The organism is Marinobacter sp. JSM 1782161, from assembly GCF_011421605.1.
Taxonomy (GTDB): Bacteria; Pseudomonadota; Gammaproteobacteria; order Pseudomonadales; family Oleiphilaceae; genus Marinobacter_A; species Marinobacter_A bohaiensis.
Window position 1 is genome coordinate 1721017 of sequence record NZ_WSSA01000002.1, and the last position, 57384, is coordinate 1778400.

Annotated in this window: 50 protein-coding genes (2 of these 50 cut by a window edge); 25 read left to right on the plus strand and 25 right to left on the minus strand. The window is 63.2% G+C overall.

Features of this window, described 5'->3' with window-relative positions:
• The 4 genes from GQB00_RS07675 to GQB00_RS07690 form a co-directional block, all read left to right on the plus strand.
• Positions 1–601: the 3' portion of an SDR family NAD(P)-dependent oxidoreductase gene (locus GQB00_RS07675; RefSeq protein WP_165855793.1), read on the plus strand. It extends 236 nt beyond the left edge of the window; only the last 601 of its 837 coding nucleotides appear in the window; the start codon falls outside the window, past its left edge; its stop codon occupies positions 599–601.
• Positions 602–637: 36 nt separating this feature from the next.
• A complete protein-coding gene (locus GQB00_RS07680) occupies positions 638–2185 on the plus strand; it encodes a flavin-containing monooxygenase (RefSeq protein ID WP_165855794.1) in 1548 nt (515 codons plus the stop codon).
• 208 nt (positions 2186–2393) lie between these two features.
• A complete protein-coding gene (locus tag GQB00_RS07685) occupies positions 2394–2954 on the plus strand; it encodes a sigma-70 family RNA polymerase sigma factor (protein WP_111494959.1) in 561 nt (186 codons plus the stop codon).
• Positions 2951–3670 carry an anti-sigma factor domain-containing protein gene (locus GQB00_RS07690; protein ID WP_165855795.1) on the plus strand — a complete coding sequence of 240 codons (720 nt, stop codon included), beginning with the start codon at positions 2951–2953 and terminating at the stop codon, positions 3668–3670. Before GQB00_RS07685 ends, GQB00_RS07690 begins: the two co-directional genes overlap by 4 nt.
• Positions 3671–3738: 68 nt before the next feature.
• On the opposite strand, the gene GQB00_RS07695 is transcribed toward GQB00_RS07690, so the two are convergent.
• Positions 3739–5757: a hypothetical protein gene (locus GQB00_RS07695; protein WP_165855796.1), complete on the minus strand. Its 2019-nt coding sequence runs from the start codon at positions 5755–5757 to the stop codon at positions 3739–3741.
• 331 nt (positions 5758–6088) lie between these two features.
• Between GQB00_RS07695 and GQB00_RS07700 the strand changes: the two genes are divergently transcribed.
• The 3 genes from GQB00_RS07700 (at position 6089) to GQB00_RS07710 (ending at position 8916) form a co-directional block, all read left to right on the plus strand.
• Positions 6089–6967 carry an alpha/beta hydrolase family protein gene (locus tag GQB00_RS07700; RefSeq protein ID WP_111494953.1) on the plus strand — a complete coding sequence of 293 codons (879 nt, stop codon included), beginning with the start codon at positions 6089–6091 and terminating at the stop codon, positions 6965–6967.
• A 156-nt stretch (positions 6968–7123) separates the two neighbouring features.
• Positions 7124–7996: a helix-turn-helix domain-containing protein gene (locus tag GQB00_RS07705; RefSeq protein WP_111494951.1), complete on the plus strand. Its 873-nt coding sequence runs from the start codon at positions 7124–7126 to the stop codon at positions 7994–7996.
• Positions 7993–8916, plus strand: a complete 924-nt coding sequence (locus GQB00_RS07710) for a lipase chaperone (protein WP_165855797.1) — start codon at positions 7993–7995, stop codon at positions 8914–8916. The genes GQB00_RS07705 and GQB00_RS07710 overlap by 4 nt, the downstream gene beginning before the upstream one ends.
• Positions 8917–9042: 126 nt before the next feature.
• Here GQB00_RS07710 and GQB00_RS07715 read toward each other — a convergent pair whose 3' ends face one another.
• Positions 9043–9939 carry a DMT family transporter gene (locus tag GQB00_RS07715; RefSeq protein WP_207950635.1) on the minus strand — a complete coding sequence of 299 codons (897 nt, stop codon included), beginning with the start codon at positions 9937–9939 and terminating at the stop codon, positions 9043–9045.
• A 31-nt stretch (positions 9940–9970) separates the two neighbouring features.
• Here GQB00_RS07715 and GQB00_RS07720 point away from each other — a divergent pair, with 31 nt between their 5' ends.
• Positions 9971–10966 (plus strand): LysR family transcriptional regulator, encoded by a 996-nt coding sequence (locus tag GQB00_RS07720; protein ID WP_207950636.1) that lies wholly within the window; start codon positions 9971–9973, stop codon positions 10964–10966.
• Here the strand turns inward: GQB00_RS07720 and GQB00_RS07725 are convergent.
• On the minus strand, positions 10932–11858 hold the full coding sequence (locus tag GQB00_RS07725) for an AEC family transporter (RefSeq protein WP_111494945.1): 927 nt from the start codon (positions 11856–11858) through the stop codon (positions 10932–10934). The two genes, GQB00_RS07720 and GQB00_RS07725, sit on opposite strands and share 35 nt — an antisense overlap.
• 110 nt (positions 11859–11968) lie before the next feature.
• On the opposite strand from GQB00_RS07725, the gene GQB00_RS07730 reads away from it, so the two are divergent.
• Genes GQB00_RS07730 through GQB00_RS07740 form a run of 3 tightly spaced genes read left to right on the plus strand, consistent with a single transcriptional unit; the run spans position 11969 to position 14256 of the window.
• The gene (locus GQB00_RS07730; protein WP_165855798.1) at positions 11969–12850 is read left to right on the plus strand and encodes a LysR family transcriptional regulator; all 882 of its coding nucleotides are present in this window, start codon (positions 11969–11971) and stop codon (positions 12848–12850) included.
• Between the two features lie 2 nt (positions 12851–12852).
• Entirely contained in the window at positions 12853–13359 is a 507-nt protein-coding gene (locus GQB00_RS07735) for a DUF6942 family protein (RefSeq protein ID WP_165855799.1), read from the plus strand.
• Between the two features lie 51 nt (positions 13360–13410).
• Positions 13411–14256 (plus strand): DUF72 domain-containing protein, encoded by an 846-nt coding sequence (locus GQB00_RS07740; protein WP_165855800.1) that lies wholly within the window; start codon positions 13411–13413, stop codon positions 14254–14256.
• Between the two features lie 24 nt (positions 14257–14280).
• Here the strand turns inward: GQB00_RS07740 and zigA are convergent, their stop codons facing one another.
• Positions 14281–15483 carry a zinc metallochaperone GTPase ZigA gene (zigA, locus tag GQB00_RS07745; RefSeq protein WP_165855801.1) on the minus strand — a complete coding sequence of 401 codons (1203 nt, stop codon included), beginning with the start codon at positions 15481–15483 and terminating at the stop codon, positions 14281–14283.
• A gap of 173 nt (positions 15484–15656) precedes the next feature.
• On the opposite strand from zigA, the gene GQB00_RS07750 reads away from it, so the two are divergent.
• Positions 15657–16295 (plus strand): DUF1826 domain-containing protein, encoded by a 639-nt coding sequence (locus GQB00_RS07750; RefSeq protein WP_323127254.1) that lies wholly within the window; start codon positions 15657–15659, stop codon positions 16293–16295.
• Positions 16296–16319: 24 nt separating this feature from the next.
• Here the strand turns inward: GQB00_RS07750 and GQB00_RS07755 are convergent, their stop codons facing one another.
• The gene (locus tag GQB00_RS07755) at positions 16320–16526 is read right to left on the minus strand and encodes a YjfB family protein (protein ID WP_162628748.1); all 207 of its coding nucleotides are present in this window, start codon (positions 16524–16526) and stop codon (positions 16320–16322) included.
• Between the two features lie 239 nt (positions 16527–16765).
• On the opposite strand from GQB00_RS07755, the gene GQB00_RS07760 reads away from it, so the two are divergent.
• From GQB00_RS07760 to GQB00_RS07780, 5 genes are all read left to right on the plus strand, one after another.
• Positions 16766–17128, plus strand: a complete 363-nt coding sequence (locus GQB00_RS07760; protein WP_162628747.1) for a hypothetical protein — start codon at positions 16766–16768, stop codon at positions 17126–17128.
• 39 nt (positions 17129–17167) lie between these two features.
• Entirely contained in the window at positions 17168–18544 is a 1377-nt protein-coding gene (locus tag GQB00_RS07765) for a class II fumarate hydratase (RefSeq protein WP_165855803.1), read from the plus strand.
• A gap of 269 nt (positions 18545–18813) precedes the next feature.
• Complete coding sequence (locus GQB00_RS07770; RefSeq protein WP_165855804.1) at positions 18814–20346, plus strand: BCCT family transporter; 1533 nt, start codon at positions 18814–18816, stop codon at positions 20344–20346.
• A 37-nt stretch (positions 20347–20383) separates the two neighbouring features.
• Positions 20384–22399: a CocE/NonD family hydrolase gene (locus GQB00_RS07775; RefSeq protein ID WP_165855805.1), complete on the plus strand. Its 2016-nt coding sequence runs from the start codon at positions 20384–20386 to the stop codon at positions 22397–22399.
• A 59-nt stretch (positions 22400–22458) separates the two neighbouring features.
• Positions 22459–23382 carry a LysR substrate-binding domain-containing protein gene (locus tag GQB00_RS07780; RefSeq protein ID WP_165855806.1) on the plus strand — a complete coding sequence of 308 codons (924 nt, stop codon included), beginning with the start codon at positions 22459–22461 and terminating at the stop codon, positions 23380–23382.
• Here GQB00_RS07780 and GQB00_RS07785 read toward each other — a convergent pair.
• The 3 genes from GQB00_RS07785 to GQB00_RS07795 all read right to left on the minus strand — a co-directional run bounded on the left by GQB00_RS07785 (position 23379) and on the right by GQB00_RS07795 (position 26208).
• The gene (locus tag GQB00_RS07785; RefSeq protein WP_165855807.1) at positions 23379–23891 is read right to left on the minus strand and encodes a cyclic nucleotide-binding domain-containing protein; all 513 of its coding nucleotides are present in this window, start codon (positions 23889–23891) and stop codon (positions 23379–23381) included. The two genes, GQB00_RS07780 and GQB00_RS07785, sit on opposite strands and share 4 nt — an antisense overlap.
• A 144-nt stretch (positions 23892–24035) precedes the next feature.
• The gene (locus GQB00_RS07790; protein WP_165855808.1) at positions 24036–24914 is read right to left on the minus strand and encodes a hypothetical protein; all 879 of its coding nucleotides are present in this window, start codon (positions 24912–24914) and stop codon (positions 24036–24038) included.
• 166 nt (positions 24915–25080) lie between these two features.
• The gene (locus tag GQB00_RS07795; RefSeq protein ID WP_165855809.1) at positions 25081–26208 is read right to left on the minus strand and encodes a sterol desaturase family protein; all 1128 of its coding nucleotides are present in this window, start codon (positions 26206–26208) and stop codon (positions 25081–25083) included.
• A 300-nt stretch (positions 26209–26508) separates the two neighbouring features.
• Between GQB00_RS07795 and GQB00_RS07800 the strand changes: the two genes are divergently transcribed.
• Positions 26509–27984, plus strand: a complete 1476-nt coding sequence (locus tag GQB00_RS07800; protein WP_207950637.1) for an NCS1 family nucleobase:cation symporter-1 — start codon at positions 26509–26511, stop codon at positions 27982–27984.
• Between the two features lie 9 nt (positions 27985–27993).
• Here GQB00_RS07800 and trpA read toward each other — a convergent pair whose 3' ends face one another.
• Both trpA and trpB read right to left on the minus strand, forming a co-directional pair.
• Complete coding sequence (gene trpA, locus GQB00_RS07805) at positions 27994–28809, minus strand: tryptophan synthase subunit alpha (protein WP_165855810.1); 816 nt, start codon at positions 28807–28809, stop codon at positions 27994–27996.
• Positions 28809–30053: a tryptophan synthase subunit beta gene (gene trpB, locus GQB00_RS07810; protein ID WP_165855811.1), complete on the minus strand. Its 1245-nt coding sequence runs from the start codon at positions 30051–30053 to the stop codon at positions 28809–28811. Before trpB ends, trpA begins: the two co-directional genes overlap by 1 nt.
• A gap of 110 nt (positions 30054–30163) precedes the next feature.
• On the opposite strand from trpB, the gene GQB00_RS07815 reads away from it, so the two are divergent.
• From GQB00_RS07815 to GQB00_RS07825, 3 genes are all read left to right on the plus strand, one after another.
• Positions 30164–31057 (plus strand): LysR family transcriptional regulator, encoded by an 894-nt coding sequence (locus tag GQB00_RS07815; protein ID WP_165855812.1) that lies wholly within the window; start codon positions 30164–30166, stop codon positions 31055–31057.
• A 192-nt stretch (positions 31058–31249) separates the two neighbouring features.
• Positions 31250–32569, plus strand: coding sequence for a PilZ domain-containing protein (locus tag GQB00_RS07820; protein WP_228276768.1), 1320 nt, complete (start codon positions 31250–31252; stop codon positions 32567–32569).
• Between the two features lie 21 nt (positions 32570–32590).
• Positions 32591–35191, plus strand: coding sequence for an EAL domain-containing protein (locus tag GQB00_RS07825; protein ID WP_165855814.1), 2601 nt, complete (start codon positions 32591–32593; stop codon positions 35189–35191).
• 110 nt (positions 35192–35301) lie between these two features.
• On the opposite strand, the gene GQB00_RS07830 is transcribed toward GQB00_RS07825, so the two are convergent.
• The 6 genes from GQB00_RS07830 to GQB00_RS07855 form a co-directional block, all read right to left on the minus strand.
• Positions 35302–35799 carry a hypothetical protein gene (locus GQB00_RS07830; protein WP_165855815.1) on the minus strand — a complete coding sequence of 166 codons (498 nt, stop codon included), beginning with the start codon at positions 35797–35799 and terminating at the stop codon, positions 35302–35304.
• 85 nt (positions 35800–35884) lie between these two features.
• Positions 35885–37009 (minus strand): sulfate/molybdate ABC transporter ATP-binding protein, encoded by a 1125-nt coding sequence (locus GQB00_RS07835; protein ID WP_165855816.1) that lies wholly within the window; start codon positions 37007–37009, stop codon positions 35885–35887.
• A gap of 9 nt (positions 37010–37018) precedes the next feature.
• Positions 37019–37849 carry a sulfate ABC transporter permease subunit CysW gene (gene cysW, locus GQB00_RS07840; RefSeq protein ID WP_111494901.1) on the minus strand — a complete coding sequence of 277 codons (831 nt, stop codon included), beginning with the start codon at positions 37847–37849 and terminating at the stop codon, positions 37019–37021.
• A 3-nt stretch (positions 37850–37852) separates the two neighbouring features.
• Positions 37853–38725: a sulfate/thiosulfate ABC transporter permease CysT gene (gene cysT / locus GQB00_RS07845; RefSeq protein ID WP_165855817.1), complete on the minus strand. Its 873-nt coding sequence runs from the start codon at positions 38723–38725 to the stop codon at positions 37853–37855.
• Between the two features lie 16 nt (positions 38726–38741).
• Positions 38742–39776, minus strand: coding sequence for a thiosulfate ABC transporter substrate-binding protein CysP (gene cysP, locus GQB00_RS07850; RefSeq protein WP_165855818.1), 1035 nt, complete (start codon positions 39774–39776; stop codon positions 38742–38744).
• 207 nt (positions 39777–39983) lie between these two features.
• The gene (locus GQB00_RS07855) at positions 39984–41948 is read right to left on the minus strand and encodes a methyl-accepting chemotaxis protein (RefSeq protein ID WP_165855819.1); all 1965 of its coding nucleotides are present in this window, start codon (positions 41946–41948) and stop codon (positions 39984–39986) included.
• A 332-nt stretch (positions 41949–42280) separates the two neighbouring features.
• On the opposite strand from GQB00_RS07855, the gene GQB00_RS07860 reads away from it, so the two are divergent.
• The gene (locus tag GQB00_RS07860; protein WP_165855820.1) at positions 42281–43453 is read left to right on the plus strand and encodes an arylamine N-acetyltransferase family protein; all 1173 of its coding nucleotides are present in this window, start codon (positions 42281–42283) and stop codon (positions 43451–43453) included.
• 248 nt (positions 43454–43701) lie between these two features.
• Complete coding sequence (locus GQB00_RS07865) at positions 43702–44445, plus strand: substrate-binding periplasmic protein (protein WP_111494891.1); 744 nt, start codon at positions 43702–43704, stop codon at positions 44443–44445.
• A 103-nt stretch (positions 44446–44548) separates the two neighbouring features.
• Here GQB00_RS07865 and GQB00_RS07870 read toward each other — a convergent pair whose 3' ends face one another.
• From GQB00_RS07870 to GQB00_RS07890, 5 genes are all read right to left on the minus strand, one after another.
• On the minus strand, positions 44549–45688 hold the full coding sequence (locus GQB00_RS07870; protein ID WP_165855821.1) for a glycerate kinase: 1140 nt from the start codon (positions 45686–45688) through the stop codon (positions 44549–44551).
• A 1-nt stretch (position 45689) separates the two neighbouring features.
• Entirely contained in the window at positions 45690–47033 is a 1344-nt protein-coding gene (locus GQB00_RS07875) for a GntP family permease (RefSeq protein ID WP_165855822.1), read from the minus strand.
• A 159-nt stretch (positions 47034–47192) separates the two neighbouring features.
• Positions 47193–48281, minus strand: a complete 1089-nt coding sequence (locus GQB00_RS22015; RefSeq protein WP_165855823.1) for a CdaR family transcriptional regulator — start codon at positions 48279–48281, stop codon at positions 47193–47195.
• Between the two features lie 103 nt (positions 48282–48384).
• Positions 48385–49251, minus strand: a complete 867-nt coding sequence (gene nei / locus GQB00_RS07885) for an endonuclease VIII (protein ID WP_165855824.1) — start codon at positions 49249–49251, stop codon at positions 48385–48387.
• Between the two features lie 80 nt (positions 49252–49331).
• A complete protein-coding gene (locus GQB00_RS07890; protein ID WP_165855825.1) occupies positions 49332–50648 on the minus strand; it encodes a PAS domain-containing methyl-accepting chemotaxis protein in 1317 nt (438 codons plus the stop codon).
• Positions 50649–51064: 416 nt separating this feature from the next.
• Here GQB00_RS07890 and GQB00_RS07895 point away from each other — a divergent pair, with 416 nt between their 5' ends.
• Positions 51065–52363, plus strand: a complete 1299-nt coding sequence (locus GQB00_RS07895) for a cation:proton antiporter (RefSeq protein WP_165855826.1) — start codon at positions 51065–51067, stop codon at positions 52361–52363.
• Between the two features lie 46 nt (positions 52364–52409).
• Here the strand turns inward: GQB00_RS07895 and GQB00_RS07900 are convergent, their stop codons facing one another.
• The 3 genes from GQB00_RS07900 to GQB00_RS07910 form a co-directional block, all read right to left on the minus strand.
• Entirely contained in the window at positions 52410–52862 is a 453-nt protein-coding gene (locus tag GQB00_RS07900) for an SRPBCC family protein (protein WP_165855827.1), read from the minus strand.
• A gap of 106 nt (positions 52863–52968) precedes the next feature.
• Positions 52969–54702 carry an isocitrate/isopropylmalate family dehydrogenase gene (locus tag GQB00_RS07905; RefSeq protein WP_165855828.1) on the minus strand — a complete coding sequence of 578 codons (1734 nt, stop codon included), beginning with the start codon at positions 54700–54702 and terminating at the stop codon, positions 52969–52971.
• A gap of 160 nt (positions 54703–54862) precedes the next feature.
• Complete coding sequence (locus GQB00_RS07910) at positions 54863–55456, minus strand: TetR/AcrR family transcriptional regulator (protein ID WP_165855829.1); 594 nt, start codon at positions 55454–55456, stop codon at positions 54863–54865.
• 265 nt (positions 55457–55721) lie between these two features.
• Between GQB00_RS07910 and GQB00_RS07915 the strand changes: the two genes are divergently transcribed.
• Positions 55722–56378 (plus strand): NAD(P)H-binding protein, encoded by a 657-nt coding sequence (locus GQB00_RS07915; protein WP_165855830.1) that lies wholly within the window; start codon positions 55722–55724, stop codon positions 56376–56378.
• A gap of 25 nt (positions 56379–56403) precedes the next feature.
• On the opposite strand, the gene GQB00_RS07920 is transcribed toward GQB00_RS07915, so the two are convergent.
• On the minus strand, positions 56404–57384 hold the 3' portion of the coding sequence (locus tag GQB00_RS07920) for an MFS transporter (protein WP_165855831.1). 324 nt of this gene lie beyond the right edge of the window; 981 of the gene's 1305 nt are visible here — the last part of the coding sequence; its start codon lies off the right edge, out of view; the stop codon is at positions 56404–56406.

The following is a 57384-nucleotide window of genomic DNA, read 5'->3' on the forward strand; positions in this document are numbered from 1 at the left end:
CCGGCAACTGGCCGAGCAGGCAGACGCGTACTTTGGCGAGTCCCCGACCCTGGTCATCAACAACGCCGGCGTAGGCCTGGGCGGCAAGTTCGACGAGCTGACCCTGGACGACTGGCAGTGGTGCGTGAACATCAACCTGTGGGGCGTCATCCACGGCTGCCACGAATTCGTGCCGCGCTTCAAGCAGCAGGGACGCGGCGCCATCATCAATGTGGCGTCGGCCGCCTCCTACACCGCCGCCCCGGAAATGAGCGCCTACAACGTCACCAAGGCGGGCGTGCTGGCGCTGTCGGAAACCCTGTCGGCGGAGCTCAGGAAGCACGGTATCCGGGTTAACGTACTGTGCCCGACACTGGTGCCCACGGACATCATCAAGAACGGGCGCCTCCCCGGTCGTTACGCCAAACTCGCCGACCATGCCCTGATGAACTACGCCCTGACCACCAGCGACGACGTGGCGACGCTGACCCTCAATCGCCTCGACAGCGGCCACCTCTACACCACACCCCAGATGGACGCCAAGCTGTTCTGGCTGATGAAGCGGGCCTCGCCCAATCTCTACGCCAAGGCCCTGGGCCTCTCCTACCGGCTGTTCAAGTAAACGGCTTTTCAGACCATCGACCCCGCAGGCAACACCATGGCAGCTTCCACCAAGAACAACACCGCCCCCATTTACGACACCCTGATCGTGGGCGCCGGCATCTCCGGCCTGGCGACGGCCATCAAGCTGACACAGAACGGCTACGACCATTTCACCCTCATCGAGAAAGCCGATCGAGTCGGCGGCACCTGGCGCGAGAACACCTACCCCGGCTGCGGCTGCGACGTGCCCTCGGCGCTGTATTCCTACTCGTTCGCGCCGAGCAGCCGCTGGAGCCACCTGTTCGCCAAGCAGCCGGAGATCCTGGATTACCTGGAAACCGTCAGCGACGATTTCGGCATCACCCCGCTGATCGAGTTCAACAACGCGCTGGAAAGCGCCCGCTGGGACGACACCGATCAGCTGTGGCGGCTGGAGACCGAGCGAGGCCTGTACCGGGCGCGCACGGTGGTCTTCGCCACCGGCCCCATCACCGAGCCGCAGACGCCGGCCATTCCCGGCCTCGACACCTTCACCGGCGAGATGTTCCACTCCGCCCGCTGGCATCACGATGTCGACCTGAGCGGCAAGCGTGTGGCGGTGATCGGCACCGGCGCTTCGGCCATCCAATTCGTGCCGCGCATCCAGCCCAAAGTCGGCGAGCTGCATGTGTTCCAGCGCACCGCCCCCTGGGTGCTGCCCAAACCGGACCTGCCGCTCAACGACACAGCCAAAAAAGTGATCGACCGCTTCCCCGCCATCCAGCAGGGCTGGCGCGCGGCGGTGGCCGGTTCGTTGAACGCGATCAACTTCGGACTGCGTAACCCGGTGGCCCTGAAACCGGTCAGCGCCGCTGCCAGGCAGCTGCTGCGGCTGCAGGTCCGCAATCCGCAGTTGCGCAAGGCGGTGACCCCCAACTTCCTGCTGGGCTGCAAGCGCATCCTGTTCGCCAACGATTATTACCCGGCGCTGCAGGCGGACAACACCACGCTGATCCCCAGTGGCCTGGTGGCAGTGGACGGCAACACAGTGATCGCCGCCAACGGCGAACGCCGCGAGGTGGACGTGATCATCTGGGGCACCGGATTCGACGTGTCGCATCCGCCGATCGGCAATCGGGTCTTCAACGAACGCGGCGAGCGCCTCGCGGACCTGTGGCGGGACAGCTCACCCGAGGCCTACCTGGGCACAGCGATCGAGAAAGTACCCAACGCCTTCCTGATCCTCGGCCCCAACGTGCTGGTCTACGATTCCTTCATTCGCCTGGCCGAAGCCCAGCTCGACTACATCATCGACGGCCTGAAGAAGATCCGCGACCGGCGCATCGGCAAACTTACGGTGAAGCCTTCCGTGGTCCGCCGTCACAACCGCACGGTGCAGAAACACCTGCAATCCACCGTGTTCAACGCCGGCGGCTGCAGCAGCTACTACCTGGACCAGAACGGCCGCAACTTCGCCGCCTGGCCCTGGTCGCTGGGCAGGCTGAAACAGCGGCTCAGCACGTTCCGGCTGGAGGACTACCACGTCGTCTCCCGACGCCAAAAAGCGGCGGCACCGGCGAAGGCTCGGCGGCGCCGACAAGCACGGACCACGGAAGCCGTTTGAGGCCTCTGGAAGCCGCTTCCGGAGGCCCGCCGGCGCGCCCGTCAGAGCGCGCCGGCCATCCCTTTTCCTGAGGATTTCCAAACATTTCCCGCCGCACCTGCATCCAAATCGCAAACCGGGCGTAACCTATCTACACTGTTTCAAAACCGAACGGTTTCCAAACCGACGATGATGCCGGGCAGGTCCCGGCTGTGCTGATGGGGAACGCGTGCCAGAAGATAACCATGCATTCGACTACGAGACCTGTTTGCGCGATTGCGCCGCCCGCAACCAGACGGCCCTGCGATCGCTTTACCGGGAAGAAGCCAGCCGCCTGATGGGGGTGATCTACAACATCGTCCGGGATCGAGCCGCCGCCGAAGATCTGATCCACGACCTGTTCCTGCGCATCTGGCAGAAAGCCCACACCTTTGATCCGTCCCGCGGTACCGGTCGCGGCTGGATCTATTCCATCGCCCGCCATTTAGCGCTCGACGCCATCCGGTTTTCACGCCGCCGCGAACCCCGGGACCAATCCCCCGACGAGCTGCCGGACGTCAGCGACAGCCAGTGGTGCGAGCGCGTCAACACCAGCCACTGGGGCATGCAGAACGATCGGGTGCATGACTGCATCATGGCGCTGGAGCCGGAGCGTCGCACCTGCCTCTACCACGCCTACGTCAACGGCTACAGCCAGAGTGAGATCAGCGACCTGCTGGGCGCCCCACTGGGCAGCGTGAAGTCCTGGATCAAGCGCAGTCTTGTGGCGCTGAAGGAGTGCCTCGCATGACCGATCACAGCGATCAGGAGCCGCTGTTCGAGCTGGCCGGCGAGTACGTCCTGGGCACCCTGCCCGAAGCGGAGCGCCGAGAGGTCATCGAACGCCTGAAGACCGATGAGGAGCTGGCCGGCTGGGTGGCGTACTGGGAAAACCGACTGGTGCCGCTGTGCGACACCGTGGACCCGATGCCGGTCCCCGACAGCGTCTGGCAACGCATCAGCGACAGCATTGCCACCGATCCGGCACCGTCACCACAGGCTCCACTGCACACACCACGGCGGAAGCGGGATGGCTGGTGGCACAGCCTGGCCCTGTGGCGCGGCCTCACGGCAGCCGGCTTCGCGCTGGCGCTGCTGATGGGCATCGGGCTGATTTTCCAGCAACCGCAGCCCAACTACATGGTGGTGCTCGCCACACCGGATGGTCACGCGCCAGGCTGGGTGGTGGAAGCCAGCAATCGCCAGACACTGACCCTGACCGCACTGGGCAATTTCGACGTGCCGCAAGGCAAGGCCCTGGAGTTCTGGACCAAGGCCGACGACTGGAGCGGCCCGGTATCGCTGGGCCTGGTGCAACCCGGCCAGCCGCTGCGCATCAACCTGAACGACCTGCCGCCGTTGCAGCCCAACCAGCTGTTCGAGATCACCCTGGAAGACGCCAGCGGTTCGCCGATTGGTCGTCCCACCGGGCCGATCGAGTACATCGGACGGGCCGTGGCGCTGTAGTGTTCCGCTAACGTCCGTCAGAAAAAAAGACCCGGGCCTGGCCCGGGTCTTTTTCATTTCGCGGTCGTCTACTCCGGCTTCAGTACGATCGACTCCGGTGCCGTGGCCGCCACGCTGTCGCTCGGCGCCACATTGCCGGTCAGCGCGGCGTCGGTGAGGAAATCACGCCAGACCTGGATCTGGCCGTTGATCTTCTCCGCCACGTACAGGTCCGCGCCGTCGAACGCGATGTCCACCGGATTGCCCAGCCCCGTCAGGTCGGAGCCATCGCCCGGGTTGGCGATGCGCTTGCCCACGTTGGTGGTGCCGTCGGAAGACGATGCGTCGGGAATCGTCATCAACGCGCCATCGTCAGCCGCCGCACCGGACCCCACATCGCTGATGATCAGCACGTCGTCCGACGCCACGTAGCGAATGCCGTGGATGTTGGTCGGCGCAGCGAACGGAGTACCACCCATGGCCGGGGTGATGAGCCGGTCCGGGCCGCCGTCGCCAAGGTCGGCGGAGAAGTCGTCGTAGGCCGCTACCGTGCCATCGGTCAGGGCCACGTAAAGCGCATCGCCCTCGGCGTCGTAGTCGCTGTCCCAGGGCGCGACGCCACCGGTGCTGACCACCGTCGGCGTGGCGTTTCCGCTGGCGCAGGCGCTGAAGACCAGCACTTCCGCACCGGCCTGCTCCGCGACGATCATCAGGCCCAGGTCGTCCGCCAGCTCGATGCCCTTGGGCGACATCAGCCGCGTGTTGGAGCCGGTGATCAGCCGGTCCCGGCTGCCGTCGAAATTATCCCGGGCATCGATCGCGCCGATCACCGCAATACCGCTGTTGGCAGTGGTGCCGTCGTCGTAAGTGATGTAGGCGTTGCCGTCGCGATCCAGAGTCACGTTCTCCACGCTGTCGAGTCCGGCGTCGAACGCCAGCGCCGGCGCCGCGGCGAGCGTCGATTCATTGCTGAACAGCTGACCGGAGGTGGCCGAACCGGTCGCCGGGTTGCTGGTGGTCAGCAACTGGTAGGCGGTGTCCGGGTCGAGGATATCGGTCACGCCGGGCGCCGGGTCCATCTCCAGCACCACTTCAATCGACTCGGGGGCCGGCGTATCCAGCACCCGATCAGCGGCCACATTGCCGCCCGGACGACTGAAGATGTTCTGGTAGACCAGCACCGCACCGCCACCGTTAGCCTTCTCGGCAATGCGCACGTCGGTGCCGGTCAGTTGCAGGTCCACAGGATTGCCCAGGCGCGTCTGGTCACCCTTGATCGTGGTGGTGGCAATGACCTGGCCGTCGGCGGTGCTGGCGTTGTCGACCACGTACAGCTTACCGTCGTCATCCGAGCCGGCCTCGCCGACGTCGCCGATCACCAGGCGGTCACCGTCGGCATCGTAGTCAATGCCGTGCAGGTTGACCGAGGGTTCCCCGTCGCCGTCGACGATGGAGAAGGTGCGGTTGGCGCCGCCCACGCCCTGATCCTGGGCAAAGCTGTCGAACACCGCGACGGTGCCGTCCACCTGGGCTACGAACAGGCGGTCGGAGGCGTCGTCATAGACCAGGTCCCAGGCGTTGGCGGCGAGAGCGACGGTGGCCACGGGGGCCACATCGCCCGAAGCCGACGCTCCCATCAGCAGCACCGTGCTGGCGCCGTTGTTCGCGACCGCGATCAGGCCTTCACTGGCAATTCGGGCAATGCCCTTGGGGCTGGAAAAGGTGGTGGTGGCGCCGGTGATTTCGTAGCTGGCGTCACCCGTCATGCGAGTCTCGGCGTTGCAGGCGGTCACCAGCCGGCCGGTGCTCATCAGGTCGCCGGCCTGCACCAGGTGGCCGGCCTCATTGACCAGGACGCCCTCGTTGGCACCGGTGGTGTAGGTGTTCATCAGTTCCAGGTCTTCGTCGCGAACGCGGACATTGGTGTCTCCGCCGCCACTGTTGCTGGCAACGTAGACGGTTGCCGCGGCGAATTCCGGCGCGCCGCCGCCCACCCTATCATCGTCGTCGTCATCATCGTCCAGCCAGCAGCCGGAGAGTCCCAGGGCCAGACTCGAAACGGCGAGGGCGAGAAGCGTCCGTTTCGGCCATTCTGCGTTTCCAGACACGTGCGTGCGTTCCATATCGTCACCTTGTTCATTGGGATGTGGGCATATTTGTTGGAATGCCGGCGCGCTTCACGGCGTCCTTCGAAGCGGCCTCAAGGTGACTACTGCCGAACCGTGTTTTTGGAGGCAGCCGATCCGGACACGGCCCGACAAAACGAACAAAGACCCTCGCCGGCCCCGGGAAGTACCAGCAGAACGCCGGAAGTGCCAGATCGTGAAAGCCGTCGGCGGGATCATCCAGTAGCGTCGGCCTGGATGGCGGTCGTCCGGAAGACGGCGGCCAACGCGGTAACAACATCACAACAAGCGTCAATCAGTCAGGGGTAATGCCATGAACACATTGAAAAAGCTGAGCTACGCGCTGGTCTGTGCGCTGCCGTTCGCGGCGTCGCTGCACGTCAGCACCGCATCCGCCGACTTCACCCGAGGGCCGGATCCCACGGAAGCCTACCTGGAGGCCAGCAGCGGACCCTATAACGTCGACACGGTCAACGTTTCATCGCTGGTCAGCGGCTTCGGCGGCGGCACCATTCACTACCCGACCGACACCACCGGCCAGATGGGCGCCATCGTCGTGATTCCGGGCTACGTGTCCTACGAATCGTCCATCGAATGGTGGGGCGAGCAACTGGCGTCGCACGGTTTTGTGGTCATGACCATCGACACCATCACCATCTACGATCAGCCGGGATCTCGCCGTGACCAGATCGACGCCGCGCTGGATTACCTGATCGACCGCAGCGATTCCTCCTTCAGCGCCATCAGCGGCATGGTGGATCCGAATCGCCTGGGTGCCGTGGGCTGGTCCATGGGCGGTGGCGGCACGCTGCAGCTGGCCGCCGACGACCGACTCAGCGCAGCCATCCCACTGGCTCCCTGGAACTCCAGCTTCAACGATTTCGATGAGATCGAGACACCCACGCTGATCTTCGCCTGCGAGAACGACGTGGTCGCGCCGGTGTCTTCCCACGCCTCGCCTTTCTACAACGACATTCCCGGCTCCACCGCCAAGGCCTTCTTCGAGATCAACAACGGCGATCACTTCTGCGCCAACGGCGGCAACCTCAACAACGCGGTGCTCAGCAAGTACGGCGTCTCCTGGATGAAACTGCACATCGACCAGGACACCCGCTACGCGCCGTTCCTGTGCGGCCCGGACCATGAAGACCAGTATCGGATCTCCGAATATCGCGGCACTTGCCCGTACTAGCCGGCAAAAACGGTCGATGCCGCGAACCGCGGTTGAAAACCCGTCTATGCTGCGAAGAGACGTAGGACGTTTCCACGGCCGGGCCCGGGTGGCCCGGTCTACCTGTTCACTGGACACGGACGGTCCGACAACGGACTCCGCCAACCGGAGCACGCGATGGACAACAAAAACAACCTTGCCCCCGTTAGCCTGCGATCCCCGAAACTGTGCCTGTGGAACCGGGAGGGTGTGTTTCTCGGCACGCATTACGCCCGCCAGGAACCGCACCGAACCACCCAGGAACGACTGACCCTGTGCCTGAACGGCACCTTCACCTTACGCGGCGCCGACGGCGCCCCCATCACCACGCGCAGCTGTCTCACCCCGGCCGGTCTCTGGCTCGACCATTCGGTCCTCGACACCCGCAAGGCGGTGGTGGCGATTTTCTTCCTGCCACCCTTCTCACGGGACTACGCCTCCCTGGGCCGGCTGATGCGGGAAGCCTCCCCCGGCATCTATTACCAGCATCCGGACGAGGAGGCGCTGATCCGCGAGCTGATCGCCATCCGTAACGCCCCGGACATCAGCCCCAATGCCGCACGCCAGCGCCTGCGTCGGCGTCTTCTGCCCAACACCCCGCGCCAGGCCGATTTGCCCGGCTTCGACGCCCGCATCGTGCGCGTGGCTCATCGCATCCGGGAATCCCTGGGCGCGCCGTGCCCGCTGGCAGAAATGGCCGCCTCGGTACATCTGTCCGGCTCGCGGCTGGAGAAGCTGTTCAAGAAACAGGTGGGCCTGACCATCACCCAGTACCGCATCCGCTACCGGGTCTCGATCAGCACCATCCTCATGGCTCTCGGCCACTCGATGACCGACGCCGCCATGTACGCCGGTTTTTCCAGCTCGGCACACCTGTCGCGCTGCTACCGGACCGTGAACGGCATGAGCCCGTCCGCCATGTTCCTGCAGCCACCGTACCTGCATCCGCTGGTGGACGAGTCCGCCCTGGAACTGGTGGCGCCGCTGCTGGGAAGCCGGGTGGCGGTATGAGTCACAGCGATGGGCGGCCAAACCCGCGGCGGGCGGCTCTGCTGGGGACCACGCTGCTACTGCTCGTCGCTGGCAGCGTCTGGTTCTGGCCAGAGCCGTCGCCCAAACCATCTGCCCACGCAAGCGGAAGCGAGCTTCCGGCCGAGCAGCATGAGGCCTCCCCCATACCACAACCGAAACCCGGGAAACCGCTGCCCGTCGCAAAAGGACGTCGGGACGACGGAATGTCTGGTGAACCGGTTGCGGACATCCCGTTTACTGTGGACGGTGTTTTCCAGCTTGTTCAGGCCATGCGGCTGGACGATACCGGTAATCTGGTACCCGATAACAATGCCCGTCAGGCTCTCGAACGGATTTTCCATAACGGAGCACTGATGCTGTCCGAGCAACAGCTTGGCCACCTGGCAGAGCTGATCCGGGCGGGTCTGCCGGGCCCGGCCGGCGAACAGACCGCAACGCTGGCCAGCGACTACTACCGTTTCCTCGAAGCGCGCCGAACGCTGGCCGCCCCGAACGGGGCGGATGGCCGCTCTCCGACGTCCCCCGAACAGAGGTACCGAGGCTTGCAGCAATTACGCGTAAGCCAGCTCGGCGAAGAGCTCGCCAATCAGCTATTCCGCGCATCCGACGCCCACTTTGAATACATGCTGGCCGCACGCCGACTGCAGGCGAATCCGGATCTGAACCTCGAGGAAAAACTCAAACGCAGCAAGGCCCTCAACAATACCCTGCAAACGGACCTGATCGAGGTAGACAACTGGCCTCAACGGCGAACCCGCTACCTCGAACAGAAGCGCCTCATTCTGGACGCCGCCCTGCCTGATGAGGACAAGCAGCGCCAGATCGACGACCTGTTCACCGACACCTTCGGAGCCGACGAGCGGCAGGTGCTGGCACCACTCAATCTGAACCATCTTTGATCTCTCTCCCCATACCCGCACCCTGACGATCATCCTCCTGAAGGAGCGCAAACCCGCGCGGGCTCATGTCTATGCTCTCCGCGGCGAAAAATGACTCCGGCCCGGCTGACGCACTTGCGGTGGCTGTCACGACCGCCGGACCTGATAGATGCCGGCCAGCACCAGGGCCGTTCCACACAGCTGCGCCCAGGTCATCGGCTCAGCCAGTATCAGCCAGCTGAAAAAGATCGTCATGACCGGACCGAGCATGCCCACAAGCACGGTCCGCCCCGCGCCAATGCGCTGGATCGCTCCTGACTGAAAGAATATCGGCATCACCGTCGAGAACAGAGCCATTGCGGCGCAATACCCATAGACCGGCAGCGGCTGAACGAGGTCGCTGACCGGATTTACCGCCAGGAAATGAAGTTGCGCAGCAGCAATCGAAATCACCAGGGCCAGAACCGAGAAGCGGGCGGCTCCGAGTTTGCTGATCGAAACTTCCGAGAAAGCATTGTAGGCCGCGTACGACACCGCCGAGGCAAACACCAAACCCGCGCCAATCCAGGGGGCGACACTGTCTTCTGACACCTGGCTGTCGCTTATAAAAACCAGGCTGACGCCGGCATAACACAGCGCCAGTGCAATGCCCAGTCTGACGCTGAGCGGTTTGTTGAGGAACAGCAGACCAATCAGAATCGTGATGGTCGGGTAGGTAAACAGGATGACCCGCTCCAGCCCCGCCGAGATGTACTGCAACCCCATGAAATCCAGTATCGAGGCACCGTAATAGCCGGTTAGCCCGAGAAATACCAGCAACAGCCAATCCTTCCAGCCCAGAGCGGGCCCGCTGCGCAGGTAGGCATAGCCCGTGATAACGAACAACGGCAAAGAGAACATCATCCGCAGGGACAACAAGGTTACGGCATCGACCGGTGCCACCTGGTAGGCGAGCTTGACGAAGATCGCCTTGAAAGAGAAACCGAAGGCAGCCAGTACCGCGAGTACCATGCCGGACTGCCGGGAAGACATCTGGGTGAGCATCGAGAGGACTCATCATAAAGGATTCGATAATATGAATCCTATAAACCACAGACTCCTGCTAGAATTGCTATTTCACCAAACCACTGTTCGTTATTTACGAATTCTCTCGATGAAATACAATCTGACCGACTTACGTCTGTTCATTGCCATCGCTGAATGCCAGAGCCTGACGCACGGTGCCGAAAGGGCATTTCTGGCTCCGTCGTCGGCAAGTCACCGAATCAAGATCCTGGAATCGTCCCTGGGCACTGCGCTGCTGCGACGGCGTGCCCGCGGCGTTCAGCTCACCCGTGCCGGGGAGGTTTTCCTGCGCCATGCCCGGCAGGTTTTCGCCAAGCTGGAACAGATGCACTCCGATCTGGCCCCCTATGCCGATGGCGTGCAGGGCCATGTGCTGCTTTGGGCCAACACCCATGCCATTCACAGCTACTTACCCAACGATCTTGCAGCGTTCCTCAGTCACAACCCGCGGATCAGCGTGAACCTGGAGGAACAGACCAGCTCCGACATTCTCGCCGGCGTGGCCCGCGGAGAAGCAGAGATCGGGATCGTAGCCGGGCACGATGACCACCAGGAAGTAACGCTACAACCCTACCGGGAGGACCGTCTGGTGCTGATTACCGAAGAAGGGCACGCCCTGGCCGGTACGGCGTCGATTTCCTTCGCAGACGTCCTGTCAGAGCCGTTCGTGATGCTTCATGCCGGCTCGGCCATTCACACCTTTACCATGAATACCGCATCCGGCCTGGGAGCACACCTGAACGTTCGAGTGCAGGTCAAAAGCTTTGAAGCGGTATGCCGCATGGTGGCCGCCGGTGTTGGCATTGGCCTGGTGCCAAAAGAAGCGCTCAGGCAGTCCGGTAACCAGTCCCTCGCCGTCATCGAAGTGGAAGAAGACTGGGCCCAGCGTGATCTAAAGATCTGCACCCATCCCAAGGCCACCCTGTCACCGTTTTCACAGGCATTGATCGATCACCTCATCGGCGGCGACGTCACCCCATCCAGTAAAGACAAAACGACAACGTGACCAGCGACCCCACCGTCGAAAACAACACCGAACTGGCCACCACCGACGCCTCGCGCCGATAGAATTCCGCCAGCATGAACGGCCCGGTGCCCGTGGGCAGCGCGCTGAGCAGGAGAGCCGCCTTGGCCCAGAACGGCGGTAGGTGGAACACGTGGACCGCCAACCACCAGACCAGCAGCGGGTGCACGATCAGCTTGATTCCGACCAGCCCCAGCGCGCCATTGGCCGGGCCGCGCTCGCGCTGGGCCAGGAACGCACCGAGGGAAACCAGGGCGCAGGGCGTGGTGGCGGCGCCCAGCATGTCGAGGAACTGCCCCGCCGCCTGGGGCAACTCCAACCCCGACAGGGCCCAGGCGCCGCCCAGGATCGGCGACACCACCAGTGGATTGCGGGCCAGCGCCACCACCACCTTGCGCACGGCCCGCAGCGCCGAAGGTTCGTTTTGCAGGCCCACCTCGACGCAGACGATGGCAATGGAAAACAGCAGGCACACCACGATCAGCGTGGCGATCAGGGCGGGCTCAAGGCCGTCATCCCCCAACACCAGAATGCACAGAGGAATGCCGATATAACCGGTATTGGCGTATGACGCACTGAGACCGTCGATGCTCGCATCCGCCAGGTCGCGCCGGACCAGCCAGCGGTAGCCAACGGTGATCGCGAATACCAGCAGCGTTCCCAGGGTCACCACCGCAATAAAACCGGGATGCCAGATTTCCTCGGCGGAGGCGGTTGCGGTGGACATGAACAGCAGTGCCGGCAGGCACAGCCAGACCACGAAGCGGTTGAGTTCGGAGGCGGCGGTGTCTCCCAGGCGACCGGTCCGGCGGCACACGTAACCGGCCAGGATCAACCCAAAGATCGGCAACAACACATTGACCACAGCCATCATCGGCAGACTCCACTCAAACGCCCGAATAGAAAGCGCCAGCCTACCCTTGGTCACCGATACCGTCTAATGCTATATATATGATCTGTCGATACCCAACAAGCATCAATAAAATGGACCTTCGCCAACTGCGCAGTTTCCTGGTGCTGGCCGAAACGCTGAACTTCAGACGGGCCGCCGAGCGCCTGAATATGACCCAGCCACCGCTGAGCCGGCAGATCGCCGCCCTGGAAGCCGATCTGGGCACACCGCTGTTCCGACGTCATTCCCGGGCCGTGGAACTGACTCCCGCTGGCGACCAGTTCCGCAGGGACGTCGGCCGGCTGCTCGGTGATCTGGACGTGGCCGTGACCTCAGCGCGAGCCGCGGCCCTGGGGGAACGCGGCACCCTGACCATCGCCTTCACCATGTACGCCGCCTGGAATACCCTGCCCGAGATGGTCGCCGCCTTCTCGGAGACACACCCCGACGTGTCGCTGAACCTTAACGAAACACTGCCCCGGGACCTGCATGAGGCCCTGATCCAGGGTACCGCGGACGTGGGCATCAGTTTCCCGCTGCGCTTTGCGCATACACTGAAATACCGCCCGTTGTTCCGGGAACCGCTTTGTGCGGTCCTACCGGAGACGCACCGGCTTGCCGGCGCGCGTCAAGTGTCGGTGGGTGACTTGGCGTCGGACCCGTTCATCACCTTCCCCAGCCGCACCGCGCCGGCGCTGCACGAGGCGGTCACCGCCTGTTGCCGGCTGTACGACTTCGATCCCAGCATCCGCGTGGAGACGCACCTGCAGCAGACCATCGTCAACCTGGTGGCACAGGGCCTCGGGGTCGCGCTGGTGCCGGATTCGATGCGCCGGATGCAACTGCGCGGCGCCGTGTTCCTGCCGCTGGAAGAGTCGTCCGACGTGGAACAGGGCGTCTACTGGAACGACGCCAACCCCAACCCCTGCCTGCCTCGCTTTATCGACAGCCTGCGGGCGCCGTATCGGAGCTGACCATGCCACCATCCGACGCCTCAACCCAGCCGGATAACCTCGGCGCCGCCGATCCCCGTCTGGCACTTTACCTGCCGCACCGACCGAACGGCCTCGCGCAGCTTGTGGACGATCCCCGCGCCGACACCCTGATCGCCGCCAACTCCAATCACTGGCGCAAGATCGTCACACTGCTGTCGAAAATCACCAGCCCGGCGGCGGAGGACTGGCGCCGTTTCCGGGACGACGCTCTGTTCGGGCAGACGGCCCTGTGCTTTACGCCGCAGCTGCTGAAGATCGACGGCTGGCACTGGATCGGCGGCAAGGACAACCTGCAACGCTTCGAGGGCCTGAGTCACGACGCCCGACCGCTCGATCGCTGTCCCGGCGTGGCCATCGACCCGGACCGTCGCCTGCTACTGACGCCCTACCCGGACTACCGCCAACTGAGCAACGCGCTGGTAAGCCGGATTCGTGAGGAACTGGCGCAACACGGCTTTTACGCTCGATCCGGGCACACACATCGGTAGAATAAGCGGCGAACCCAAGACGCGACGATCCACCACAATCCCGACTGGACCATGACCCGCCCCTACTTTCTCGGCAGCCCCCAGTGGCACGATCCCAAGTGGAACACCCAGCTTCCGTCCGGCCGCAGCCCGCTGGAGCGCTACAGCCAGGTGATGAACGCTGTGGAAGGCAACACCACCTTCTACGCCACACCCAGCCAGGAGCAATGCCGCCAGTGGCGCAGCCAGGTGCCGGCCGACTTCCGCTTCCTGTTCAAGTTTCCCCGCGCCATCAGCCACGATCGCCTGTTGACCGGCGTGGACGCCCAGGTGCGGGATTTCCTGGAGATCCTCTCCCCACTCGACGACGTGCTGGGGCCGTTCCTGATCCAGTTGCCGGCCGCCTTTGGCCCCGAGCACCTGAGTAACCTGTGGGGGTTTATCGAGGCCCTGCCGGCGCCGCTGAGCTGCACGGTCGAGGTCCGGCACAGCGCGTTCTTCGGCAAGGGCGAAGCGGAGAAACAGCTCAATCGCGGACTGCGGGAACGTCAGGTGGCGCGGGTCTGCCTCGACAGCCGCGGGCTCTTCTCAGCGGTGCCGGACTGCGACGCCACCGTCGATGCCCAGCGCAAGAAACCCCAGGTGCCGGTGCACCTGTTGCCGGTCGACGCCCCGTCGGTCGTGCGCTACATCGGCCACCCGGACCTGGAGGCCAACCGGCCCTTCCTCGCGCCCTGGGTGGAGCGGGTCGCCGGCTGGATCGAGGCCGGCCAGCGGCCGTTCGTGTTCATGCACATGCCGGACAACGGCGATGCGCTGTCCCTGGCCTCGCTGTGGAGCACCCTGCTCAACGAACGCCTGCCGCAGGCGGACACCCTCGACCTGGTGGACGACACCTCCCAGATGGGCCTGTTCTAGACGGGCCCTCCAGACATCCCGGATTTACTGCCAGGCCGGGAACGGGTCGTTCAGGGTCTGCCAGAAAGAGCGGCCCGCCATCAACTGCTCGTCGTCCAGCAGGCAGTCGTCCAGTTGCCGGCAGACCGCCTCCCGGTCCAGGTCCTGACCGATGAAAACCAGCTCCTGGCGCATATCGCCGAACGGCTCCTCCCAGCTTTCCATGATCATTCGGCGGAACTCCGGATCCTCGGGCCAACTGGACTCAGGCACGGCTTTCCAGAAGGTGCCGGCAAAGCCGTGACGCGCGATGCCACCGGCCTGGCTCCAGTGACCCGCGAATTCCGGTCGTGACGCCAGCCAGAAGTAACCCTTGGAGCGGATCAGTTTGCCGCCCTGCCACGGCTGATGAAGAAAGTCGTGGAACTTGGCCGGATGGAACGGACGACGGGCGCGATAGACAAAGCTGCCGATGCCGTACTCTTCGGTTTCCGGCACGTGCTCGCCACGCATTTCCTTCAGCCAGCCTGGCGCCTGCTGGGCGCGCTCGAAGCTGAAGCGGCCGGTACCCAGCACTTTATCCAGCGGCACCGCACCGTCGCGAATGGGCAGGATCTCGGCTTCGGTGTTCAGACTGCACAGCACGCCGGTGAGCCGTTCCAGTTGCGCAGGCTCCACCAGGTCGGTCTTGCTGATCAACAGCAGATCACTGAACTCCACCTGATCCACCAGCAGATCCGCCACGCTGCGTTCGTCCTCCTCGCCCAGACTTTCGCCGGTCTGCTGAAGGGATTGCGCCTCGTCGTAGTCGCGCAGGAAATTCACCGCGTCGACCACGGTCACCATGGTATCGAGCCGGGCAACGTCGGACAGACTCACGCCGTTCTCGTCGGCAAAGGTAAAGGTCTCGGCCACCGGCAGCGGCTCGGAAATGCCGGTCGACTCGATGACCAGGTAATCGAAGCGCCCCTCGGCAGCCAGGCGGCCCACTTCGACCAGCAGGTCTTCGCGCAGGGTGCAGCAGATGCAGCCGTTGCTCATCTCCACCAGTTTCTCCTCGGCGCGATTGAGCTCCACTTCCTGCTGGACCTGGGCGGCGTCGATGTTCACTTCGCTCATGTCGTTGACGATGACCGCCACGCGACGGCCTTCGCGGTTGTTCAGTATGTGGTTGAGCACGGTGGTCTTGCCGGCGCCCAGGAATCCGGACAGCACGGTGACGGGCAAATCCGCAGCGGACAAAGGCATGGTGGGTCTCCTCAGGTTTTATGGGGCGAGATGCTTTGACGGCAACACGGCCCGCAAAGGTCGTGTGCGTTTTCATCATCGCTATGCGTTGCAATTAGTATGTTATAACATAACACTAGCACAATCACGCAAGCGTCATGACTTGCCCTGATCAAATACCTGGAGCGTCGACCGTGACCCAGTTCCCCGAAACGATTTCCCAGCCGCTGGCCGTTGAAAGCCCCCAAGCCGAATGTCTGACCGAAATTTTCCGGGACGACGTCAACCTGACCGTCTGGAAGCGACCGCCGCTCCCCGGCGCCCAGACATTCGCCCAGTCTCTGTTTGCCCACACGAACAAGCTGGAGCGTTTCATCAGCCTCGGTCCCGGGGAGCCGGCCAACGCCCTGCTGCCGGACTGGGCAAGCCAGCTCGATGGCGCGGCCGCCTGGCTGGATGACGTGAACCAGCTCATCGACATGTATCGCTGCCTGTTCGAGCCCGATGCGGTGGGCGTCCGCCTGCACGCGCTCAACGGCACCATGTGCCCGCGCTTCCACACCGACCGCGTTCCCGTGCGCCTGCTATGCACCTACCGGGGAACCGGGACCGAATGGCTACCCGAGTCCGCCGTCGCCCGGGGCGTCGGTGCCGGACCTCTGCCCAACCAGACGCCAGGGGAAGGTGAGATCCAGCAGGTTCCACCCGGCGCGGTGGCGCTTCTGAAAGGGGAAGCCTGGATCGGCAACGAAGGTCGGGGGCTGGTGCACCGCTCGCCGGACGCCAGTCAGTCGCCCCGCCTGGTGCTGGGGCTGGATTGGCTGGCGGATTAACCCGGGGAGTAAACGCCCGCGCGTTCAGACGCGGACGTCGATCTGGCTGCCGATGTTGGGGTTGGCACTGGTGGCCGTGGTCGGCGCCGCTTCGGTCACGCCTTCGAGGAGTTGAAGCGCGCCACTGGCGGCCATGTCCTGGGCGGATTTCAGGACGCTGATCTGCACCTGCTCCCGGAGCTGACTCTGGCTAAGCTGGGTGCTGAAGCTGGCGATGGAAGCAACATCCATAGTGTGGCCCGGCGATTGGGATAACGTTGGGAGTTTTTGATTCACTGCCGAGGCTACCAGTCCCCCATCCTCAAAGATAGCCACCCTGCCACGACACTCGACCGATCCAGCAACCGCATGACCCGCCTCCTCAACGAGCTTGACGATGCGCCTCCACACAAAGAGAATGCAAATCAATCTCATTAAAGAGGATCTGGAAAGGTGGCGCGTCATTCCGCCGGCTTCCAGTAAGGACCGATATGCCAGGCTCAACGCCCTTTGCCCAGCGACTCAGAACCCGAATCCGCCACGGCCTGGAACCGGACAACCCGGCACTGGTCATGATGTGGCTCGATTTCGAGGACAACCAGTGCGCCGGTTCCCCGTGCGATCAGCAGTGGCGCTGTTATCGAGACGCCGTCGACCTGCTTCTGGAAACGTTTACCGACGAGCTGAACCCCTCCCACTGGCGCGTTTTCTGTCTGGACCAACTGGTGCGGCCACTGTGCTGCCTGCAACGTCTGGCCGGCAGCGACGAACGGCACGAAGAGCTCCAGGGCCTGTTGCAGGAGATCAGCACGCTCTCGCATTTCTTCTGCCCCAGCCTGTCCCGCCCCGACTGATTTCCCACACCCACAACCAACACCGTTAAGGAACCGAGCATGGCAACACGTATCGAACGCGACAGCATGGGCGAACTGGAAGTAGCGGAACAAGCGCTCTACGCCGCCCAGACCCAGCGCGCCATCAACAATTTCCCGGTCAGCGGCCGGCCTATGCCGGAGCCGTTTATCCGCGCGCTGCTGCTGGCCAAGAAAGCCGCCGCCCAGGCGAACGCGCGACTTGACCTGCTGGACGCCACCATGGGCGCGGCCATCGGCGAAGCGGTGGATCATCTGCTGGCGCAGGACAACCTGATGCAACACTTCCCGGTGGACGTGTTCCAGACCGGTTCCGGCACCAGTTCCAACATGAACGCCAACGAAGTCCTGGCCACCCTGGCCAGCCGCAACAGCGGCGAGACCATCTCCCCCAACGATCACGTCAACTACGGCCAAAGCAGCAACGACATCATCCCCTCGACCATTCACATCAGCGCCGCGCTGGAGCTGAACGAGCGGGTGCTGCCGGCACTGGCGTACCTCTCCGACGCGATCAAGGCCAAGGCGGAAACGGTCAAGGATCAGGTCAAGACCGGGCGAACCCACCTGATGGACGCCATGCCGGTGCGTCTGGACCAAAGCCTGCTCAGTTGGGCCAGCCAGATCGACCAGAACATCGAGGCCCTGAAGAACACCCAGCCCATGCTGCAAAGCCTCGCCCAGGGCGGCACCGCGGTGGGCACCGGCATCAACGCCCACCCGGAATTCGCTGAAAACTTCAATCAGCAGCTGACGGAGCTGACCGGCCTCCGCTTCACACCGGCCGCCAACCTGTTCACCCACATCGGCACCCAGGATGTGGCCGTGTCAGTGTCCGGCCAGCTGAAGATGACCGCCGTCTCGCTGATGAAAATCGCCAACGATCTGCGCTGGATGAACTCGGGACCGCTGGCCGGTCTCAGTGAAATCGAGCTGGAAGCCCTGCAGCCGGGCTCGTCGATCATGCCGGGCAAGGTCAATCCGGTGATCCCGGAAGCCACCGCCATGGTGGCCGCTCAGGTCATGGGTAACGACACCACCATCACCGTGGCGGGGCAATCCGGCAACTTCGAGCTGAACGTCATGCTGCCGCTGGTGGCCCGCAACCTGCTGGAGAGCATGACGCTGATCGGCAACGTCTCGCGCCTGCTGGCCGACAAGGCCATCGCCACATTCACCGTGAATGAATCGAGCCTGAAGCAGGCGCTGTCGCGCAACCCGATCCTGGTCACGGCACTGAACCCGATCATCGGCTACCTGAAAGCGGCGGAGATCGCCAAGCTGGCCTACAAGGAAGGGCGCCCGGTGATTGATGTGGCAGTGGAGAATACCGACCTGTCCCGGGAGGAACTGGAGCGCCTGCTGGACCCGGCCAAGCTGACCCTGGGCGGCCTGTAACGCCCACCGCCAAAGCCGGATCGCCTCCCCTCGCCCGCCCCGGGTGAGGGGAACGACAACCGGCCTTCCGGCCCCGTCCGGAAGAGGCAACGCCACCCCATGCAACACAAGCATCGACCGGCGCCCGATTCCAGGCCCTGCAAGACCACAGCCATGCGCCGAGCGCATACCCCAATGACGAGAAAGCGTTTGCCGCCACCCTACCCTCGCTCCCTACAATAGCTCGCCATAAGCGACTCTTTGTACATAACGATAACGGAGCGGTACTTATGCAGGGCTCTCTGCGACACGGGGTCTTCTGGCCCACATTCATCATCCTGATGTCGGCCGTGGTGGCCAGCTACGTCGACCTCGATGCGTTCCTGTCCGTCACCAAGGAACTGAACAGCGAGATTCTCGACCACTTTTCCTGGCTGTTCAGCCTGGGCAGTCTCTACCTGGTGATCCTTGCGGTCATCGTCTACTTCTCCCCCATCGGCCGCATCCGCATCGGCGGGGAGGACGCCACACCACTGCTGTCACGGCTGCGCTGGTTCTCCATCACGCTGTGTACGACCCTGGCCGTGGGCGTGCTGTTCTGGACCACCGCCGAACCGCTCTATCATTTCATGGGCCCGCCCGGCTCGTCCGGCATCGAAGCCGGCTCCGGCGACGCCATGCTGTTTGCCATGTCCACCATGTTCCTGCATTGGACCATCACGCCCTACGCCATCTACGCGGTACCGGCGCTGATCTTCGCCCTGGCCTTCTACAACCGTCGCCAGCGCTTCTCCATTTCCAGCATGCTCGAACCGCTGGTCGGCCCTCGCATCCAGCGCTTCAGCGGGCTGATCGATGCCCTGGCCCTGTATTCCCTGGTCGCCGGCATGGCGTCCACCCTGGGTACCGGTGCGCTGACCCTGGCCGGCGGCGTGGGCCAGTACCTGCCGGGGGATACCTCGCCACTGCGTCTGGGCGTTGTGGTCTCCATCGTGGTGGTGACGTTCGTGATTTCCGCCGCCAGCGGCCTGAAGAAAGGCATTGCCCGACTGTCCGCCCTCAACGCCTGGCTGCTGCTGGCGCTGGGGCTGTTCGTGTTCATCGCCGGGCCGACCGTGTTCATGCTGCAACTGGGCACCGAATCCCTGGGCGTGTACCTGGACGACTTCTTCGCCAAAAGCCTGTTCACCGGTGCCGCCGGACAGGACAACTGGCCCTACGGCTGGTCGATCTTCTACTGGGCCATCTGGTTCGCCTGGGCGCCGGTCTCCGCGCTGTTCCTGGGCAAGATCTCGCGGGGCTATACCGTGCGCGAGTTCCTGCGCATCAACCTGCTGTTCCCGGCCGCGTTCTCCGGCACCTGGATCATCATTTTCTCCGGCACCGCCCTTTACCTCCAGCGCGAAGCGGGCGTGGACCTGTACGCGGTGCTGAACGATCAGGGCGTGGAACACGTGCTCTACACCGTGTTTGGCGAGCTGCCGCTGTCCGGGCTGTGGGTGCCGCTGCTGCTGTTCATCGCCTACATCTCCTACGTGACGGCGGCGGACTCCAATACCGATGCCATCGGCAACCTGTGCACCCGGGGCCTGACCGCGGACTCCGACCTCAACGCGGGCCTGAAAATGAAGGTCCTGTGGGGCGCGATCGTCGGCATCGTGTCCTGGGTGATGGTGAGCTTCATCGGCGTCGACGGCGTCAAGATGCTCTCCAACCTGGGCGGCCTGCCGGCGATGCTGATCATCCTGCTGGCCACCAGCGCCCTGTGGATCTGGCTGCGTCATCCGGAGCGGCTGCAGTTGCCGACATCCAAACCCAAGTAATCCAGTTTCAAAAGCCATCAAGACTCAAGGACACCCCATGAGCATCAAGCACGACTTTCCGTATGCGGTGACCGAAACGGCGCATTTCACGATCCCGCTGTCCGACGGCACCAAACTGGCCGCCCGCCTGTGGCGGCCGGATACCGAGGAGCCGGTGCCGGCCATCCTCGAGTACCTGCCGTATCGCAAGCGCGACGGCACCGCCGTGCGCGACGCCCTGACGCATCCCTACTTCGCCGGCCACGGTTATGCCTGCCTGCGGGTGGACATGCGCGGCAACGGCGAGTCCGACGGCCTGATGGCGGACGAGTACGCCGAGCAGGAGCAGAAGGACGGCCTGGAAGTCATCGCCTGGCTGGCGGCGCAGCCCTGGTGCAGCGGCCAGGTAGGCATGATGGGCATCTCCTGGGGTGGCTTTAATTCCCTGCAACTGGCCGCCCTGCGTCCGGAGCCGCTGAAAGCGATCATCACCCTGTGCTCCACCGACGATCGCTTCGCCGACGACATCCACTACAAGGGCGGCAACCTGCTCAACGAGAACCTGGGCTGGGCCTCGACCATGCTGAGCTTCTCCGCCGCCGTGCCCGACCCGCAGCTGGTGGGCGACCAGTGGCGCGAGATGTGGAAACACCGGCTGGACAACATGCCGCTGATGGCCGAGACCTGGATGTCCCACCCCACCCGCGACGACTACTGGCGTCACGGTTCGGTGTGCGAGGACTACCGCGACATCCAAGCAGCGGTCTACTGCGTCGGTGGCTGGGGCGACGCCTACAAGAACAGTATTCCGCGCCTGATGGAAAACCTGCCGGGACCAAAGAAAGCCATGGTCGGCCCCTGGATCCACAAGTACCCGCACTTCGCCCTGCCCGAGCCGTCCGTCGGCTTCCTGCAGGAAGCCCTGCGCTGGTGGGACTACTGGCTCAAGGACATCGACACCGGCGTGATGGACGAGGCCCCGGCCCGTTTCTACCTGCAGGACGGCCTGCCGCCCAAAGCCATGCACAGCGAGCGCCCGGGCACCTGGGTGGAAACCGAAGCCTGGCCGGGCAAGGCGGTGGCCGCACGTGAGTACTTCCTGACCGAATCCGGCCTGCAGTCACAGGCATCCCCGCTGGCAGCACCGCAAACCATGACCACGCCGCTGACCGCCGGCACCGGCCAGGGCGAATACTGCGCCATCTGGTTCGGCCCGGACCTGCCGACCGACCAGCGCCGGGACGATGCCTGTGCCCTGACCTTCGACAGCGAGGCGGCGGACGACTGGCTGCCGATCCTGGGCCAGCCGGAAGTGAACCTGCGGCTGTCCAGCCCGGAAGACTGCGGCCAGCTCACCGTGCGTCTCAACGATGTGGGCCCCGACGGCAAGGTGGCGATGATCACCTACGGCGTGCTCAACCTGGCGCTGCGCAACGACCGCGCCACCTACGAGCCGCCGGTGCCGGGTGAGCCGATGGACGTCACCCTGAAGCTGGATATGGTGGGCTACCGCCTGCCGCCCGGGCACAAGCTGCGGGTCTCGGTCAGCTCCGCCAACTTCCCGCTGCTGTGGCCGGCTCGCAAACGCGCCGACCTGCGTCTGGAAGCGGGCCTGCAACGCCTGAGTCTGCCGGTCTTCACCGGCGACGCCATCGACTGCCCGTTCGAAGCGGCGGAATCCGCCGAGCCGGCGCGGCTGGAGACGCTACGCGCCGGGGCCCCGCGTCGCACCGTTCGCGAGGATGTGGCCAGCGGCGAGGTGTCGGTGATCATCGAGGACGACCTGGGCGCCATGCGCTTCCTCGACCACGGCCTCTGGGTCGATCAGCACTGCCGCGAGATCTACACCGCTGATCCCGAGGATGCCGACAGGGCCCGCGCCGAGATCGAGTGGCACTACGAAGCCGGCCGCAGCGAGGGGGACGGGCAATTCCACGTCACCGTGAAAAGCTACCACTGGCTGACCTGCGACGCCGACAACTTCTATCTCAAGGCGGAACAGAAGGCGTTCGAGGAGCGGGAACTGGTCCACCACAAGACGTGGGAACGGGTCATCCCGCGCACCGCCGTGTGAGCCGCAACGCCGGCTCCGCATGGTATGCTCCGGAGCACTCGATGTTCCCGGAGCGTGCCATGTCCCGATCGTCCCTGCCGCCGCTGTCCTGCCTCCAGGCGTTCGAAGCGGCGGCGCGTCACTGCAATTTCACCCAGGCCGGGGCTGAACTGAGCCTCACCCAGAGCGCCATCAGCCGCCAGGTCAAACGGCTGGAGGACGATCTGGGGCGCCCGCTGTTCGAGCGCCGCGCCGACGGCCTGACCCTGACGCCCACCGGCGAACACTTCTTCCGCGTGGTCCAGCGCCTGCTGCGGGAGCTGGCCAACGAAACCACCCATCTGCGCGCCCGTGGCGACGATGACCGACTGACCATCGCCTCCAGCCCCACCATCGCGTCCATCTGGCTGGCCCGCCAGCTGCCGGAATTTCAGGCGCTGTTCCCGGACATCGCCATCCGTATCCTGACCGTCGAGGACCCGCATCGTCTGGACCTGTCCGAGTTCGATCTGGGCATCTACTACCACGTGCCCGGAGAAGTGGAACCGCCGGGGCTGAGCTGCGAACCCATCTTCGCCAACGAGGACGTGATCGCCGTCTGCGCGCCGTCGTACCTAGACCAGAACGGCAAGCCGGAGAGCGCCGGAGACCTGCTGCGCAACCACACGTTGATGGTGGTGGAAGATCACTACCACGACTGGCTCACCTGGCAGGGCTGGTTCGAAGCGCTGGGGTTCGACTGGCACCCACCCGAACGCACGCTGCGGGCCAACAGTTACCAGTTGCTGATGAACGGCGCGCTGGCCGGACAGGGGGTTACTCTGGGCTGGGCCAAATTGCTACGGGAGGATCTGGAGCAACGCAACCTGGTTCAGGCGCTGCCCGAGCGGCTACCCAGTCAGGGCTCACTCTCGCTGTTCACCCCGACCCACCGGCATATGACAGCGGCCATGCGTCATTTCCGCAACTGGCTGGTGGACCCTTCGCGGCTGCCGGAGAGCTAGTGTCTCTTCTGGTAGCTATGGTGCAGCTCGTAATCCTGTTCCGCGAGCGTGCTCGCCATGTTGATGAAGGCCCGCGCTGTACCGCGCACCAGGTTGAGAAGCATCAGACCAAAGGCGTCCGGTTTCTGCTGCTGAAGGTCCAGGAAGTGACCGGAGGTGATCTCAAGCACCACCGCGTCCTCCACGGCCACGGCGAAGGCCGGGCGTGCCAGTAGCGCGATCATGGGTACGAACCCCATATCGTCGCCCGGATCGTGGCAGCGTGCGAGCGTCCAACCGCCATCGCTCCGGGGCATATAGCTTTTCATCTGGCCGGTCAGAACGATGTAGAAAGCGTCGCTCCGCTCGCCCACTTCATACAGGTGCTCGCCCGCATCCAGCGCGAGTACGCGACCGGCCTGCAACAGTTCCAGAACCACAGTCTCCGGCAACGCTCCGAAGGTAGAGAGTTCACAAAAGTAGGCGGATCCCTGCGCCTGCCAGAATTCCAGGGCATCGATCTCGCGCATACGTTTGCCCGCTGGGTGGGTCGCTGGTTTTCTCAGTATAGCCGCCATTTGCGGGATGCGGATCGGTCGCCGGCGCCAGACACACAAAAGCCGCACGTTTTACCGCGCGGCTTTTGTTGGCGTTCATCATTTCGGTCGTGAAGCTCACTCCACAGCGACGCCCTCATCAGCGCGGCCCGCCAGCAGCACGTCCCGGAAAGAGAGGTAGTAAGCGCCGTTGATCACCAGCGCGAACAGCCAGACGGCCAGCGCCATGACGATCAGGAAGATCACCATCGAGGTGCTGAGCGCACCGCCAATCATCGGGATCAGCAACACCAGGAAATAAACGGCCCCGATGTTCATGGCGAAAATGCACAGTACGAAAAGATTCTTGAAGCTCGCCCGGAAGCTGTTCGCCAGCGCGGAAATAACGCCGGCGCCCGACACGATGATGAGCGGGATGGCGTAGCAGAACAGCGCCGTGACCACCGCCATCCCCAGGAGAACCAGAGCAAAAACGATGCTGGTGCCGCCCATCATCGAGCCCATCATCCGGTCGTAGCTGCCGTGGGGATTGAGAATGCCCATCATCGCATCGCTGGAGCCAAAGAGTTCGAAGGCCAGGTAAACCAGCAGACCGTAAACGGCCGTTACCAGCAGCATGGCGATGATCAGCAGGAAAATTCCCAGGATGCTGCGCCCCCGGAAGCCCCGGAATACGTCATTGATCCTGGGCTGCTGCTCGGCGGTGCCATGGAACAGGGCCATCATGCCCGACTGCAGCAACATGGCTACGAACATACACACCATGATCAGCACCAGCGTTCCGAAGCCGGGATTACGCGGCTGCGCCGCTACCATGCCAAACTGGATCAGGACAGTCCCAATCGTCACGATCAGATAAGCCGGAACAATCGTCTTCCAGTGAGCACGAATCAGGCGATAGGCATCGATGATCCAGCTCAGCGGCGGCCCCGCTTTGATCTTGCAGACCTCGATGGCGGTCGATGTATCGGAAAAAGCCTCAGACTGCGTATTCATCCTTGAAATTCCTTGAGTTTCTATACCGTGGCCAGATGACGATCCAGATCGCTGGATCAGGCACGCAACCCTAACAGAATGTTAATCTTTCGGAATGCGCTATGACCTACATCCGTGTAGGAAATTGCCTACACCGCGCGTTTGGTCTATCCCGTCCAGGCCGCCCTCAGTCCCGGCGGAACCACCCACGAAACGGGAACAGGAACTGCCCCACAATCCCGTCCGGAATATCGTCGGAGACGGTGCCATAACGACTAGCCAGGTGCTTGGGCAAATAGACGGTTCTGAACAGTATGTCGTAGATCGGCAGGAAGCCGGCGTAGTTCTTGTCGATGGCCGCGTCTTCGGAGGAATGGTGCCAGTGATGATATTCCGGCGTCGCCAGGATCCAGCGCAGCACCGGGAAACGGAAGCGCACGTTGGAATGGATAAAGATCGCATGGAACGAGATGAAGATCAGGTAGGCATAGAGTGCCGAGGGAGCAAACCCGAGCACGAAGATCGGCAGGTAGCCGGCAAACCGGTTCACCAGGATTTCCAGCAGGTGCAGACGCGACGACGCCAGCCAGTTCATCTGCTCGGTGGAATGGTGGATGGCGTGAAATTTCCACAGAGCCGGCACTTCGTGCATCGCCCGGTGGAGCCAGTAGGTGCCCAGATCCACCACCAGCAGGATCTCAATGAACTGCAGCCACACCGGCTGGGCCGCGACCCAGAGCTGTAGGTCCCAGGTGGTCACGCTGTGCAGGAAGACCTGAATCGGGATCACCGTGAAGAAACTGATCAGCTGTACGCCCATATGACTCACCATGAAATACTTCAGATCGGTGATCCAGCCCTTGCGCAGGATGCTCTGTCGGGGATCCTTCGGATAGGCACGCTCCAACGGAATAAAGACCAGCGCCAGAACCACCAGGGTGAGAATGAAGTAGTCCAGCCCCACGTAGAGCCCGCGGCTGTCGATGTTGGGCGCCTCAATCCGGCCCGACGCCAGCAGGGCCGCCGCAACCGCCAGTCCCATCCCGGTCAGGCCGTATCCGGGCGACTCGTGACGGGCCATGGCGAACAGTCCGAAACCGAAACTCACGGCGATGCTCAACTGCAGCAGATAGCGCATCACCTCCGGGTTATAGGCCGCGCGGAATTCCGGCATGGTGAGCACCTCGGGCATCAGGAAGCACAACGCCCCCAACAACGACATGGCCCCGAAGAAAATGGACACGGTCGCACTGCCCTTGCCATTACCCGGCGTCAGGTCCACATCCTCGTACTTGTCCCGCAAGCGCTGGCTCATATTCGCTAACTCCCTGTCTGGCGAATGAAAGGGCGGAATCTATCCGAATGGGGCCATCCGGTCCAGACATTCCCGTCGCCCTATCGGACACAACCGTCACTGGAAGCGGGAAAACAGGCCGGATGGGTCGTGAGCCCCCGAATCGCGCGCCATGGTCCGTGGATACGCCTCTCCGCACCAAATTGAGTCATTCCGGTATGACCAGTGCCTTTCACAGCACTCTTTTTGGCCCTGGCACAGTCCATGCTCTCTCGTATGGTCATCGAGGTTCCAAAAACAACCTTCTCTGAGGAAGCGACAATGGCGAGCATGCACGGACACACCGAGGGGGCAGCGGGCGAACTGGACAACGACTCGCTGCACCCGCTGCCCAAGGACGAGAAGAAGTGGGGCTGGTTCGAGATCTTCAACGTCTGGGCCAACGACATCCAGAGCCTGTTTGGCTACTCCCTGGTGGCCTCGCTGTTCATCTCCTACGGCGTCACCGGCTGGACGGCGTTTCTGGCGCTGCTGACCGCCAGTCTACTGGTGATGTGTCTGGTCAATATTTCCGGCAAGCCGGGCGTGGAGCACGGCATTCCCTACCCGGTTCTGGCGCGTGCCAGTATGGGCGTGCGAGGCGCGAAGCTCCCGTCGGTGTTGCGCGCCACGGTGGCGGTGTTCTGGTACGGCGCCCAGACCTATTTTGCCTCGACCGCGCTCTACCTACTGCTGGTGACCCTCACCGGCTATGAGAGCACCAGCGAATGGATGGGTCTGTCGGCGCTGGGCTGGGTATCCTTCCTGATCGTCTGGGCGCTGCAGATTGCGATCTTCTCGCGGGGCATGAACTGGGTCGGCACCTTCCTCAACCTGGCCGGGCCGTTCGTCTACCTGGTGATGCTGGGCCTGCTGGTGGTGCTTTGGCAGAAGTCCGACGGCCAGCTGTGGGACGCCGCCCAGACCATCTTCGCGCCGGAGAGCCCGACCTGGACCAGCGAGTTCAACGGTTTTGTCGCCATCGTCGGCACCATGGTGGCCTACTTCGCAGCGGTGATGATCAACTTCAGCGATTTCTCCCGCTATTCGCGCAGCCACCGTTCCATGAAACTCGGCAACCTGGTGGGGCTGCCGCTGAACATGGTGCTGTTTTCCGCCCTGGCGCTGCTGATCACCGCCGGTGCGGCGGTCATATACGGCGAGAACATCACCAACCCGTCACAGATCGTGGAGCGCACCGACAGCGCCCTGCTGAGCGTGATTGCCGCCGTCACCTTCTTCGCCGCCACCGTGGGCATTAACCTGGTCGCCAATTTCATCCCCGCCGTCAACGGCATCGCCAACATGGCCCCGGCACGGCTCGACTTCAAACGCGCGGGCTGGATCACCTCGCTCTTCGCCCTGGTGATCGGCGGGTTCTGGGTCAGCTTCATCAGCCGCATCGGCATCAGCGGATTCGTGAATACCCTCGGCGCCACCCTGGCACCGCTCTACGGCATCATGGTGATGGACTACTTCATCGTGAAGAAACAGCGCCTCAAGTTGCAGGACCTCTACAGCACCGACCCGGCGGGTGCCTACGCCTATGAAGCGGGCTGGAACCAGAAGGCGCTGTTTGCTTTTGTCATCGGTGCTGTGTTCTCGGTCTCCAGCGTCTGGGTCGAGGAGATGAGCGAGCTGTCCGGCTATGCCTGGCTACTGGGCGCCGCGATCGGAGCGGCCATGTACGCCATGGCCATGTCGTCGGCGGTTCGGGAAGCCGGCGCGCGGTATCACAAAGGCAAGGTGGCGTCTTAACCCAGCCCGCTAGCGAGCCCGGCGTACCCCGTCGGCCAGCTCGCGGGTCAGTCCCAGCACCGCGTCGCGGGCTCCGGCCGAGTCCTTGGATCGCTCGATACACTCCACCAGCGCCGAGCCCACCACCACCGCGTCGCTGATCCGGCCAACGGCGGCGGCCTGGTCGGCGCTGCGGATGCCGAAGCCCACCGCGATGGGCAGGTCCGTGTGCTCGCGGAAACGGGCCAGCGCGCTGTCCACGCTGTCCAGGCTGGCTGACGCGCCACCGGTCACACCGGCCACGGAGACGTAGTAGACGAACCCGGAGGCGCCCTCCAGCACACGAGCCAGTCGATCGCCGTGGGTCGTCGGCGCGACCAGGCGGATCAGGTCGATGCCCAGGCCGGCGGCCGAGGCAAACAGATCGCGGTCGAGTTCCGGCGGCAGGTCGACGATGATCAGTCCGTCCACCCCGGCCTCGGCCGCATCCGCCAGGAAGCGCTCGACGCCATAGCGGTAGATCGGGTTGTAGTACCCCATCAGCACCAGCGGCGTGTCGCTGTTCTCCTCGCGGAATCGACGCACCATGTCCAGCGTTCTGCGCTGGGTCTGACCGTTACGCAACGCCCGCTGCGCCGCCTTCTGGATTGCCGGGCCGTCGGCCATGGGGTCGGTGAAGGGCATGCCCAGCTCGATCACGTCCGCGCCCGCCGCTGGCAGACCGCGCAGAATGTCGAGCGACGTGTCAGGGTCGGGATCGCCGGCGGTCACGTAGGTCACCAGCGCCGGCCGGTTCTCAGCTCGGATGGCTGCAAAACGGGTTTCCAGTCGGGTTGCCTGGCTCATCACGCGTTCCCCTCTTCCGCTGGCTGGTGATCGTGGCCACCTTGTCGGTTACTGCCGAGATAGTCGGCAACGCTCATCATGTCCTTGTCACCCCGACCGCTGAGATTGACCACCATCAGGTGTTCCGGTGGCAGCGTCGGTGCCCGTTTGGCCACTTCCGCCAGGGCGTGGGCGGATTCCAGTGCGGGAATGATGCCTTCCAGGCGACAGCACAACTGGAAGGCTTCGAGGGCTTCGTCATCGGTCACCGAGACGTAGTCGACGCGCTTCTGCTCGTGCAGCCAGGCGTGCTCGGGGCCGATGCCCGGGTAATCCAGCCCGGCCGAGATCGAGTGGGCGTCGGTGATCTGGCCGTCGTCGTCCTGCAGCAGGTAGGTGCGGTTGCCGTGGAGCACACCCGGCACGCCGCCGTTGAGGCTCGCCGCGTGCTTGCCGCTGTCGACGCCCAGGCCACCGGCTTCCACGCCGACCATCTCCACGGATCCATCACCCAGGAAGGGATGGAACAGCCCCATGGCGTTGGAGCCGCCGCCGATACAGGCCACCAGCGAGTCGGGCAGGCGCCCTTCCTTGTCGAGGATCTGGCTCCGGGTTTCACGGCCGATCACCGCCTGGAAGTCACGCACCATGGCCGGGTACGGGTGCGGTCCGGCCACGGTGCCGATGATGTAGAAGGTATCGTCCACGTGGGCCACCCAGTCGCGCAGCGCCTCGTTCATGGCGTCCTTGAGGGTACCGGTGCCGCTGCTGACCGGGATCACTTCCGCGCCCAGCAGCTTCATCCGGAACACGTTGGGCTGCTGGCGCTCCATGTCGGTCTGGCCCATGTAGACCACGCAGGGCATGCCGAACCGGGCCGCCACTGTGGCCGTAGCGACCCCGTGCATGCCCGCCCCGGTCTCGGCGACGATGCGTTTCTTGCCCATGCGTTTGGCCAGCAGGATCTGGCCAATGCAGTTGTTGATCTTGTGCGCGCCGGTGTGGTTGAGCTCTTCGCGCTTGAGATAGATGGTCGCGCCGCCGAAATGCTCGGTCAGCCGGTCGGCCCGGTAAAGCGGACTGGGCCGGCCCACATAGTCGCTCTGGAAGTACGCCAGCTGATCCTGGAAATCGCGGTCGTCACGTGCTTCCTGGTAACAGGTCTGGAGCTCCTGGATCAGGGGCATCAGCGTCTCGGCGATAAAGCTGCCGCCGAACGGCCCGAAGAACCCGTCGGCGTCAGGCTGTATGGATGTCTCTTTCATAAGCCACCTGTCTGAACGAAAGGAATTGGATTAATCGAAAGTCTATCGAAGACAACGGCGGGAAAAAATCGATAGAATTGCATCTATATGTGAGCTGGAGTCACAGGATAATGAGCCAGGACCTGCCCCCATTGAGCGCACTGCGCGCGTTCGAGGCCACCGCCCGGTTGGGCAGCGTGACCGCCGCTGCGCGCGAATTGCACGTGACCCACGGCGCCGTCAGTCGACAGCTGCGCAGCCTCGACGAACACTTCGGCGCTCCGTTGTTCAGCAAAGCAGGGCGTGGCATCCGGCTCACAAGACAGGGCCGACAGTTGCAAAACGGCGTCGGCGAGGCCTTTGCCCGCCTGCGGGAAAGTTGCGGGGAACTCAAGCGCGCCACCGAAGAGGCGCCGTTCGTGCTGAACTGCCCCGGCAGTCTCCTGTCACGCTGGTTTATTCCGCGCCTGGAACGCTTTCAGCGGGACCTGCCCGACATCAAGCTCCAGGTCGGCGACAGCGACAGCGAACTGGACCCGAGGCGCAGCGAGGGCGGTGCCGCCCTGCTCTTCTCCGAGCCCCCGTTTCCCGCCGATATGGAGGCCATAGAACTCGCGCCGGAAGACATCTGTGCGGTGGCAAGTCCTGCCCAGGCGCACCCGTTCGATCCGCAACGCCCCGACTCGATCTTTACCGCCCCCCTGCTTCACACCCGCTCACGCCCGCAGGCCTGGCCGCAATGGGCTCGCGCACAAGGGCTGGACGAATCACGCCTGGAACAGGCCCTGCGGAACGGCCAGGGCTTCGACCACCTCTACTATTTGATCGAAGCCGCCCTGGCCGGGCTGGGCGTGGCCATCGCGCCCAGGCTGCTGGTGGAGGGGGACCTGGCCAGCGGACGGCTGGTGGCCCCCTGGGGATCGATCGAGACCAGCGGACGACTGTGCCTGCTGCTGCCGCACTACGTGTCCCATCGCCGGGGGGAGCGACTGGCCGAATGGCTGCGACTTGAGATAAACCGATAGGCAAGCCGGTTCCCTTCACGCGCCCCAACCCGCCATCGATAGCAGCGCGCTTCTCCGGTTATCGGTTCAAACGGACCCGCGGAAACAGATTGGCCCCGATTACGAATGGCGACCTGTCGCAGATTGACCCAGACTGTGAATGGGACAGTTGCTCCATTTTCGAAAGAGCGGAAAGGAATCGCCATGATAAGGATGCATGGGGAGTATCGCCGGCATTTGCGGTCAGGGATCCGGATACCGGTGACGGTGAGCTATGCCGATCACGCGTTCGAAACCAGCACCCTCGACATCTCCGTAAGCGGGTTGCGCCTGAAACGACCGGAAGGAATCTTCATCCGCGCCGGCGAAAAGGTCGACATCCACTTCCGCGACAAGGCCGACACCAAGGTCGTGGCGACGGTGATGCATACCGGCCAGAGCCATATCGGTGTGCAGTTCTACGACCGTCGCTTTACGGGCCCGGAGTTGCGGGCGTTCTACGAAGTGGCGCCCCTCTGGCAACGCCTGAGCACCAGAACCAGACGCGCCCTGTGGAAGCAGGGCCGTCGCTTCGCCGTATTCTCGGCCAACACCTATCTGCGCTCGCTCATACTGGCCCTGGTCAGGCCCAGATTCATCTTCGCGGTGTACGGCAACGAGAAGCAGGTGCGATCCTATTTCACGCCGGCCATGGCCAGACGCATGCCGTTCAATCTGCTTCTGGGGTTCATCCGCAACGAGAACATGCGCGGGCTGATGGTCGCGCCGCAGTTCCTGGAGGATGAGCTACAGGCCGACTCCGACAAGGTGCGCCTGTACATCGAGCGGCTGCAACAGGACTTCCCCGAAGCCCGGCGGATCGCGCTGGTCGGGCGCCTGCCCAATTTCGTCAAGAAGGCAGGCATAGAGATCGCCCCGCCCCTGGTGGAAGGCAGTCTGGGCACCCGCTACATGATCTGGGATATCGCCCGGCAAATGCGTGAGCGGCCACAGTACCGCGAGCAGAACAGCATTGTGGTGCTGGGCGGGGCCGGACGCATCGGCAACGCCGTGTGCCAGGATCTCACCAGCCTGTACGACCAGGTGATTGGCCTCGATCCCCGCTACGAGGAGGACAACGAGATTACCACCGACCAGGGCACGGTCCTGCAAACCGCGTCGCTGGAGCACCTGCACGACCAGCCGCTCTACATTGCCCTCACCCAGCGCGGCGATGACGTGCTGGACCTGTACACCCACATGCCGGCGGGCGCGATGATCGCCGACGACACCCACCCCTGCATCAGCCTGAAAGTCCGGGAACGCCTGCAGGAAAGCCGGATCGAGGTGGAGAAAATCGTGCTGTCCCACGATCAGTTCATGATGTGGCCGCGCATGCCGGACTGGAACAACCGGGATATTCCGGGATGCCTCGTGGAAGCCCTGGTGCTGCTGAACCAGCCGGACATCGCGGAAGGCGGGTTCGACCATTTTTGCCGACAGGCGGAGCGGCTCGGTTTCACCGGCCGCCTGGTCAGGCCCCTGGATGAATAGAGCGGACGGGATAATCCCATGATGCATCTCGGCAGATGGACCACTGGGCCGGTGACGATGTGGAAGGGGGTGATGGTGGCCATGTGGCTGGCGTGCGCCCTGCCGGCCCTCGCCGAAACGCTGTCGATTGACGGCGACAGCGGCCAGTTCCGTCTCAACGACCGCATAGAATACCGGCTGGACGGTACCCAGCCTCTTGAGCAAGTCGTACAGCAGGAGCCATGGCAGGCCAAGTCCGACGATCGGGTGCTGAACCTGGGATTCACAGATCAATCGGTCTGGATCCGGACCTCCCTCACCATCCCGGCCCCCCTGCGCCAGCAATGGTTCCTGGTCATCCCCTACCCTCTGCTTGAGGAAGTGGACCTGTTCATCCTGCCCGACGGACAATTACCGGCGAGCTACCACACCAGTCGCGAGAAGGCCGAAAACCAGCGCAAACAGGCCCACAGCTACGAGGTGGCGCTGCCCTTGCCCCGGGATCTGAGCGGCCAAGTGACCCTGGTGCTGCGGGCCAGCTCCGCCACATCCCTGCAGGTGCCGGTCGAACTGTGGAGTGAGGATCGTCTGCTGAACCACTTTTCCCGGGAAAGCCTCTATTGGGGCATCTACTTCGGCATCCTGGCGGCCATGGCCACCTACAACCTGTTCCTGTTTCTTTCGATACGGGACTCAGCCTACGGCTACTATGTGCTCTACATTGGCTCCATCAGCCTGCTGATGCTCTGCATTTCCGGTGCCGGCAGCGCCTGGATCTGGAGCGGGGAGCCTCTGCTGACCCGCTACGCCCTTCCCACCAGCACCGCACTGGTGTCGCTGTTTGCCGTGATGTTTGCTCGCAGTTTCCTGAAGTGGGAGGAGATTTCCTATCGCTGGGAACGTAGCCTGGGCATCACCGCCGGGTTGGCCGGGATACTGATCGTCTATACCTGGCTCGATCCCACCAACGGCGCCCTGTTTGCCGGATTGCTGGGTACCCTGGTGATCGTGCTGGTCATCTCCGTTGGGCTCGCGGCCCTGAGGGACGGCGTCGCCAGCGCCCGCTACTTCGTACTGGCCTGGGCCGCGTTTGCCGTGGGGGCCGCCCTGTATCTGCTGAGTGTCTTCAATCTTCTGCCGGTCAACGCTCTCACCAACCATGCCATGCAGGCCGGCTCGGCCGCCGAGGTTCTGCTGCTCTCCTTTGCCCTGGCCCACCGCATCAAGGACGAACGGGCGCGTAAACTGGCGGCCCTGCAAAGACACCAACTGGCCGAGAATCAGATTCGGGATCTGGAAATTCAGAGTCTCGAGCAAGCCATGCATGACCCAGTCACCAACCTGCCCAACACCTCAATGCTCAACCAACAGCTGCAAACGGTCATCAGCCGGGAGCAAACGGTCGCTCTGGTGCTGGTCCACTACCCGCAGGTCAAAGACATAGCGTCCAGCATGGGACGCCATCTGGCGGAGGAAATGTTCTGCCAGTTGACGAAGAAACTTAACCACACGCTCGCCATGCTCGGCGGCGCCATTTGCCTGGAAACCAGACAACCGGCATACATTGCGATCCCCGAGTTCGGTTCAGCGGCATTCATCGTCGAACTGGAACACCTGAAAGGCAGGCTGCGGCCATACGTCGAACAGGTGGTCGGGCACCATGAAGTGTCGTTCCACACCGTCCGGCTTCCCGTGCTCATGAACCTGCACTGCGGCGTAGCCATTTTCCCGGAACACGGTGACAGCACGGAAATCCTCTACCAGCACGCCTCGGCCGCGCGGGACAACAGTGCGGCCAGCAAGGTGCCGGTGCAAGTGTACAGTGAGGACATTTCCGGCTTCGCCCGACGCCGACTGGAACTGCTGACGGCCCTGCCATCGGCCATCGAAGCCGGCGAACTGGAGCTGTACCTGCAACCACAAATGACCGATATGGGGCGCGAGCTCGTCGGGGCGGAAGTCCTGTTGCGCTGGCACAGCCCGCGCTTCGGCCCCGTGCCACCCTGGGAGATCATTGAGATTGCAGAGAATTCCGGCCTGATGGACCTGCTCTCGCGCTACGTCGTTGCGCAGTCCTGGAGAACCATGCAGGCCCTGCGCGAACGCCACCTGGACATCACCTGCAGCATTAACCTGTCGGTTCAGAACCTGACCGACCGCCACTTCATCCCGGACGCGCTCGAGGGCATTCGGGAACATGGCATTCCCATGGATCGCGTGATCTTCGAGGTGACCGAGACCTCCATGATGCACAACATGGAGTCGGTCATTGGTTCCCTGCTGCTCATCGCCGAAAGCGGTTGCCGGATTGCCCTGGACGATTTCGGCACCGGCTACTCGTCACTGGCGTACCTGAGCCGCCTGCCGATCCACGAACTGAAGATCGACCGCTGCTTCATCAGCCAGATGTGTTCCAACCGCAACGACCTGGAAATCGTCAAGAACACCCTGAAACTGGCCCGCACCCTCAACCTGGAAAGCGTGGCCGAAGGCGTGGAGGACCAGTCCACCGTGGCGAAGCTCGACGAGCTGGGCTGCCACCGGCTGCAGGGCTACCTGTTTGCCAAGCCCATGCCGGTGGATGAGTTCTGTCGCTGGGCGTTACGGCAAACGGCCGACGAGGGTGCCGGGAAGGGCCGATGAGCCGGGACGGCTACGCTATCCGCGACGCCTGATTGTCCAAAGAGAACTGCGAGTACCCGACAGATATCAGGCGAAGTTTAAAGCCGCGCCAGCAAGCCACCCTGGAAATTTCAGCGTACCGGCTGCAGGTCCGCGTCATACAGATGCCAGCGCAGCGACGCGGCGGATGCACCGGGCACGTCGTTGACGCGGCGCAGGATGTAGTGACCGGAGAAGCGCTGGGCCCGGCCGTCGTCCCGCGTCGCGCGAACGATCACCGGCACAGTGGCGTAGAGGGAACCGGCGGCGCCTTCGATCCGGACATCGCCCGTCACGCCGACCGCCACCTGTCTGGTGCGATCGTAGCCGCTGACGAAGTCTGCGTAGGACTGGTTCGGCGGGCCGGAATCGCCCCACAGCTCATAGGCCGTGTCGTAGTCGCCGACACTGAGCGCCGCGTAGTAGCGCCGGACCACGTCGACCGCGCCGGAGGCACCCGAGGCGGCTGCCGCGTTGTTTTCGGCATTAGGCCGGGGATCGGGCGCTCCGGGTTGAGGTGCCGTGCTGCAGCCAGCAAGCAGATAGACACTCAGCGAAAGGAGTGGAATGACAAGCCATTTCGTCAACATGGTGCGTCCTGCCCTGCTGGTTCGATGGGCCCGGCGGACATCGTGCCGGACCCAAACAGCTTAGCAGTGACAGGCCCCACCGAGATTACGACGTCTGATGCATCTCGGCATCCTGGCGCTGCGCCCAGTCCAGGGTCCGCGGCTCCTCGGCGTGTTCGCAGAACAGGTGGCCCACTTCCGGCACCGCGTAGCAGCGGTCGCCGCGCTGGGGCCGGCGGGCGTTGAACTCGGTGTGGCTGATGCCGACTTCCCAGAGCTCGTCGCAGGCCCAGCCATCGGGCTTGAGTTCGATGCGGACTTCGGCGCCGATCACGTTGATCGCCTCGATGCGGAACGGCAGGTGGGCGTCCTCGCCCGGTGTCTGAGTCAGGCGCACCTCGTGGGGGCGCAGGTAAAGCTGGGCGTCGTCGTTGTCGCAGCTCTCGGGCAGGCGCACCCAGGCGTCGCCCTGACGGATGGCGCCGTCGCTGATGCGGCCGGACAGCACGTTGACCTGCCCCAGGAATTCGAACACGAAACGGCTGTCCGGGCGGGCGTAGAGCTCCAGCGGCGAGTCCACCTGCTCCACCCGACCGTTGCTCATCACCACCACCTGGTCGGACAGCTCCAGCGCCTCTTCCTGGTCATGGGTGACGAACACACTGGTGAAGTGCAGCTCGTCGTGCAGATTGCGCAGCCAGCGGCGCAGGTCCTTGCGCACTTTGGCGTCGAGCGCGCCGAAGGGTTCGTCCAGCAGCAGGATTTCCGGGCGCATGGCCATGGCGCGCGCCAGGGCGATGCGCTGTTTCTGGCCACCAGACAGCTGCGCCGGGTAACGCCCGGCCAGGTGGTCGAGCTGGACCATCTCCAGCAGGTCTTTGACGCGCTTGCGGATCTCGGACTTGCCCGGACGCTCACCACGCGGCAGCACATCCAGACCGAAGGCCACATTCTGGGCCACGGTCATGTGGCGGAACAGCGCGTAGTGCTGGAACACGAAGCCAACGCGGCGGTCGCGCACGTGCAGTTGCGTGACGTCACGGCCGCTGAACAGGATCCTGCCCCGCTCCGGCGTTTCCAGGCCCGCGATGATGCGCAGCAGCGTGGTCTTGCCGGAACCGGACGGCCCCAGCAGCGCCGTGAGCTGCCCATCGGGGATGGTCAGGTCAATGTCGTGCAGTGCCTGGAACTGGTCGAAGAACTTGTTGATGCCCTGGATTTCGATACTCATGGAAAACCCTTAAATTCGGCTCTGGCGCCATTCCACGATGGCTTTCACCACCAGCGTGATCAGCGCGATACCCGCCAGCAGGGACGAGGCCGCAAACGCCCCGGCGATGTTGTAGTCCTGGTACAGCAGTTCCACGTGCAGCGGCAGGGTGTTGGTCTCGCCGCGGATGTTGCCGGACACCACCGACACCGCACCAAACTCGCCCACAGCCCGGGCGTTGGTGAGAATCACCCCGTAGATCAACGCCCAGCGGATGTTGGGAAGGGTGATGCGGCGGAACAACTGCCAGCCGGAGGCGCCCAGCACCACGCCAGCCTCTTCCTCTTCGCGGCCCTGCTGCTGCATCAGCGGGATCAGCTCGCGGGCGACGAACGGGCAGGTCACGAACACCGTCACCATGACGATACCGGGCCAGGCGAACATGAGCTGGATATCATACTGCCCCAGCCACTGGCCGACCCAGCCATTGCTGCCGTAGAGCAGCAGATAGAGCAAACCGGCCACCACCGGCGACACGGCGAACGGGATGTCGATCAACGTGGTCAGCAGCTTGCGCCCCGGGAAGCGGAAACGGGTCACCAGCCACGCCAGGAAGATGCCGAACACCATGTTCAGCGGCACCGTCAGCAGGGCCACGAACAGGGTCAGGCCGATAGCATGGAGCGTGTACTGATCAAAGATATTGGCGATGTAGCTGCCCCAGCCGTCGGCAAACGCCTGCACGAAAATCAGCACCAGCGGCATGAACAGCAGCAGCACGGTCAGCAACACGGCCAACCCGATCAGGCTACGGCGAATCAGCGCGCCGTCGCCAACGCGGCGATGTTTCGGTGCACTCATCCCCTAACCTCCGTGCAGGCGCTTGAGGTAGCGCCCCTGCCAGATGTTGATGGCCAGCAGCAGCAACAGCGACACAGTCATGACCACCGCCGCAATGGCGCTGGCGGCCGGGAAGTCGTATTCCTCCAGCCGCACGAAGATCATCAGGCTGATCACTTCGCTGACGTAGGGGGAATTGCCGGCGATGAAAATCACCGCGCCGTACTCGCCCAGGCTGCGGGCGAACGACAGGGCGCCGCCGGTAACCACCGCCGGCCAGAGCGCGGGAAACAGGATGCGGCGGAACACGGTGAAATCAGAAGCGCCCAGGCTCATGGCCGCCTCTTCGTCCTCCGGCGCCAGCTCTTCCAGCACCGGCTGCACCGTGCGCACCACGAACGGCACGCTGGTGAACGCCATGGCCACCACAATGCCCAGCGGCGTGTAGGCCACTTCGATGCCCATCGACGACAGCACCTGGCCGTACCAGCCGTTCTCGGCGAACAACGTCGCCAGGGTGATGCCGGCCACCGCCGTGGGCAACGCGAACGGCAGATCCATGATCGCGTCCAGCAGGCGCTTACCCGGGAAGTCATAGCGCACCAGCACCCAGGCCATCAACAGCCCGAACACGCAGTTGAACAGGGACGCGCCCAAGGCCGCCAGCGCGGTGACCTTGTAGGAGGCCACCACGCGTGGGTCGGTGATCACGAACCAGAACTGGTCCCAGCCCATGCCGCCGGCACGGATCACCAGACCGGCGATCGGCAGCAGCAAAACCAGGCTGATGAAGAAAAGCGAAATGCCGAGGCTCAGACCGAACCCCGGCAATACGCGTTTGGATTTGGGCGCGGTCAGGCGGGAAGCCGGCCGCGCGGGCACATCAGTGGTCGCCATGGATCAACGCACGTTCCTAGCGCTGACGCTGCAGCTGGTCGAGCTTGCCGCCGCTGGCGAAGTGAGTCTGCATGGCGTTTTCCCAGCTGCCGGCGATCTCCTGGATCGACATCAGCTTGAGGTCCGGGAACTTGTCCGCCATCTCTTTCTGCACGGTTTCGTTGTGGACCCGATAGTTGAAACCCGCAAGCAGGCGCTGGGCATCCTCGGAGTAGAGGTACTCCAGGTACTCTTTGGCCAGCTTCTCGTTGCCCTTCTTCTCGATGTTCTTGTCGATCCACGCCACCGGGAATTCGGCCAGGAAGCTGACCTTCGGCACCACCACTTCGAACTGCTTGTCCGGGTTCAGCTCGGGGATGTTGTTGACTTCGGACTCGAACGTCAGCAATACGTCGCCCAGGCCGCGCTCAACGAAGGTGGTGGTGGCGCCACGACCGCCGGAGTCGAACACCTTGACGTGGCCGAGCAGCTCGCTCATGAAAGCGTCGATTTTATCCTGGTCATCACCGTACTTGTCCTTGGCGTAGCCCAGCGCCGCCAGGTACGTGTAGCGGCCGTTACCGGACGTCTTCGGGTTGGGCATGATCAGTTCCACGTCCTCACGGATCAGGTCATCCCAGTTCTCGATGTTCTTGGGGTTACCGTCGCGCACCAGGAACGCCATGGTGGAGTAGTACGGCGAGCTGTTGTTGGGCAGGCGCGAGGCCCAGTCCTCGGGAATCAGGCGGCCGCGCTCGGCGAGGATGTTCACGTCAGTCACCTGGTTGTAGGTCACGACGTCCGCGTCGAGCCCCTGCAGGATGGCGCGCGCCTGCTTGGAGGAACCGGCGTGGGACTGCTGGATCTCGACGGTTTCACCGGTCTCTTCCTGCCAGTGCCGGGCAAACAGTTCGTTGTAGTCGGCGAACAGTTCCCGCGCGATATCGTAGGACGAGTTCAGCAGTTGACGATCCGCCGCCGAAGCCGGGCCGGCCAGCGACAGAACCAGCGCCAGGGCACCCAGCGCCCGGCCCTTGCGGGATGTGAAGACGGATGAAAAAGCATTCGGCATGACTGACAGCGCTCCCTGATTGCACAGCATCCACATATTCAGCTTGAGAATAAGTGACAAGTGTTTTTAGAACCAGAACGATAAGACACCGTTAGCAAAACAACAATGCCCTGCCTAGACGAATTCTGCCTTTTATTGGAACGGGTGGTTATAAAAACGGAGAGCGGGATAAACCCGGGAGGCCAGCCACCTCCCGGTTCGACGCCATCAGGTCTTAAAGCGCGACACCAATTGCGTCAGGCGCAGGTTGAGATCCGCCTGGTCGGAGCAGAGCTGGTCCACTTTGGTGGACACCTCGGTCACGTCATTGGCCGAGTCGTTGATGGTGACGATGTTGCGATTGATCTCCTCGGTCACCGAATGCTGCTCTTCCGCCGCGCTGGCAGTCTGGGTGGACACATCGCGGATACGCTCGACGGCGCTCTCAATGTTATCGAAGGCTTCCAGCGCTTCGCCGGAGGCGGTCACCGCGGCGGTCGACTCCTCGGCGCTCTGCGCCATGGCCGAGGACACGTCCCGGGTCCGGTTGACCAGGTTGCCCAGGATCTCGTTGATTTCCTCGGTCGACGCTTGGGTACGCTTGGCGAGACTGCGGACTTCATCCGCCACCACCGCGAAACCCCGCCCCTGCTCGCCGGCCCTGGCCGCTTCGATGGCAGCGTTGAGCGCCAGCAGGTTGGTCTGCTCGGCGATATCGCGGATGGTCGTCAGGATGCTGTTGATGTTGCTGGTTTCCTTCTCCAGCTCGCGGATCATATCGGTGGACGAACCGATGCGCTCGCCCAGCTCCTTGACGCTGGCCGCGCTGCGGTTGATCACGTCCTTGCCGGCCAGGGTCGCCTCCAGCCCTTTCTCGGACATGGACGCCGTGTCGACGCAGTTGGTGGCCACTTCGTTGGCCGCCGCCGCCATTTCGGTCACCGCGGTGACGATCTGCTCAATGGACGACAGCTGCCTGGTGGAACTGTCCGCCAGTTCCACGGACCGGGAATTGGTCTCGGTGGACACGCCTTCCATTTTCCGCGAGGTCTCCTTGATCGCATCGATCATCTCGCGGGTCGACTCGATGAACTGGTTGAACCACGTCGCCAGCTCACCGACTTCGTCCTTGCTGGACACCTCAATGCGGGTGGTCAGATCGCCTTCACCCTCAGCGATGGTCTTGAGGCTGTCCTTCACCTGGTTGATCGGTGTCACGATGCGGTTGGCGATATAGAGGCCGATGGCCCCGAACAGGATCACCAACACCGCACTGATGATCGCGGTGTTCACACCCACTTCCCGGGCGCTGGCAAAGATTTCGCTGCTCTGCTTGAAGCCGACGAACTTCCAGCCCAGATCCGGCGATTCGTAGACGTTGGCCATGTAGTCCACGCCGTCGACGGTAACGTCGATCACGCCGTTGTCGGTATCGGCGATCTGCGAGAAATACCCCGCCTCCATGCCGTCCAGCGGCTTGAAGTTGTTCTCCGGATGGCCACCGTCCACCAGGATGTTGCCGTCCCCCTGGATGATCATCAGGTAGCCGGTGTCACCGAAACGCACCTTCTTGACCATCTCGGTCAGGGATTTGAGCGACACGTCCAGGGCCACCACTCCCTCGAAGTCGCCAGCGTTGTTCCTGAACGCCTTCAGGATGGACACGTAGAAGGCGTCGTCCGGCTCCCAGTAGTATCCGTCCCGGCGGACGACGTCGTAGTTGCCGTCCTTCGCCATATCGAACCAGGGCTTGGCGCGCGGGTCCCAGTCGCCATAGCCGGCGGTTCCGGGCCATTCGGCGTAACCGCCGTGCTTGTCGCCCATGTAGACGTAACCCAGCATGGGGTTGTTGTCGCCGATGCTGCTGAACAGATCGAAGATGGCTTCTTCCCGACCGCCCTGCTCGCGGGCCACCTGCGATGGTTTGCGCGCCTCGCCGAAATAGGTGGACAGCTTACCGGCCTGAGCGTCCTTCACGGCCGCGGCGTCGGCCATGAAGGACACCTGGTAGCCCATGACGTTCAGGAAGTTGCTGAACGAGTCGTCGACGATGGAAATATTGGTGGTACTGGTCTCCACAAAGTCCTGCTGCGCCTGCTGGATGGCGTTGCGCACAGTGACCGTCGAGACGATCAGGACCGGGATCAGGGTGGTTCCGAGAAGCGCCGCCAGCAACTTCGACTTGAGCTTCATGAGGTTGTCTCTCGCATTAAGGCGCAAAGCATTCCTGACGTCCGATGTCGACACGCTTTGAGAAATCGGTGACGCTCCTTCCCGAGCATCGACGCGAGCGCCCGATAGTACTGGCGACTGATCGCAAAAACATCAGGTTGCTTCCAAAAACGGTTCATTTGTTACACGCTTTTACAACTGACCCGGCGCCGGAGCCGCGGGCCTCCGTTTCCTGTACAAATGTCGTTTTCATTCGTTACGCCAAAACCCTTGACCTCAACTTAACTTGAGGAACTATGTTCGTGGACCATCACCTCAGGCCAGCCCCAAAACACGACAAGGAGAACGGATTCATGAATCAGGACATCAAGCCCGAAACAGGCACCACCGAGCAACCGCCAGTGGCCAGGAAAGTTCTGGTTCTGGGGCGCTCGGACGCCGTCCTGCAAACGGTTCTGGATGAGCTGACCGCGTTTGGCATCGAGGCCCGGGGCACGGCATCACCAGAGAGCGCAGCGGACCACTTCGACGCGCGGGATTTCGACCTGATTGCCCTGGGCCGGGGGCTACTGGGTGAGGCCGGCGACGCACTGAAAGCCCGGTTGCGCCAGCGCCACCCCGGGGTGCGCCTGCTCGATACCTACGCCCCCTTTGCCGCACACCAGATCATTGCCGCCCTGGACCGGGAGCAACCGCCCGCCCCGGACCTGGACGCCTACTGCGCGCGCATCGGCTACCACGGCCCGCTCACCCCGACGCTGGAGACCCTGCAAGGTCTGCATGCACGTCACCCCGACGCCATCGCCTTCGAAGCCATCGACGTGTTGCTGGACCGGGGCGTGGACATCTCGCCCAAAGCCGTGGAGGACAAGCTGATCCACGCCGGCCGCGGCGGCTACTGCTTTGAACACAACGGGCTGTTCAAACGGGTACTGGAGGCGCTCGGCTTCCACGTGGAGGGCCTGACCGCGCGCGTGCGCTGGATGGCCAAACCGGGTACGGCGCCGCAACCGCACTCGCATATGGCCCTGAAGGTCTGGATCGACCACCGGCCCTGGCTGGTGGACGTCGGCTTCGGCGGCAACGTCCTCACGACACCGTTGCGCATGGACACCACCGAGCCTCAGCCCACCCAGCACGAAACCTTCCGCCTCATTCCCTACGGCCCGGGCCTGCTGCTGCAGGCGCAGATCGATGGAGACTGGCGACCGGTTTACGAACTGTCCGGCGAGCCGCTGCTGAACGGCGACTACGAAGTGGCCAACTGGTACACATCGACCTACCCGCAATCGCCGTTCCGCTCACACCTGATGGTGGCGCGCACCACACCCGACGCTCGCTACAAGCTGCTCAATGGCCGGCTCACCACGCAGTTTCCGGATGGCACCTCCCACCGCCAGGAGCTGGATGCAGAGAGCCTGGAGCAGGTGCTGCGGGACACCTTCGGACTGCCGGTGACGGCGGAATGGCGAGGAATGATCGAGCGGGCTATCAAACGGACGGCCGAAGCCGATCCGGGCGAGTAACCGACGCGGGCTCCGGACGGCCGGGGCCCCACGCGCTGACCCGCCGCAGCCGCGCCGCCCCACGTCGAACAGGATCTGTTCCGGTTTCTACGAATTGCCAAAAAGCATCACCTGAGAGTGACTTTTTCTTGCGTTTCAACATGTTGCAAAAGTGTAAAGAAGAAAGAACGGACCTGTTGCACTGAACAAACGTTCAATATCATGCCGCGCTCCCAGATCACGTTTATTGGAATGAATGGAGCGAGTTCATGAAAGGAAAAGTCGGGCTGCTTTGCGCCTTACTGATGATGGCCGGTTGCGCCACTGCCACCGAGGAGCTGCGGGTATACACCGAGCAGTATCCTCCCTATAACATGACCACCAACGGACAGCCGTTCGCCCACTCGGCGGAAGACATCACCGGCCTGTGTACGGACGTGTTGAAAGCCATGCTGGCGAAGACTGACCTGGAACACAGCATCAAGCTGCGTGACCTCGCCTACGGCATGAACCGGACCGAGCAGCATCCCAATCACGCCATCTATTGCGTCTCCAAGACCGATGAGCGCGAACCATTCTTCAACTGGGTGGGACCGCTGTCGTCCATCGAGTGGACCCTGTTCGCCAAGCCCGGCTCCTCGATTGAACTCGATGACCTGGACGATGCCCGCAAGTACAAAATCGGCGGCTACAAAGGCGACGTCATGACGACGTACCTGGCGGAAAAGGGCTTCGACGTCACCGCTATCAGCAACAACGGCCTGAACGCCCGTCGCCTGGTGGAAGACCAGATCGACCTGTGGGTGGCCGATGGCCTGGCCGGCCCCTACCTCGCCGCCGACGCCTCCGACGTCACCAACCTGAAGCGGGTGCTGGTGTTCCGCGAAACGCCGATGTACCTGGCCGTGAACAAGAACACCGATCCGGAAATCCTGAACGAACTGAACGAAGCCTATCGGGCACTGGTTCAGTCCGGCGACAAGGACACCATCTCACGTTCCTACGGGTTCTGATCGTTCCCCTGCAATGACCGGGAACCGGCGGGAATCATCGCCGGTTCTCACCGCACTCCCCGTACACGCCTGACATCATGCAGCGCCAGGCCGTAGCAACGCGTTATCGGCGGGAGCCCAGGGCACCGGCAAGACGAGCCAGTTGTTCGGCGGACTGAACCAGGTTTGCGTCTGCCGCGTCTATGGCATCGGCCAGGGAAGAAGGTCCCTGGACGACCGGGAAAGCGGCCGTCAGCCCGATCGCATGAAGCGCCTGGAGATCGTTGCCGACTCGCCCTCCCAGCCCTATGACGGGAACACCATGCTTGAGCGCCAGGGAAGCAACGCCCGCAGGCGTTTTCCCCTGGGCACTCTGGCTGTCAATGGCCCCCTCGGCGGTGATCACCAGATCAGCACCGCGAATCCGGTCTTCCAGCCCCACCGTTTCCATGATCAATTCGATCCCCGATTGGAGTCGGGCACCGAGGACGCCTCCCAACATTCCGCCAATACCGCCAGCGGCTCCGCTGCCGGCAAAAGAATGCATGTCAAACCCGGCGCCTCCGGCCAGATCGGAAAAGCGCGACAATGCGGCGTCCAGAGTACGAACCATGTCCGGCGTCGCCCCTTTCTGCGGACCGAACACAGCCGCTGCGCCGTTTGGTCCGAGCAGCGGATTCGTCACATCGCAAGCCGCTGTCAGCTCGATGCCCGCCAGTTTCTCAAGCGCCGGCACCATATTGATACGCGCGAGCTGAGTCAGTCCCACGCCACCGGGACAGACATCGTCACCGGCCGCATCAAGCAGCTCTGCACCCAGGGCCTGGAGCAGACCCGCCCCGCCGTCCGTCGTGGCACTTCCACCCAGACACAACACCAGTTTCTCGGGACGATGGGCGATTGCCGCACGGATCAGCTCACCGGTGCCGTAACTGGTCGCGCACAAAGCGTCCCGCTCCGCCACGGGCACCCGGTGCAGGCCACTGGCCTCAGCAACCTCAACAATCGCGGTGCGGCCCCGGTTCACCAGGCCGTACGAGGCGCGAACGGGCCGGCCAAGCGGGCCCGTTACATCCACCGAGTGCAAGTCACCACCCTGCGATTCAACCAGGGCAAGCGTGCTGCCTTCACCGCCATCGGCGAGGGGCACTTCCAGGACATCATCCCCCGGAGCGCCCCGCTTCCAGCCGCGTGCGATTGCTGCAGCCACAGCGTTAGCAGACAGGCATTCCTTGAACGAGTCCGGTGCGATAACAACGCGCATGTCAGAGTGCTACCTGAGCAACCAGCCAGACGCACACGATCGTGACCAGCCCCATGAGCAACGTCGCGGCAGTATGGGACTTGTAGGCCGTAGCAACGTCCATCTTGCTGAACTGGGAGACGACCCAGAAATAGCTGTCGTTCGCGTGGGAGACTGTCATCGCACCGGCACCTATCGCCATGACGGTCAGTACACGCCCAAACTCGGAGTCCAGACCCAACTGGCCCAGCAGAGGCGCGACCAGGGCCGAGGTTGTGACGAGGGCTACGGTCGAAGAACCTTGCGCCGACTTCAGTGCCGCCGCCACCAGGAACGGCATAATCACACTCAGACCCAGTGTCGACAACGTGTCACCCAGATATTCACCCAGCGGCGTGGCCGCCAGGACCGTCCCGAACGCACCGCCGGCCCCCGTAATCAGAATAATCGGTGCGGAGACTTCCAGCCCTTTCTGGGTATGACGGGCGAACTCTTCCAGTTTCTTGTCCCCCTGTAACAGCAACAGGGCGAACCCCAGACCGATCATCAAAGCGTTGAGCGGTTTGCCCAGGAAGTTCAACGCTTCATAGAGGCCGCCTTCGCCCAGGGGCGCTGTGGGATAGTTGGCCACCGATCCCAGGCAGATCAGGACAATAGGCACAAAGATCGGCGCAAAAGACGCCCAGGCTGACGGCAACTCGCCGTAGTATTCCTTCGCTTCCTCGAATGCCTCTTCCGCCAGATCCAGCTCCCGGCTGTCCAGCTTCCGGCAGCGAGACGCCCAGAACAGGCCGGCCAACGCGGCGATAACAGCAAATACAAAGCCTACCGCAATCACCAGCCCGAGACTGTCCTCAAGGCCGAGGTTGCCGGCTGCCGCAATGGGTCCCGGTGTCGGAGGAACCAGGGTATGGGTCGCAAACAGTCCGGTGGACAGGGCAACGGTCATGGCAACGGGGGACACGGAAAGGGTCCGGGCCATGGAGCGCTTCAGACTGTTCAGAATCACGAAGCCCGAGTCACAGAAAACCGGTATGGAAACGATAAAGCCGACCAGGGACATCGTCAGTGACGGGAACCGCTGCCCCAACGCCTTGATGATGGTTTCCGCCATGACAATCGCCGCACCGGTGCGTTCGAGAATAACCCCGATGATCGTCCCGAGCACGATAACCAGCCCGATATAGCCGAGGATATTGCCGAAACCGGTGCGAATGGTCTGCTCAATTGAGTCGAGGGGCAAACCGAACGCAAAGGCCGCCAGGAACGATGCCAGAAGCAGGGTAATGAAGGGGTTCAGCTTGAGCTTGCTGGTCGCGAAGACGATAAACACAATCAGCGCCACCAGGATCAGAACCAGGTGCATGAATACTCTCCTTTGGAAAACATTGTTGTTGGTATGGAGCGTTATTGGTGTGGAGCCAAAGTCCAGTGCGTCAGTTTAGAAGCTGAGCCCGGACAGGTCGTTAGCCAATAGAACAGAAATCGGCTTTATGAAGCCAAGATAATTGTTCACCTGGACAACTCAACGCGTCACCAAAGCCAACTGCAGCACCAGCAGATCCCGCATCGAAAAGGGCGACAGGCCCGTCAGCGACTCAACCTTGTGCAGGCGATAGCGCACCGTGTTGGGGTGGACATGGAGTTGCTCCGCGCAGTACGGGATCTGTCCATCGCAATCGATATAGCGTTCTAGTGTCCGCAGATAGAGCGCCCCATGGCGATGGTCGAGCAGGCCGTCCAAGACGGCTTGCAACTGGGATTGTTGCCAGCCAGGCCCCAGGCTGTGCCAGAGCACAGCGACGTGGAAATCCGCGTAGTGGAGATCCCGTTTGTCAGGTGCCTGACGACGGCCGACCTCAAGGGTCATCCGGGCCGACTGATAGCCCATCTGGAAGTGCGTCGAGAAGGTCGCCCCGACGGCCAGTATGACGTCATCCCGCAACGGCAGGTTCAGTAGTCGTCGGACCTCCTCCGGGCCGGGCTGTGGCTGTTCGGTTTCCAGGAACAGCAATAGTTGCCGGGGCGACAGATGCATCGCCAGCGCCGTTTTATGACGCTGTTCGACTGCCGGCAACAGGGGAGCCAGCACCTGATCAACGGACTTTTGGCTGGTCGCCTCAACCAGCAGCGCAACGCGCTGACGGCTCATATCGATGCCCAGTTGTTCGAACCAGACGGCCGGGACCGGCTTACCCTCACAAGCGGCCAGCAGTGTCTCTTCAATCTGCCGACGACGATGCTGGCCCGCAGCGAGTAACGCGGCCTGCTCCAGCATGAGCTCGGCCGTCATGCAGACCAGATCGGCAAGGTGTGACACCTCGCCGGGGGAGCCGGAAATACCCACGACCGCCGCCAGCTGCCCGCCTACCGTGACGGGCAGGTTCACCCCGGGCTTCGACCCGGGATACTCGTGAACATCGGCCGCCTCAATAAGCAGTGGCTCGCAACGCTGGGCAACCAGTCGCGCCGCAGCATGAACGCTGCCGACCCGGCGTGGTTCACCGGAGGCAATAATCACCCCGTCCGGGCTCATTACATTTACGGAATGGCCAATCGCGAGCATTGTCCGCTCAACGATGCGTTGGGCCGTTGGCTGATCGAGAACGAGCACGTGTAAAGGTCCGGTTCGTCAGAAAAGAATAGAGGCGCTCCAGCGCCAGTCGACGCACGAACGCTAGCACGAGTGGCGAACAAGGTCATGGGCGAGCCGATCTTCAAGGCACCGGCGGGTGCTTCGCCGATTCCTCCGGTGCCTGACAGCCGGGGCAATGGTACAACCGGCGGCTCGCCCGGGTTGTCTTCACGATAGCCCCACCGCACTCGTGGCAGGCCTGACCGTCTCGATTGAACACCATGTGGCGGCGCTGGCCGTAGGTCCAGCCGTTGTGTTTCAGGCGTTCGGCTCGTTCCGGATCGTTGGTGATGCCCTTGAGGCGATAGGCGCGTTCGATCATTTTCAGAATCGCCTCGGCCAACCGGAGGCGTTCGCTGTCGTCCAGTTCCCGGGGGCGTCGCGTTGGCGCCAGACGCGCCTCGAACAGGATCTCGGAGCGCAGGTAGTTACCAATGCCGGCGACGAAACCCTGGTCGAGCAGCAAGCCGCCCAGATTGCGGCCGCGGAATCGCCGATCGTCGAACAACCTCAGCAAATCCTCGACTGACACCGTCTCGTTCAGCGGATCCGGGCCCAGGCGTGTCAGGTAGTCCACCTGATCCAGCTCATCCGGCCGCACCAGACGGATGTCCGATGCACTGTAGAGTCGGGCCGCCTTGCGCGGGCCGCATACCGCGAAACGGAGCTGGCGCTGGGTCTGGGGTTCCCGTTCCGGAGTTCCGATCTGCCACTTCCCGTACAACTGGTTGTGGCTGTAGACGCACCAGGGGCCGTCCTCGTCGGTCGCGGCCAGAAACACCAGAACCGCCTTGCCCCGGGCTTCGACGCTGGTCACCCTCCGCCCCCTCAGCAAACCTTCAAAGGGCTTGAACCGGTCGAAGGCGAACAGGACCCGCTCGGCCGTCTGACCGGCAACGGCGTGGCTGATGTCATCGACCATCCGTCGGATTTCAGGGCCTTCGGGCATCGGCTCGCTCCACTCCGGAATGACTGGACTGAGAGCTACGCCGGGACAATGGGATCAGATCAGGCAAGGCCGACGCCGGGTCAACGCTCCAACCGGTTCGAGAACTGCGACACCGCATCCACCACTTTACGCGCCGCGTCCTGAATGTCGTTGATCACGCCGCTGGCTTCGTTGACCAGTTCCCTCACCTCTTCGGTCTGGGTCTTGCCCGATTCGATGATGCGGACGGCGTCGGAGGTGAGCGTCTGGTTCTTGCCGACCACACCAAAGATCTCTTCGGTCGCATCGGAGGTCCGGGAGGCCAGTTGGCGCACTTCATCCGCCACCACCGCGAAGCCGCGGCCCTGATCACCGGCGCGGGCCGCTTCGATAGCGGCATTGAGGGCCAGCAGGTTGGTCTGGTCGGCAATGCCGCTGATGTTCTGGATGATGCTATTGATGGTCTGCGACTGCTTGTCCAGCTCGCCGATGCCGTCGACGGCTTTCTCCATCTGTTCGGCAAGCTGCTGCATCACCTCCGCGGTCTTCTGCATCACCTCCATGCCGCGCTTGGCACTGGCGTCGGTGTCCTGGGAGGTTTCGTAGGCGACACTGGCGGTGTTGGCCACTTCCTGGTCCTGCTTGACCTTGTCGGTGATGACCGTCGCAAACTTGACCACCTTGTAGTACTCGTCCCGCGAGTCGGTCAACGGGTTGTAAGACGCCTCCAGCCAGACTTCATGGCCGTAGCGGTCGACCCGCTTGAAGCGGTCGGCGACAAAATCGCCTTGCCCCAGCCGGTTCCAGAACTGCTCGTAGTCGCTGGAGTTGTAGACCTCGGGCGGACAGAACATGCGGTGATGCTTGCCCTTGATCTCCTCCAGGGAATAGCCCATCGCGTCCAGGAACAGTTTATTGGCGTTGAGTACGTGACCGCCCATATCGAACTCGATCACGGCCGTCGAACGTTGCATGGCCTGGATCAGGTTCTCGTGCTGGCGGGAGGATTCGATGGTGCGGGTCAGGTTGTTGGCGAAGATGGTGAAGTGATCCAGATTGCCATCGCTGCGCTTGATCGGGCACACCGAGGCGCGCAGCCAGAAATGCGTCCCCGCCGGGTTCTGCACCTGCCAGGCTCCGACCCAGAACGCGCCGGTATCAACCGCGTCCATCATCCGGCGATAGTGCTCGGTGTCACGCAAGTAGGTCGGCACCAGATCCCGGACGTGTCGGCCGTCCAACGCGGACAGGCCGCCGCCAAACTCGGCCTCGAAATTCCCGTTACAGGAGATGATCCGCCCACCGGTATCCAGCTCCAGCTTCATCACTTCCGTCGAAATGTCCGCGACTAACTGCCGCAGCATGTAGAGCTCTTCCTTCAGGGCGGCGTTTTCTTTTCGCAGTTCGTTTCCAAACATCGACAACAGTCCTGTAATGGGAGAAGACGACAGAGATGAAGGCCCTCATTGGCCGGCCGGGAGATCCCCCTCACTCATCCACGCGACGAGTCGGCTGGCAAGGTGGGCAGTGGTTCACGCCACACCCCAGTCGCTCAACAATAGATGTATCGGCTGCAACGGCTGGATGTTTAGCCAGATCATCATTGACGACCGCAAGGAACCGGTAATTGGCTATCATTGTAGACGCCGGGTCTGTTTCCCGACTCGACGTTCTGCTCCTTGATGAATGAGTGGCTGGCAACCCACGTTGCGGCTGCACGTCAACGACGCCGATGGTCCCGCCCTGTCGCCCCGTTCATACCAAGCTGTAGATCACACTCAATCACCAGACGGCGGCGTCTGGCTTTCAACCGATGTCTTGCCCGGGAGAGTCGATGGATACGTGGTATCTGCTGTGTTTCCTTTCCGCGATTGCGATACTCGTCGCCTTCGCCAACCAGTTTTTCCTCAACATGCAAACCACCATCGCCATTACGGCCGGCGCGGTGGTCCTGTCGCTGCTGCTGATCCTGTCGGGGAAAGTGCTCGGCAACCAGACCGCCGCGGCCATCTCCGGCATGCTGGGCAGTGTGGATTTCAAATCGTTATTGCTGGAGGGCATGCTCGGCCCCCTGCTGTTCGCGGGGGCGCTTGAAATCGATCTGCGGGCGATGCGCAAGCGCCGCTGGGAAATCACCATCTTGGTGCTGTTCGGCACCCTGGCATCCACCTTCCTGGTGGGCCTGTTCCTTTTCTGGTTGCTGGGATGGATGGGCTGGGCCGTACCGTTTATCTACTGCCTGCTGTTCGGCGCGCTAATCAGCCCCACCGACCCGATTGCGGTCTTGGCCATCATCAAACAGATGAAGGCGCCACCCTCCATATCCATCCAGGTGGAAGGGGAATCCCTGTTCAACGACGGCGTCGGCCTGGTGGTGTTCACGACGATCTTTGCCCTGGCCTTCACCAGCGCCGAACCCACCTTTGGCAACGTCGCCGAACTGTTCCTGACCGAAGCCCTCGGCGGCATCGCATTTGGCATGCTGCTGGCCCTGGTGGGGCATTTCCTGCTGACCAAGAGCACCGACGGCAACATCCGCTTGCTGCTCACCTTCTGTATTCCGACCGCCGGTTTTGCCCTGGCGAACATCATCGGCGTATCCGGCGCGCTGGCGATGGTGGTCAGCGGCATCTTCATCGGCAACGTCACCCGTGCCAAGGCGGCCTCCATGGGCCGCCTGAGCAGCATTCGCAACATCCGCAATTTCTGGCATGCGGTGGAAGGCGTTCTGAACGCCTTCCTGTTCCTGCTGATCGGTCTGCTGCTGGTCATACTGCCGGTCACCGGGCAACAGATCCTGCTCGGCCTCCTGGCCATTCCGGCCGTCCTGCTGGCGCGGCTGATCAGCGTCAGCCTGCCCTACGCTGTGTTCCAGCGCTTCCGGACCTACGACAAGCACTCGGTGCTGATTCTCACCTGGGGCGGCCTGCGCGGTGGCCTGGCGCTGGCCATGGCGGCGTCGATTCCCAGCGGGCAGGCCTACGTCAACGGCGTGGACCTGCACGCGCTGATTCTGTTAATCACCTACATCGTGGTGATTTTCTCGATCATCGTGCAGGGATCGAGCATCAGTCCGCTGATCCGTGGCAGCATCGCCGCCCAGGCAGACACTCAGGTAGCCGCAGAGGCCTGATCCACGCACCTGCCGCAGAGGTAGGCCCGGTGTCCCGTATGCCGCATCAGACCTCATCCGGGATGTCAGGTTCCACCAGCAACGCCAGCAGACTCAGCGACTCCTGCCAGCCCTGGTAACACATTTCCGCCGGAATCATCTCGGGCACGCCGGCCTGCTCGATGGTCAGTTCTGTCCCGCACAGCACCGGTCTCAGGCGGATGGTCACCTGCATGTCACCGGGCAGACCGGGATCGTCGAAACGGTCGGTGTGGCGGATCAGCTCGCCGGGCTTGAGTTCGTCAAAACGCACACTGAACGAGTGCCTGTTGCCGGTCGTGAAGTTGGTGAAGGACATTCGGTAGCCCCCGCCCTCGCACGCGTCCATCTCGTCGATGTGGCCGATGAAACCGTGGGGCGGAAGCCACTTCACCAGGGCATCGGGATCGACAAAGGCGCGATAGACACGCTCGGGGCTGCCGCGCAGGATGCGGTGCAGGCGGATCGTGTTGCCGGGCATAGCGGTTCTCCTGATCAGGTTTTGGAACGCCTTTCAATGGAAGGCATTACCTGGTCGAACCAGCGCCGCGGATTTCGACATGGGCCCGCCTGGTCCGGACCGCCCGTCAGAGCCGCTCCTGCAAGGCATCAATGAACCCGTACAGGTCCACGACTTTCTCGGCCTCCGGATCAGTGATCTTGCCCTTGAGGTCGGCGGTGATGTAGCCGTCGGCCACCGTGTCCTTGAGCGCCTGCTTGAGTCGGCCTGCGTAATCCGCCAGCGCCTGGTTGCCGTCCCGCTCGCCCAGGGTTTCCAGGGCGTTACCGAGTGCATAGATCAACGCCGACGGATTGAAATGCGCCTCCTTGCCGCCGCTTTCCTGATATTTCACGTACAGGTCGTGGGCGGTGCCGTGGGGGGCCTCGAACAGCATGGCGCCGTCCTTGCTCTCGATGATGGAGCTGGCTGTGGCCAGGCTGCCACCCAGGGCGGCGGAGATGTCCGAGAAAATATCGCCGTCCAGATTCTGTGACGGGTAGAGCGCGTTGCGGGGCGGGTCGGTGATCATCTTGATCAGCTGCCGCGACGGCCGCATGATCATGAAGGACGGCGGCGGGGTGTCCTCCTTGGCCAGCTCCCGACGCACTTCGGTGATCACCTCGCTGAAGACTTCGTCGTACTCCATGTACTCCCGCTTCAGGCCGAAGTAGACCTCCTTGTCCTTGCGCGACGCGTCCCGGAATACCTGGCTGACCCAGTCCTTGATGGCCTTGCGGTCGTTGGACATCAGCAGCATCGGGTCACCCTTCCTGATGTGCCGGGCGTGGCGTTCCTCGCCGTCCACCACCACCTTGACGATGCCGTCCTCCCGCGCCGGTGCGTTGAAGCTGCCGTACTGGTCACCGCCGCCGGCACTCATGCGGGAGATGGACACGTGCACGTGCCTGTCGGGAATACCGTAGCGCTTGAGTTGATTGACCAGCTTGAAGAGCTTGCGACCGGTGGTGTTATCCGGCACGCCCCAGAGCGCGCGTTCCGGCGGGTTGGACACGATCCGCGCCGCCTGGGCATCGATCAGCTCGTAGTGGAAGTCGAGCCCCGCCGCTTCCACCTGTGCCTGGAACTCATCTTTGTAGATCGTCTCGATGGCCGTGCGCATGGCGCCGTCGTAGCCCGGAATCACCGTGTCTTTCAGCCCCAGGTAGATGTCCCGCTTCTCGTCCAGGGCGCGCTGGAAAAACCGGCGGGCCCAGTCCTCGACATCCGCCATGTCGTTGGTGGCCAGCAACAGTGGATCGCCCTTGTGGATCTCCCGGCGATGCAGCTCCTCCGGGTCACCGCTGCTGCCCACGAACATCAGTTTGATAATGCCAGTGGCGCGAGCCAGTTCGTTGAAGCTGTCCTTGATGCCGCCGTCATCCATGGTCATCACGTCGATGTCGCGGCCGATCCAGTCGGGCCGACGCACGCGGAGGTTGCGGAACTGGATGTCCTCGCGGGTTATGTTACCGCCAATGCCCTTGCGGATGGCCCCGTTGGGGGATTTGGTGGCCAATGGATCCAGGTTGTTGCCGTCCACGTCCGGGTACTTCTTGAGGAGTTCATCAAGCTGGGTGCGGTTGACCGTGATGCCCGCGTTCTTGATGCCGACGCCGTACTCTTTGATGGCCTCGATGGCCTCCGTGACCGCATGGCCGTTGGTGGCCAGACGGTTCTCCGCCGACAGGTCGATCTCCTTGAGTTCGATATCCAGCCTCGACGTGACAAACGTCTTCAGGAGCGCCTCGAAAGCCACCTGGGCCATCTCGTCGCCGTGGAGGATGACCAGTGGCGATGTCACCTGGATCGTGTTGCCCATTGCGTTCTCCTTTCGCCTGTCCTGTGAGTGTCGATTGTCCCGCGCGCCGGTTCCCGGATACCGAAAACCGGCCCATCCCTCTTAACCCTAAGCCTGATTGCGTTGGGGTCAAGGGACGCATGATCGAAGCGAAGGTGGAATACGGATAGGCGCCCTCGGTTCAGTCCCTCTGCAGCAACCCTTCTGCCAGGCAGCGAAAGGCATCCACCGCCTTACCCAGCACGACTTCGGGTTCGTCGGCGGAGGCAATCCAGAGCGAGGCGTTGAGGGCCGCCCCGTTGAGCATCCGGGCCGCCGCTTCGGGGTCCACCGGTCGTACGGTACCTTCTTGCATCAGCGCCTGGATGGTGTTCATGGTGGTGCGCAGGCAAGCACTCTGGTTCGGCCATTGCGAGGGGTCGCCCAGCACGGCGGGGCCGTCCAGCATCACGATGCGCTGAATCTCCGGCTCCATAGACATCTCCATGTAGGCGATGCTCTCCTCCATGAATCCCTGCCAGACGCTGCCGGCCTTTTCCTTAGCCGCGCTCATCCGCTCCAGCATTTCCGCATCGATCTGGTCGATGACCGCCTGCAACAGTCCCTTCTTGTCGCCAAAATTGTGATAGAGCGCGCCTCGCGTCAGGCCCGCCGCGGCGGTCAGATCGTCCATCGACGACGCCGCATAGCCCTTGGCGGCGAACGCCTCCCGGGCCGACTGAATCAGCTTGGCGCGAGTCTCCTCTACCATCTGGACCCGTTTTTTCCCGGCCATGGATGTCTCCTGCTCTCAACAGACCAATTCAACATACGGCTCGCACGCCCTTTGACATACGGCGCGTATCTTAACGACGAGCCCGCGACGGCGGAAGGCGAGAGCCATACCGAGCGATCCGCTGCGTTAACACCGTGGGCGAGACGGGGCTGGCCGGTCTGGATTCGAGACGAGCGTCATCGGGTGCATTCCGGCTGTGGCGTAACCCGTAGGCAGCCCGACCGTAATGGAAGGGCAATCGCCGAGCAACCAAGGAGCACTGAAAATGAACGTCTTCATTATTGGCATCAGCGGCAGCATAGGACGCCTGCTGACCCGGCAACTGCAGGCTCGGGGCGATACCGTCCGGGGACTCGTCCGCCGCCAGGAGCAGCACGCCGAACTTGAGGCCCAGGGCGTGCCTTCACACGTTGGTGATCTGGCCCACATGGACACACAGGCACTCGTCGAGGCCATCGGCGATGCGGACGCCATCGTCTTCACCGCCGGTTCAAACGGCGGCCGGCCGGACGTCACCCGGGCCATCGATGGCGACGGCGTCGACAAAGCCATCGAGGCCGCGCGCAAGGCGGGCGTCCGGCGCTTTGCACTGGTCTCCGTGCTGCCGGAGTCCTGGCGTGAGCGGGAACTGGGCGAGGACGTGGAGTACTACTTCGCCGTGAAGAAAGGCGCCGATATTGCGCTCAGCCGCAGCGACCTGGACTGGCTGATCCTGCGCCCATCCCTACTGGTCGACGAACCGGGCGCGGGAACCGTTTCCCTCGGACCGGCCGCGTTTCACGAACAGATTGCGAGGGAAGATGTCGCCGAAACCCTCGCTACCCTGTTGCATGAGCCACGCATGGGCCAGCGTATTCTGGAACTGAACCAGGGCACCACGCCGATCCGGGAGGCGGTCCAGGCGAACGTTCGCGAGCGATAGCGGGAACGGAGAGCGCTCCGGCCGTTTACCGGGGACCGCTAACGCCCTTTTCCGTCGGTTCGGCTTCGTCCGTGTCATGCGACTCATACGTGTACGGCTCACCCTCTTCGTCCTGAAGCTGGTAGTCGTACGCCGCCTGAAGCCCGGTTTCCTCTTCGGCTTCGTCCTCGGCCGCGTGATCGATGTGGCGCGGGTACAGCGGTGACAGGATGGCCACGAGAATGCCGATGGCGGCAAACATGGCAAACGCGTCGCTGTAGCCAAACTGGTTCACCAGCATGCCGAGGATCGGCGAGCCCGACGCCTGGCCGAGCGAGACGGCCATGAAAGGCAGCACCGGCCCCAGCGACAGCCGTCCCGGTAACAGGCGGATGCCGGTCATCAGGTAGAGCCCGGTCAGACTCATGTAGGACAGGCCGAAGACCAGCGCGGAAAAGGTCGCCAACACCAGTTGCGCCGGGCTGGCCGCCAGCAGCGCCAAGCTCGCTGCCAGCATCATCAGCATCAGGGCCTGGGTGATGGGCGGGTTGTTGCGGTCGGCCAGATCCGCCACGACGGCGCCGCCCAGCCCGGCAACCCCCACCGCCAGCCAGAGCCAGCCGGTCGCGGACGGCGGCAACTCGCCGAGGGTCACCACCAGGTCAGGCGCGAAAATCCAGTAAGCGGACGACACAAAGCCCATCGCAAACGCAAACAGCGACAGCCGGAACAGGCGCGCCCACTGCAACGCGCTGATGGGAGGCGGCGGCGCCGCATTGGCCGGCGTCACCCGGGATACCGACGGAATCACGTACCAGGCGGCCAGCATACCGATGGCCGCCAGAACGGCAAACGCCATGTACCCGTACCGCCAAATACCCGCCAGAAACAGCACGGCGGGTACGGCAACGGCGATGCCCACGCTGGTTCCCGCATTCATCACTGCGCTCACGCGGCCATGGACAGAGCGGTCGACCAGTACCTGCATGGCCGCCGTCAGCGCCGGCATCATCAGACCGGTGCAGAG

Excerpts from the sequence above, each read along its gene's own strand:
- GQB00_RS07680 (WP_165855794.1), top strand. The coding sequence starts at position 638 with ATGGCAGCTTCCACCAAGAACAACACCGCCCCCATTTACGACACCCTG.
- GQB00_RS07690 (WP_165855795.1), top strand. The coding sequence starts at position 2,951 with ATGACCGATCACAGCGATCAGGAGCCGCTGTTCGAGCTGGCCGGCGAG.
- GQB00_RS07700 (WP_111494953.1), top strand. The coding sequence starts at position 6,089 with ATGAACACATTGAAAAAGCTGAGCTACGCGCTGGTCTGTGCGCTGCCG.
- GQB00_RS07705 (WP_111494951.1), top strand. The coding sequence starts at position 7,124 with ATGGACAACAAAAACAACCTTGCCCCCGTTAGCCTGCGATCCCCGAAA.
- GQB00_RS07710 (WP_165855797.1), top strand. The coding sequence starts at position 7,993 with ATGAGTCACAGCGATGGGCGGCCAAACCCGCGGCGGGCGGCTCTGCTG.
- GQB00_RS07715 (WP_207950635.1), bottom strand. The coding sequence starts at position 9,939 with ATGCTCACCCAGATGTCTTCCCGGCAGTCCGGCATGGTACTCGCGGTA.
- GQB00_RS07720 (WP_207950636.1), top strand. The coding sequence starts at position 9,971 with ATGAATCCTATAAACCACAGACTCCTGCTAGAATTGCTATTTCACCAA.
- GQB00_RS07725 (WP_111494945.1), bottom strand. The coding sequence starts at position 11,858 with ATGATGGCTGTGGTCAATGTGTTGTTGCCGATCTTTGGGTTGATCCTG.
- GQB00_RS07730 (WP_165855798.1), top strand. The coding sequence starts at position 11,969 with ATGGACCTTCGCCAACTGCGCAGTTTCCTGGTGCTGGCCGAAACGCTG.
- GQB00_RS07735 (WP_165855799.1), top strand. The coding sequence starts at position 12,853 with ATGCCACCATCCGACGCCTCAACCCAGCCGGATAACCTCGGCGCCGCC.
- GQB00_RS07740 (WP_165855800.1), top strand. The coding sequence starts at position 13,411 with ATGACCCGCCCCTACTTTCTCGGCAGCCCCCAGTGGCACGATCCCAAG.
- zigA (WP_165855801.1), bottom strand. The coding sequence starts at position 15,483 with ATGCCTTTGTCCGCTGCGGATTTGCCCGTCACCGTGCTGTCCGGATTC.
- GQB00_RS07755 (WP_162628748.1), bottom strand. The coding sequence starts at position 16,526 with ATGGATGTTGCTTCCATCGCCAGCTTCAGCACCCAGCTTAGCCAGAGT.
- GQB00_RS07760 (WP_162628747.1), top strand. The coding sequence starts at position 16,766 with ATGCCAGGCTCAACGCCCTTTGCCCAGCGACTCAGAACCCGAATCCGC.
- GQB00_RS07765 (WP_165855803.1), top strand. The coding sequence starts at position 17,168 with ATGGCAACACGTATCGAACGCGACAGCATGGGCGAACTGGAAGTAGCG.
- GQB00_RS07770 (WP_165855804.1), top strand. The coding sequence starts at position 18,814 with ATGCAGGGCTCTCTGCGACACGGGGTCTTCTGGCCCACATTCATCATC.
- GQB00_RS07775 (WP_165855805.1), top strand. The coding sequence starts at position 20,384 with ATGAGCATCAAGCACGACTTTCCGTATGCGGTGACCGAAACGGCGCAT.
- GQB00_RS07780 (WP_165855806.1), top strand. The coding sequence starts at position 22,459 with ATGTCCCGATCGTCCCTGCCGCCGCTGTCCTGCCTCCAGGCGTTCGAA.
- GQB00_RS07785 (WP_165855807.1), bottom strand. The coding sequence starts at position 23,891 with ATGCGCGAGATCGATGCCCTGGAATTCTGGCAGGCGCAGGGATCCGCC.
- GQB00_RS07790 (WP_165855808.1), bottom strand. The coding sequence starts at position 24,914 with ATGAATACGCAGTCTGAGGCTTTTTCCGATACATCGACCGCCATCGAG.
- GQB00_RS07795 (WP_165855809.1), bottom strand. The coding sequence starts at position 26,208 with ATGAGCCAGCGCTTGCGGGACAAGTACGAGGATGTGGACCTGACGCCG.
- GQB00_RS07800 (WP_207950637.1), top strand. The coding sequence starts at position 26,509 with ATGGCGAGCATGCACGGACACACCGAGGGGGCAGCGGGCGAACTGGAC.
- trpA (WP_165855810.1), bottom strand. The coding sequence starts at position 28,809 with ATGAGCCAGGCAACCCGACTGGAAACCCGTTTTGCAGCCATCCGAGCT.
- trpB (WP_165855811.1), bottom strand. The coding sequence starts at position 30,053 with ATGAAAGAGACATCCATACAGCCTGACGCCGACGGGTTCTTCGGGCCG.
- GQB00_RS07815 (WP_165855812.1), top strand. The coding sequence starts at position 30,164 with ATGAGCCAGGACCTGCCCCCATTGAGCGCACTGCGCGCGTTCGAGGCC.
- GQB00_RS07820 (WP_228276768.1), top strand. The coding sequence starts at position 31,250 with ATGCATGGGGAGTATCGCCGGCATTTGCGGTCAGGGATCCGGATACCG.
- GQB00_RS07825 (WP_165855814.1), top strand. The coding sequence starts at position 32,591 with ATGCATCTCGGCAGATGGACCACTGGGCCGGTGACGATGTGGAAGGGG.
- GQB00_RS07830 (WP_165855815.1), bottom strand. The coding sequence starts at position 35,799 with ATGTTGACGAAATGGCTTGTCATTCCACTCCTTTCGCTGAGTGTCTAT.
- GQB00_RS07835 (WP_165855816.1), bottom strand. The coding sequence starts at position 37,009 with ATGAGTATCGAAATCCAGGGCATCAACAAGTTCTTCGACCAGTTCCAG.
- cysW (WP_111494901.1), bottom strand. The coding sequence starts at position 37,849 with ATGAGTGCACCGAAACATCGCCGCGTTGGCGACGGCGCGCTGATTCGC.
- cysT (WP_165855817.1), bottom strand. The coding sequence starts at position 38,725 with ATGGCGACCACTGATGTGCCCGCGCGGCCGGCTTCCCGCCTGACCGCG.
- cysP (WP_165855818.1), bottom strand. The coding sequence starts at position 39,776 with ATGCCGAATGCTTTTTCATCCGTCTTCACATCCCGCAAGGGCCGGGCG.
- GQB00_RS07855 (WP_165855819.1), bottom strand. The coding sequence starts at position 41,948 with ATGAAGCTCAAGTCGAAGTTGCTGGCGGCGCTTCTCGGAACCACCCTG.
- GQB00_RS07860 (WP_165855820.1), top strand. The coding sequence starts at position 42,281 with ATGAATCAGGACATCAAGCCCGAAACAGGCACCACCGAGCAACCGCCA.
- GQB00_RS07865 (WP_111494891.1), top strand. The coding sequence starts at position 43,702 with ATGAAAGGAAAAGTCGGGCTGCTTTGCGCCTTACTGATGATGGCCGGT.
- GQB00_RS07870 (WP_165855821.1), bottom strand. The coding sequence starts at position 45,688 with ATGCGCGTTGTTATCGCACCGGACTCGTTCAAGGAATGCCTGTCTGCT.
- GQB00_RS07875 (WP_165855822.1), bottom strand. The coding sequence starts at position 47,033 with ATGCACCTGGTTCTGATCCTGGTGGCGCTGATTGTGTTTATCGTCTTC.
- nei (WP_165855824.1), bottom strand. The coding sequence starts at position 49,251 with ATGCCCGAAGGCCCTGAAATCCGACGGATGGTCGATGACATCAGCCAC.
- GQB00_RS07890 (WP_165855825.1), bottom strand. The coding sequence starts at position 50,648 with ATGTTTGGAAACGAACTGCGAAAAGAAAACGCCGCCCTGAAGGAAGAG.
- GQB00_RS07895 (WP_165855826.1), top strand. The coding sequence starts at position 51,065 with ATGGATACGTGGTATCTGCTGTGTTTCCTTTCCGCGATTGCGATACTC.
- GQB00_RS07900 (WP_165855827.1), bottom strand. The coding sequence starts at position 52,862 with ATGCCCGGCAACACGATCCGCCTGCACCGCATCCTGCGCGGCAGCCCC.
- GQB00_RS07905 (WP_165855828.1), bottom strand. The coding sequence starts at position 54,702 with ATGGGCAACACGATCCAGGTGACATCGCCACTGGTCATCCTCCACGGC.
- GQB00_RS07910 (WP_165855829.1), bottom strand. The coding sequence starts at position 55,456 with ATGGCCGGGAAAAAACGGGTCCAGATGGTAGAGGAGACTCGCGCCAAG.
- GQB00_RS07915 (WP_165855830.1), top strand. The coding sequence starts at position 55,722 with ATGAACGTCTTCATTATTGGCATCAGCGGCAGCATAGGACGCCTGCTG.